Below are 57671 nucleotides of genomic sequence, written 5' to 3' on the forward strand. Positions count from 1 at the left end.
TTGCTTGATTCAGTTGTTAAAGAGCGGTTGGTTAAGATCTTTCGTCTCAACCGAGGCGCGCATTCTACAGCAGCCTCATTTGCTGTCAAGTGGTATTTTTCAGAAGTTTTCCAAGTTTCCTTTTCAACTTCAACCACTTGCGCTTCAGATCTCTCGTCAGCGGGAGGCGAATTCTACAGCGTTACACGCTGCTGTCAACACCCCTTTTTCAACTTCCTTTTGGCTTCGATGACCTGAAGCAACCTGCTGCCGAAAACTTCATAACTCATTGTTTACCAAGGAGTTTTCCGTTTCGACTGCGCCGGAAGTGGGGCGAATTATAGACACCTGTAATCTGCCGTCAACCACTATTTACGCCTTTTTGGCAGAAGAGCCCTTTTTAGCCACTAAACGCGGGATTCGACGAGCCAAAGGCGGTAGCCGCAGCACTAACAGCAATGCACCTATAGATGCATAGATCACCCACTCCTTCAGGTCGGCACGCACAATCCAGAGCATATGCAGTAATCCAAGCCCGAGAATTACATAAGCCAGGCGATGCAACTTCTTCCAGTGAACACCCAATCGCCGCTGACTGTATCGATTGGAAGTCACCGCCAATGCCAGCAAACCAAGAAAGCCCAGCGCACCGACAATAATGTAAGGCCGCTTGCGCAACTCGACACCCAGCTGCGACCAGTCAAAACCAAGTATGAATGCGCAATAACTACTGAGGTGGAGCAGCACATAGGCAAAGCACCACAATCCCAACTGTCGCCGCACGGCATTCCACCCCGCCCAACCGGTGAGCTTCTGCAAAGGCATCATGCTTAAGGTTACAAGCAGCAGAACAAGCGCCCCCAAACCCAGTCGATCAACCAGTACCTTGCCCGGATCCGGCCCGAGGACATCCTCCCAGGCCTGGTACAACCACAGCAGCGGCCACACCAGCACCACGACAAAGACACCGACACGCCAAAACGGATAGCGCATCAGTAGTTCTTCCTCAGGTCGAGCCCCGTATATAGAGAGGCGACTTCCTCTGAGTAGCCGTTGAACATTTGTGTGTCGCGCACATTGGGCTTGAACAAACCACTGGGCAGGCGGCGTTCACGCGCCTGAGTCCAGCGAGGATGATCAACCGTGGGATTCACGTTCGCATAAAAGCCATATTCATTCGCAGCAATGCTCTGCCAGGTGGTTTTCGGCTGCTCGCTGACCAGACTGATGCGCACGATGGACTTGATGCTCTTGAAGCCATATTTCCAAGGCACCACCAAACGCAACGGCGCGCCGTTTTGATTCGGCAACTCACGCCCATACATACCCACCGCAAGAATCGCCAATGGGTTCATCGCCTCATCCAGACGCAGCCCTTCTATATAGGGCCAGTCGATCAAGGCAAAACCGGAGCGCTGACCCGGCATGCTTTTGGGATCCTGCAGGGTTTCGAAGCGGATGAATCTGGCTTTCGAGGTCGGCTCGACCTCCTTGAGCAAGGCCGAGAGCGGAAAACCGATCCAGGGAATGACCATCGACCAGGCTTCCACGCAACGCAGCCGGTAGACTCGCTCCTCCAGCTGATACGGTTTCATGAAGTCCTCCAGCGCATACCGCCCAGGCTTGCCCACCTCCCCGTCCACCACCACCGACCACGGCTCCGCCTTCAGCGTGCTGGCATTGGCAGCCGGATCACCTTTGTCGGTGCCGAGCTCGTAGAAGTTGTTGTAGTGGGTCGCATCCTTGAACGGTGTGATCGCCTCATCCTTGACGCTGACCGCGCCCCACCGGGTGGTCGGAAGTTTTTCGCTGAACCAGGCAGGCGCCTTGCCGGGCTCGACATCCGGATAACGCGCAGCATCGCCAGCGCTGGCCCATTGCGGCAGGCCGCCCAGAGCGAAGCCGGCAACCGTGGCGCCGAGCACTTTGCGTCGAGATAGATAGAGGGATTCAGGCGTGACGTCCGACTCATGGCAGTCGGACGTTCTGGGGACTTTGATCAGCATGGTTACTCCGCAGCTTTGGAGGACAGATGCACCCATAGACTGCGGAGTATGAGGGAAATTACGCGCTCTTGTTACGGCGAAGACGTAACAGGTATTGAACCGGGCCGGAGGCTGCATAGGCGAGAAACACCAACAGCAGGATGCGTGGCGGATCACTGAAAACAACCGCGAACACCAGCACTACCGCGAGGATCGCCACGAACGGCACACGGCCTTTCAAATCCAGTTCCTTGAAGCTGTTGTACTTGATGTTGCTGACCATCAGCATGCCGGCCGCAGCAACCATCAGCGCAACCAGGAAGGACATCTTCGACCCCTGGATACCGTAATCGCTGAACGCCCAGACGATGCCTGCAACCACACCCGCCGCAGCAGGGCTGGCCAGGCCGATGAAGTAGCGCTTGTCCGCCGTACCGACTTGAGTGTTGAAACGCGCGAGACGCAATGCCGCGCCCGCCACATAGATGAAGGCGACCATCCAGCCAACCTTGCCCATGTCACCCAAGGCCCAACCGAAGGCCAGCAATGCCGGCGCCACACCAAAGGCAACCATGTCCGACAGCGAGTCGTACTCGGCACCAAAGGCGCTCTGGGTATTGGTCATGCGGGCCACGCGACCATCAAGACCGTCGAGCACCATGGCAACGAAGATCGCGATGGCTGCAAACGCAAAATACTTGCTCGCATTGGCCGAGTCACCGGCACTCAAAGCCGCCTGGGCGCTCATCGAGTTGATGATGGAATAGAACCCTGCGAACAGGTTCGCAGTGGTGAACAGATTCGGCAGAAGATAGATACCACGATGCCGGACTTTACGACCTTCAGCGTCATGCCCTTCCTCGACATGTTCATCGATGGGCAGCAGGCTTTCGGCGTCAGAAGCCTGGTTTGGCTCTTCGGGGCGTTCGCTCATGGACATTACCTTGCAACGGGGTGGAAAGTCTGGACAGGTGTCTGGGACGACGGTTCGGCCGCAAACGATGCAGCTTTATACCAGAACCGGCCCCCCAAACGAAAAAACGCGGCCTAAGCCGCGTTTTTCGTACAAGGGCGTGACTTAGTTTTTAGCTTTGTCGACGATCTTGTTGGCACCGATCCACGGCATCATGGAGCGCAGTTGCTCGCCGATGATTTCGATACCGTGAGCGGCGTTGTTACGACGCTTGGCGGTCATCGAAGGATAGCCGGTAGCGCCTTCGCTGATGAACATCTTGGCGTATTCGCCGTCCTGAATACGTTTCAGGGCGTTGCGCATGGCCTGACGGGATTCGGCGTTGATCACTTCCGGACCGGTCACGTACTCGCCGTATTCGGCGTTGTTGGAGATCGAGTAGTTCATGTTGGCGATACCGCCTTCGTACATGAGGTCAACGATCAGCTTCAGTTCGTGCAGGCACTCGAAGTAGGCCATTTCCGGCGCGTAGCCAGCTTCAACCAGAGTTTCGAAACCGGCCTTGACCAGCTCAACGGTACCGCCGCACAGAACGGCTTGTTCGCCGAACAGGTCGGTTTCGGTCTCGTCCTTGAAGGTGGTTTCGATGATGCCGGTACGACCGCCGCCAACGCCGGCAGCGTAGGACAGAGCGACGTTCTTGGCGTTGCCCGAGGCGTCCTGGTAGATAGCGATCAGGTCAGGGATACCGCCGCCCTTCACGAACTCGGAACGTACGGTATGGCCTGGAGCCTTCGGCGCGATCATGATCACGTCGAGGTCAGCGCGCGGCACAACCTGGTTGTAGTGGATCGCGAAGCCGTGGGAGAAGGCCAGGGTGGCGCCTTTCTTGATGTTCGGCTCGATTTCGTTCTTGTACAGGGAGGACTGGAATTCGTCCGGGGTCAGGATCATGACCAGGTCGGCAGCTGCAACGGCAGAAGCAACGTCGGTCACTTTCAGGCCGTGGGCTTCAGCCTTGGCAACGGTAGCCGAACCTTTGCGCAGGCCGACAGTCACGTCAACGCCGGAGTCTTTCAGGTTGCACGCTTGAGCGTGGCCCTGGGAACCGTAACCGATGATGGCAACTTTCTTGCCCTGGATGATCGACAGGTCGCAGTCTTTATCGTAGAAAACTTTCATGAATTTCCCCTATATCAGGCCGTTCAGGCCGTTCGCTAATTTGGTTTAGATGCTGAGTACTTTGTCGCCGCGGGCAATGCCGGTCACGCCACTACGGACGGTTTCCAGAATCGAGGCGGTGCCAATGGACTGAATGAAGCTGTCGAGCTTGTCGCTGGTACCGGTCAGTTGAACGGTATACACGCTGGCGCTGACATCGACGATCTGCCCACGGTAAATATCGGTAGTGCGCTTGATCTCGGCACGCTGGGCGCCGGTGGCCTTGACCTTGACCAGCATCAGTTCGCGCTCGATGTGAGCACTCTCCGACAGGTCGACCAGTTTTACCACTTCGATCAGCTTGTTCAGGTTCTTGGTGATCTGCTCGATGACTTCATCGTGACCAACCGTGGTCAGCGTCAGACGCGACAGGGTCGGGTCTTCGGTCGGGGCCACGGTCAGGCTTTCGATGTTGTAGTTGCGCTGCGAGAACAGGCCAACCACACGAGACAGAGCACCGGGTTCGTTTTCCAGAAGCAAGGAAATAATGTGCCGCATGATTAGGTACGCTCCGTCTTGCTCAGCCACATATCGCGCATGGAGCCGTCTTTGATCTGCATCGGGTAGACGTGCTCACTGGTATCGACCGAAATATCGATCACCACCAGGCGATCTTTCATGGCGAACGCTTCTTCCATCTTCGACTTCAAATCTTTCGATTCAGTGATGCGCACGCCAACGTGACCATAGGCTTCTGCCAGCTTGACGAAGTCAGGCAACGACTCCATGTAGGAGTGCGAGTGACGGCTGCCATAGCTCATGTCCTGCCACTGACGAACCATACCCAGAACGCCGTTGTTCAGAATGACGATTTTTACCGGCAAACCGTATTGCAGACAGGTGGACAGTTCCTGGATGTTCATCTGGATACTGCCTTCGCCCGTTACACAGGCAACGTCGGCATCCGGGTAGCTCAACTGAATGCCCATGGCCGCCGGAAAACCGAAGCCCATGGTGCCCAGGCCACCGGAGTTGATCCAGCGGTTCGGTTTGTTGAACTTGTAGTACTGCGCAGCAAACATCTGGTGCTGGCCCACGTCGGAGGTCACAAAGGCGTCGCCCTTGGTCACTTCGCACAGGGTTTCGATCACGGTTTGCGGCTTGATGACGCTGCCGTCGCCCTTGTCATAAGGGAACAGGCCGCGATCACCACGCCACTCGTCAACCTGCTTCCACCAGCTGGCAACGGACTCCTTGTTCGGGGTCTCGCCGATTTCCTTGAGGATCGCGACCATTTCGGTCAGGACACTCTCGACCGGACCCACGATAGGCACATCGGCCTTGATAGTCTTGGAGATCGAAGCCGGGTCGATGTCGATGTGAATGATCTTGGCATTCGGGCAGAACTTCGAGGCACCGTTGATGACACGGTCGTCGAAACGCGCGCCGACAGCGAGGATCACGTCAGCATGGTGCATCGCCAGGTTGGCGGTGTAGCTGCCGTGCATGCCGAGCATGCCGATGAACTGACGGTCGGTGCCAGGGAAGCCACCAAGGCCCATCAGGGTATTGGTCACTGGCAGGTTGAGCATCTTCGCCAGTTCGGTCAGTGGTGCGGAACCACCGCCGAGGATCACGCCGCCGCCCGAGTACAACACAGGGCGCTTGGCCGCCAGGAGCATTTCTGCCGCCTTGCGGATTTGACCGGAGTGACCGCGAACAGCCGGGCTGTAGGAACGCAGCTTGGCTTTTTTCGGGAAGACGTATTCGAACTTCTCGGCCGGGTTGGTCATGTCTTTCGGGATATCGACAACGACCGGGCCAGGACGACCGGATTGCGCCAGGTAGAACGCCTTCTTCATGACTTCCGGGATTTCCGACGCGTGCTTGATCATGAAGCTGTGCTTCACGATCGGCCGGGAGATACCGATCATGTCGGTTTCCTGGAACGCATCGGTGCCGACCATGGTGCTAGGCACCTGGCCGGAAATGATCACCATCGGAATGGAGTCCATGTAGGCGGTGGCGATACCGGTGATGGCGTTTGTTGCGCCAGGACCGGAAGTCACCAGTACCACACCGGCTTTACCGGTGGCACGGGCGTAGCCGTCAGCCATATGGGTAGCCGCTTGCTCGTGACGAACCAGGATGTGGGTCACTTCCGGTTCTTTGAACAGGGCATCGTAAACATGAAGAAGAGCACCACCCGGGTACCCGTAGATATATTTGACGCCTTCGTCGCGCAAAAAGCGGACGAGCATCTCACCGCCAGATAAAAGCTCCACGTTGCTCACCTCTAAAACGCCAGAATACCGCCCACGAAAAATGGGACGGGTCTTAATAGGTTTACTTCTCGGCAGAGCATGAGCGACGGTGGTCGCCGACTACGTCAGCACTGACTGAGCAAGTATTGGGATCGTCCCAAGTGTTGCGGGCCTTTCCCACCCAGCGCGAGGTAACGCGTTGCGGGTGTAACAGGTCGACGCGGATATGCGCCTCATGATCTGCTGAGAGGGTCTGCTTCTGGCAGTCCCTGTACAGCGGACTTTGGATTCTTCTGTTTCGTCCTTCGCAAGTCAAGTCGTCTACGTGCTTTATTCTACTAAGCACATGAGAACGCAAGAAAAAACCCGTAAATCAGCCGTGTGTTAGCTTCGATTGCGCAACTTTTGGCAAAAAATTGGCAGGCGAATGCACTTAACTAGCAGCAGGCGACAAAACAGAGAGAGATTGTGAACAACTGCCAGCGGACGCTGGCAGCTTCTGGCTCAGCGAGACGCTGTGATCAACTGATCAAACTGTTTGAGCAATACCTGCAACTGCCGATCCTTGCCCTGGACATTGCGTCCGGCAAAGACCATTTCAGCCATTTCCTGAATGCCCGAAGCATTGGGTAGCGGCAAATCCTGCTCAAGGATCATCTTCATGCGCGGCAGGAAGATCCACTGCAGCCATTGCTCGAAATCCAGTGTATCGACCGAAAACGGCTCGACACTGGCAAGCGCTTCAGCAGAGGGCGAGACTTCATCCCACCACCCTTGCACCCGCAACTCGCGCTCGATCAACAACAGTTGATCGGCGATTTTCAGAAAGCGCGCGTCCATCACAGCGTTACCTTGGCCTTTTGACGAGCCAGTGCCGCGCCCTGGGAATCACTCTGCTTTTCACGCGCCTGGGCAATCAGCTCCCACAAGTTGGCCTGAAGGGCTGGACGACCATTGGCAAAGGTCAGCCCACGGCGAGCGAACTGCTCGGCCTGGGCCGCATCGCCCTGAGCCATGCGCACCTGCGCCAGACGGTAAAGCACCTGCGGCTCTCGCGGTGCAACGCGTTGGGCGCGTTCGAGGCTGGAGGAAGCACCGTTGAGATCACCGCTCGCCTGCTGCTGTTGAGCAGTGGTCAGCAAAGCCAATACCGGGCCGTCCAGTTGCTCGTCTGCAGAAAGCCCGCCCGAACTGGCCGACGGAATCCCGCTTGGCGACGACGGCATGCTGTAGCTGCCCTGATTGATCGGCGCCGACTGGACCGGCGACGTGTCAATTGGCCCCGGCGTGATCGGACCCGGGGTAATCGGTGTGGTGCTGATCGGCGTCGAAGTCGTTGCCGCGCCTGGCACCATCACCACTACACCGCTGTCGCCTTGCGCAATCGCCTGGGTCTGCGACTGGCCTTGTACAGGGCGCTTGACGGTCGTCTGGCGGAAGCCGCCATTGGCCGAGATCCGCTCACTGTTGGACACGACGGTGCCGGAATCCACAACCGGAATCGAGCCACGTTGTACGCTAGAACAACCGCTGAGCAAAGCTACGGCGGCAACCGCTGGAATCAACCACTTGTTCACTTGAAACCCTCTTTGCTTAATTCATCCAGCCCTTGACCCAATCCATTACCGACTCGGCAGGGTTTTCACCACCGCAAGCGGCGCCGGGAGGCGGTTCGCTGCCGCGAATATACGGCATCTGTACGGCACCTGGGCAACCGGCGTCAGAACCTTGCCCGGTTCGCGAATCAACCCAGGCCTGAACAATATTGTCCGGCTGCGGCATATCCAGCGGCAACGGGTCGGCCTTGCGCATGAAGCTGGTCCAGACCTGCAGAGCCCCGGTGGCGCCGGTGAATGGCGTCTTGCCGTTGTCGTCGCGACCCAGCCAGACCACCGCCAGCAAGTCCTGGCTGAAACCGGCAAACCAACTGTCCCGCGAGTCGTTACTGGTACCGGTCTTACCCGCCAGGGTCAGGGTCCTTGGCAGCACGTTATAGACCGAACTGCCGGTACCTTCACGCATCACCCGCTGCATGGCGCTCTGGATCAGGTAAATGGAGGCAGGATCGAAACGCTGCTGAATCTGGAACGGATAACGCTTGAGCGGCTCGCCCTCGGCAGTCAGCACGCTTCGGATCCCGCGCATCGGCGTATTGAAGCCGCCGTTGGCGAGGGTCTGGTACATGGTCGCCACTTCGATCGGCGTCATGCCGCCAGCGCCGAGCAACATCGACGGGAAGGCCGGGAACTCACGAGACACCCCCAGGCGCTCCACCGTCTTCAATACGTTCGGCACACCGACCGCCAAACCAAGACGCGCGGTCGACAGGTTGTAGGAGTGCGCCAGGCCTTGATAGAGGAAGACCGTACCGTGAGAACGACGATCATAGTTCTGCGGTTTCCAGACCTGACCATCCGCGCCTTTGACCGAGAAGGATTCGTCCGACAGCCAACTGGTCAATGTGTACTGGCTTGGTTTCTCCAGTGCAGTCAGATAAACCGCCGGCTTGATCAGCGAGCCGATCGGCCGTACCGCATCCAGCGCCCGGTTGAACCCGGCAAAACTGGCCTGGCGACTGCCGATCATGGCCTGCACTTCACCCGTCTCCGGGTTGGTCACGACCATTGCCGCTTCGACGTCATCGGAACCCTTGCGCCCCGCCAGACGCTTGAAGGTGTCGTTGACCGAGGCTTCAGCCTTCATCTGCAGGATCGGGTCGAAACTGGTGAAGATCCGCAGACCTTCTTCGGTCAAGTCTTCGTCGCGATAGTCTTCGCGCAACTGACGCTTGACCAGATCGAGGAAGCCGGGGAACGAGCTGTCCGCCAGACTGCCGCGCTTAGTCACGCCCAGCGGCATTTTCTTCGCCGCCTCAACCTGCTCGGCAGTCGCAACGCCCTGCTCCTGCAGCACATCGAGTACCAGGTTGCGCCGCTCAAGGGCACGCTCCGGATAACGACGGGGGTTATAGGCAGAAGGTCCCTTGACCATGCCCACCAGCAGTGCGACCTGATGCAACTTGAGCTCAGCCAGCGGCTGACTGAAGAAGAACTGGCTGGCGAGACCGAAACCATGCACCGCGCGCTGACCGTCCTGCCCGATAAACACTTCGTTGAGGTAAGCCTCAAGGATTTCGCGCTTGTCGTAATGCAGTTCAAGCAGCAGCGCCATCATCGCTTCGGTGAGTTTGCGGTTCAGGCTGCGCTCGTTGGTCAGGTAGAAGTTTTTGACCAACTGCTGAGTCAGGGTACTGCCGCCCTGACGCATGCGGCCGGACGAACCGTTGACCCAGACTGCACGGGCGATCGACTTCGGCGAAACACCAAAGTGATGATAAAAATCGCGGTCCTCGACCGCCACCAGCGTTTCAAGCAAATACGGCGGCACCTGATCGATCTTGATCAGAATCCGGTCTTCGAGGTTTTTCGGGTACAGGCCGCCGATCAGCAGCGGCTCCAGGCGCACCACCGACAGTTTCGAGCCTTTTGCCCCCGCCAACTCGGCCACGTAATCGCCGGAGAAACGCACCCGCACCGGTTGCGCTTGTTCCATGCCTTCATAGAACTGGAAGCCACGGGTATTCAGATCGACGGTATTGCCGTTGACCGACGCCGCCCCCGGACCATTGGCCACGCTTTCACGGCGATAGCCCAGGGCATCGAGTTCAGTCAGAAAATCATCCCTGCTCAGCTTTTGTCCGACGAACAGCTCGAGCGGGCGCGCGTAAACCTTGGCCGGGATGGTCCAGCGCTTGCCGGAGAACTTCTCCTGGACGATTGCATCAAGGTAAACGGCGAATCCGGCCAGCACTACCAGGGCGACCAGACTGAGTTTAATGGCCCAGCCCAGCCACGGGCGCAGGCCTCTGGAGGGTGGTTTTTTTGGGGTTCGGGGAGTTCGAGTACGAGTCATGGCGGCGGATTATACGCACTTTATTCATCCTCAACAGGAGCGCTCCGAGGTTTGCGTCGAGCGGACTTGCGGCCATAATGACGGCCTTGAATTTCCCAGTCTCTGAAGGATCGCCTGTGAGCCAGTCCCTGATCGCTGCCCTGCAAAACCCTGCCCTCTACCCGCATCCTGTAGAGGGATTCCAGGTCATCGAGACCCATATTTCCTGGGTACTGCTCACCGGCCCCTATGCCTATAAAGTGAAGAAGCCGGTCAATTTCGGCTTTCTCGACTTCACCAGCCTTGAGGCTCGCGAACACTTTTGCACTGAAGAACTGCGTCTGAACCAGCGCCTCACCGACGATTTGTACCTCGAAGTGCTGCCCGTCACCGGCAGTGCCGAGGCTCCGCAACTGGGTGGTGAAGGCCCGGCCATCGAATATGTACTGAAGATGCGCCAGTTCCCGCAAACCGGCTTGCTCAGCACCCTTCAAGCCAATGGCGAACTGACCACCGCGCACATCGACGAGATGGCCGGGCAAATCGCCCGCTTCCACCTCAGCGCACCGAAAGTGCCAGCCGGGCACGAAGCCGGCACCCCGGACAGCGTCATGGCGCCGGTGCAACAGAACTTCGAACAGATCCGTCCGTTCCTCAGCGACAAAGCCGACCTGCTGCAACTCGACGCCCTGCAAGCCTGGGCCGAAAGCAGCTTCGAACGCCTCAAACCGCTATTCGCCCAGCGCAAGGCCGAAGGCTTCATTCGTGAATGCCACGGTGATATCCACTTGGGTAACGCAACCGTGATCGACGGCAAGGTCGTGATCTTCGACTGCATCGAATTCAACGAACCGTTTCGCTTTACCGACGTTTATGCCGACACCGGCTTCCTGGCGATGGACCTGGAAGATCGTGGCCTGAAGTGCCTGGCGCGTCGCTTCATCAGCCAGTACCTGGAGCTGACCGGTGACTATCGCGGCCTCGAACTGCTGAACTTCTACAAAGCCTACCGCGCACTGGTTCGCGCCAAGGTTGCCCTGTTCAGCATGCCGGCCGAAGCCACTGCGGTGCAGCGCGCCACGACCCTGCGCCAGTACCGCAACTACGCCAACCTGGCGGAAAGCTACAGCACCATTCCTTCGCGTTTCATGGCCATTACCAGCGGCGTTTCCGCCGTCGGCAAGAGCCATGTCGCCATGCGCCTGGTCGAAGCCCTGGGCGCGATTCGCCTGCGCTCCGATGTCGAGCGCAAGCGTCTGTTCGGCGAGCAAACCGTCGAGAATGATGTACAGGCCGGCATCTATAGCGCCGACGCCAGCGCGGCGACCTATACCCGCCTGCACGAAATCGCCGACGTCATCCTGCGTGCGGGCTTCCCGGTGGTGGTCGATGCCACTTACCTCAAGCGTGATCAGCGTGACAGTGCCGCAATGGTGGCCGAGGCCACGGGCACACCCTTCCTGATCCTCGACTGCAATGCGCCACAGGCCGTGATCGAAAGCTGGCTGGCCGTGCGCCAGGCAGACAAGAAAGACCCGTCCGACGCCACCCTGGCTGTTATCGCAGCCCAGCAAGCCAGCCGTGAAGCGCTGACACCCGCAGAAATCCTCTGCAGCAAGCGCGTCCAGACTAATGAAAGCGGGACGCTCGATACCGTTGTCGCGCAAATTCGTCAGCGCCTACCGGGCCTGTAAGGAAGTTTTTCAGCCGTGAAGTCTCCGCTGGCTTCACGGCCGCCAAATAGTGGCACTATACTGGCGTCATAAAACCAACAGGTGATGCGACATGAGCCAGCCGAAATTTCTCGACACACCGCTTTACGCCCTTCTGCACAAAGACGACATCAGAGGCTTCAACAGTGAACGCCCCAAGGATGGCCCCATCGACATGGCGGGTGGAGACTTCCGGGGGCTGGACCTGCGCGAGCTGAATGCCGACGGTGTGGATTTCAGCAACGCCTACTTCCGTTCCGCCGACTTGCGCGGCATTGATTTCAGTAAAGCGAACCTGGAAGGCGCGAGCCTGGCCCACGCGCAAATCTCCGGCGCCTACTTTCCGGTGGAACTCAGCGCCGACGAAATCCTGATGTCGATGAACTTCGGCACGCGATTGCGTTATCGCACCCGCTGACCAACGTCGCTGACTGACACGTCCAGCGCCCCTGATTGCGCTGGACTGTGGAGGGATACTCGCCCGTAATTCCTGATTCTTCCCCACCTCTTCCTACTGCGTTCGCGGATTTTTCACGCTCTGCCAATACTCGTTTCTTAGAAGCATTTGCGTCGAAAACGAGCAAACAATCACGCGTTTCCTACTGATGGCTACACTCCTCAGAAGATTGCCCACGCTCTCCATTCGGCCATCGCAAGGAGGCTTGATGAATGATGAACTGCAACACCTGAAGAATCTTGGCAAGACGTCAGCGCAATGGCTGCATGCCGTGGGCATCCATAGCGCGTCGGACTTGCGTCGCCTCGGGGCGGTGGATGCTTATCGGGCCGTGCGCACGCGCGGTTTTCGGGCGTCCAAGGTGTTGTTGTACGCAATTGAAGGCGCCCTGATGGACGTTCACTGGAACGACATTCCTGCCGAGCGCAAGGAAGCGCTGAACAAACAACTGGAAGCCATCTCTACACGCCACAAGATTTGATCCGACAAATACTTCTGAAGCTTTGCAACCTGAAACCCAATGATTACGGGGCCTGCAAACGCAAATCCGGAAAATCGCAAAGAAATCAAAAAACAGCGGTTGACTTGGTAATGAGAATCGATATGATTATCACAACTAGTCGCGAGACTGGTCGATATTCTGAAAAGCCCTTGGTTCGGACTCTCGGATTATCTCCTCATCAGGCTAATCACGGTTATTTGACCCGGCTCTTGCCGGGTCTTTTTTTGCCTGTGGAAAAGTACTGACAGGGTCTGGCGCAGCTTCCTTCAAAGGATTCCACGGGCGAGGCAGCCATTTGATAGCATTCACCCCTCAAGCTCGGACATATCCGGTCACGAGCCGCGGGACCGAGGATAGACATGAAGTTGCTTTGCGCAGGTGCCGAGCTGGTCAATGACAGCAGCCGCGGGTTCGACATCAATGGCCAAAAGTTTTTTGCGGTGCGCCGTAGCGGGCAGGTTTATGTCTACATCAATCGCTGCCCGCACCGGGGCGTTGCCCTTGAGTGGCATCCCGACCAGTTTCTCGACCCCAGCAACAGCCTGATCCAGTGCGCCACCCATGGCGCACTGTTCCTGATCGAAGACGGCGAATGCGTCGCCGGCCCTTGCGCGGGGCAAACCTTGACCAGCGTGGCCTGCCGCGAGGATGAACAGGGGATCTGGATCAGCCTTTAACCACCCGGTAACACGTCCAGACGCCGGTCGACCAACATTTCTTCGTGGCTCAACCGCACACCGTAAGCCAATACCTCGACCCCGCAGGCGATAGCCTCACGCAAGGCCTGAGCATAAGCCGCATCGATTTCCTGCGCCGGGCGCACGGCCTCGATGTCGGTCAGGCAAACACAGTACAACTGCACCGCGCGAATACCGTCCCTGGCCAAATGCGCCAGCTCCCGCAGATGCTTGGCGCCACGCTGGGTGACCGCATCGGGAAACGCTGCCACCGCCGTACCGTCGAAGCCCAGGGTCACGCTTTTGACTTCGACGTAGGCAGACCCTTCTGGGTAATCGAGGCGGAAATCGATACGACTGTTTTCCTGACCATAGGCCACTTCGCGCTTGAGCCCGGTAAAACCGTTCAGTTCGGTGATGACGCCCGCTCGCAGCGCCTCTTCGATCAAACCATTGGCCCGGGCGGTGTTCACGCAAAACAGCCGCCCTTGCGGGGTTTCACCGACCTCCCAGGTGCCGGGCAACTTGCGTTTCGGGTCGTTTGAGCGACTGAACCAGACCTGCCCGCCTTCGACCTGACAATTGAGCATCGAGCCAGTGTTCGGGCAGTGAATGGTCAGCAATTCGCCATCAACGGTTTCGATATCGGCGAGAAAACGCTTGTAACGACGAATCAGGCGGCCTTCTTCGAGGGGAGGATGAAATCGCATCAGCCTTGCCAGCTCCGCAACCCACGGGCAATGCGCTCGACCGCCTCCTGCAAACGCTCGATGTTTTGCGTATAGGCGAACCGCACATGATGCCCGGCCTGATAACGCCCGAAATCCAGCCCCGGGGTGAATGCCACATGCTCGGTTTCGAGAAAATGTTTACAGAACGCGAAGGCATCGCCGCCGAACTTGCTGATATCGGCGTACAAGTAGAAAGCCCCTTCCGGCTCCACCGCAATGCCGAAGCCCAATTCACGCAAGGCCGGCAGCAGGTAATCCCGACGCCGGCCAAATTCGGCGCGACGCTCTTCGAGAATGCTGATGGTTGCCGGTTCGAAACAGGCCAGTGCAGCGTACTGCGCCATGCTGGGTGCACTGATGTAGAGATTCTGGGCGAGCTTTTCCAGCTCACCGACGGCCGCGTCGGGGGCCACCAGCCATCCGAGCCGCCAACCGGTCATCCCGAAATACTTCGAAAAACTGTTCAGAACGAATGCACTGTCGTCGACTTCCAGCACGCTGGCCGCATCGGTGCCGTAGGTCAGGCCGTGATAAATCTCGTCGACCACCAGATGACCGTGGCGCTCCTTGATCGCAACAGACAACTTCGCCAGCTCGTCGCGGGTCAGGATCGTGCCGGTCGGATTGGCTGGCGATGCCACCAATGCGCCGACGCTGTCGTGGTCCCAATGACGCTCGATCAGGCCAGGCGTCAATTGATAACGCACATCCGGACCGACCGGTACCAGTTGTGCCGCGCCTTCGACCAGCCGCAGGAAATGCCGGTTACACGGGTAGCCCGGGTCCGCCAGCAGCCAGTGTTTACCGGGGTCGACCAGCAAAGCGCTGGCCAGCAGCAACGCGCCGGACCCGCCAGGCGTGATGAGGATGCGCCGCGGGTCGATGTTCAAACCATAACGCTGCTGATAAAAGCCCGAAATGGCCTCACGCAGCTCCGGAATGCCGCGCGCGGCGGTGTAACGGGTTTTCCCCGCTGTCAGCGCAGCCTGGCCAGCCTGGATGATCGGTTCGGCGGTGGTGAAGTCCGGCTCGCCGATTTCCAGGTGGATCACATCGTGGCCGGCCGCCTGCAATTCATTGGCCCGCGCCAACAGCGCCATGACATGGAAAGGTTCGATTGCGCGACTGCGGGCACTGTAGGGCTGAGCCATTGGCCTTCCTTCAACGGAGAAAAAACCGATTCTACCCAAGCGCAGGAACGAGCGAGAACCTAAAGCGGTCAGAGGCCTTGTAACCCCGATCACAAACGACTCGAGCGCGCGCGCAAGGATTGACTAAAATCAATAATTGAGCAGGGTTCCAGAGCCACCAGACAACGGTTTGTCATCATTTGCAAGCACCCTGTGCCGCGAGCTCGACATCCGGGAGTAGCGCGGCCCGAGTTGATCTGGTAAGTTCGCCCGCTTGCAGCCGCAGGGCCGAGCAGGTGCCGGTGATGGAGCAATCCTGCGCAGATGGATTACAAGAGTAGAGGCGGTCTATTTCATGTCCACCCAAGCAAAGCAGCAAAACCAGGCGATCAGCGGCTTCGAGCCCTATGTTCAGAAAGCCGGCGAAGAGTACATGGGCGAGCCCATGCGCAAGCACTTCACCAAGGTCCTGAATCAGTGGAAGAAAGAGCTGATGGAAGGTGTCGACAAGACCGTGGACCACATGAAGGACGAAGCGGCCAACTTTCCTGATCCGGCAGACCGTGCCAGCCAGGAAGAGGAATTCGCCCTCGAACTGCGTGCCCGCGATCGCGAACGCAAGTTGATCAAGAAGATCGACAAGACACTTCAGTTGATCGAAGACGAAGAGTACGGCTGGTGTGAATCCTGCGGCATCGAGATCGGCGTCAAGCGCCTCGAAGCGCGTCCTACCGCCGACCTGTGCATCGACTGCAAGACCCTGGCGGAAATCAAGGAAAAGCAAGTCGGCAAATAATTGCGACTTGAACGAAGAACGGAGCGTGCGAACGCTCCGTTTTTGTTTCTGATGTTTTTTTGGCTTTAAATGCATCCATGACCGCCAACACCCCCTACATCGGGCGCTTCGCTCCCACCCCTAGTGGCCATCTGCACTTCGGTTCGCTGGTCGCCGCACTGGCCTCCTACCTTGACGCGCGCTCAGTGGGCGGACGCTGGCTGATGCGCATGGAAGACCTTGATCCGCCCCGTGAAGAACCCGGCGCCCAGGCGGCCATTCTCAAGGCGCTGGAAAGCTATGGCTTCGAGTGGGATGGCGACCTGGTTCGCCAAAGCGAGCGGCACGATGCCTATGCCGAGGTGCTCAATCGCCTGTTCAATCACGGCCTGGCCTACGCCTGCACCTGCTCGCGCAAACAGCTGGCGCCGTACCACGGGATTTATCCGGGGCTGTGCCGCAATGCCGGCCATGGCACCGACGATGCCGCCATTCGCCTGCGTGTTCCGGAGCTGGAGTACCACTTCATCGACCGGGTGCAAGGCGAATACCGCCAGCATCTGGGCCGGGAAGTCGGCGATTTTGTGATCCGCCGCCGCGACGGCCTCTACGCCTATCAATTGGCCGTGGTCCTGGACGATGCCTGGCAGGGCATCACCGATATCGTTCGAGGTGCCGACCTGCTGGACTCCACGCCCCGTCAGCTCTACCTGCAAGAGTTGCTCGGTCTGCCGCAGCCGCGTTATCTGCATATCCCGCTGATTACTCAACCTGATGGCAATAAACTTGGTAAGTCCTACCGCTCGCCGCCGTTGACCGAGGATCAGGCAACGCCCCTGTTGCTGCGGGCGCTGCGCGCGCTGGGACAGAACCCGGGAACCGAACTGACTGATGCCACGCCGCGGGAAGTGCTGAACTGGGGCATTGCCCACTGGGATGCCTCGTTGATCCCGCGCACACTGAGCCTGCCCGAGGCACAGCTGTTGTGATCGCACTTGCAGTGGCGCGCCCATCCGTTACCATCGCCGCACGTTTTCGGGCACGCGCATAAAAAAGAGAGGCCGGGATGTACATCTATCGCTTGGTCCTGCTTTTGGTAGTGGGGATTTACCTGTTTTCCCCAGCCATCATGGATTGGTGGATCGACGCCACTGGCGCCTGGTATCGCCCGTATCTGCTCTGGCTGATTCTGATCGTCGTGACTTTCATCCTGCAGAGCCAAAAAGATGCCGATGAGCTTTAGCCTGACCCAGATGATCCTGATCAGTGCCGCGTACCTGGCGGTGCTGTTCGGTGTGGCCTGGATCAGTGAACGGGGCATGATTCCCCGGGCGATCATTCGCCACCCGCTGACCTACACCCTGTCACTGGGCGTCTACGCCAGTGCCTGGGCGTTTTACGGCACCGTGGGCCTGGCCTATCAGTACGGCTACGGCTTTTTGTCCAGCTACCTGGGGGTTTCCGGAGCATTTCTGCTGGCGCCGGTGTTGCTCTACCCGATCCTGAAGATCACCCGTACTTATCAGCTTTCGTCGTTGGCGGACCTGTTTGCCTTCCGCTTCCGCAGCACCTGGGCTGGTGCGCTGACCACGATTTTCATGCTGGTCGGCGTATTACCGCTGCTGGCCTTGCAGATTCAGGCGGTCGCCGACTCCATCGGTATCCTCACCCGCGAGCCGGTACAGCATCGCGTGGCCCTGAGCTTCTGTGCATTGATTACGCTGTTCACGATTTTCTTCGGCTCCCGCCACATCGCCACCCGCGAAAAACATGAAGGCCTGGTGTTCGCGATTGCCTTCGAATCGGTGATCAAGCTGATCGCCCTTGGCGGTGTCGGGCTGTATGCGCTTTACGGTGTGTTCGACGGCCCGCAACAGCTTGAGTTGTGGTTGCTGCAAAACCAGACCGCGCTCGCTGCCCTGCACACGCCTTTGCAGGAAGGCCCGTGGCGTACGCTACTGCTGGTGTTCTTCGCCTCGGCGATCGTGATGCCGCACATGTATCACATGACCTTTACCGAAAACCTCAACCCGCGCTCGCTGGTCAGTGCGAGCTGGGGCCTGCCGCTGTTCCTGCTGCTGATGAGCCTGGCGGTGCCGCTGATTCTCTGGGCCGGACTGAAGCTCGGCGCCACCACCAACCCGGAATACTTCACCCTGGGCATCGGCATCGCCGCCAACAGCAAGTCTTTGGCGTTGCTGGCGTATGTCGGCGGGTTGTCCGCCGCCAGTGGCCTGATCATCGTCACCACGCTGGCGCTGTCCGGGATGGCCTTGAACCACCTGGTGCTGCCGCTGTATCAACCACCGGCCGAAGGCAACATCTACCGCTGGCTGAAGTGGACCCGCCGGGCGCTGATCGTCGCGATCATCATGGCCGGCTACGGCTTCTACCTGATGCTCGGTGCCGAGCAGGACCTGGCCAACCTCGGCATTGTCGCTTTCGTCGCCACGTTGCAGTTCCTGCCGGGCGTGCTCTCGGTCCTGTATTGGCCGACCGCCAACCGTCGCGGCTTCATCGCCGGCTTGCTGGCGGGGATCCTTGTGTGGCTGGTGACCATGTTGTTGCCACTGGTCGGCAATCTGCAGGGCTTCTACATTCCGCTGCTGAACATGATCTACGTGCTGGACGACACCAGCTGGCACATGGCGGCGATTGCCTCGCTGGCGGCCAACGTGCTGATGTTCACCCTGATCTCGTTGTTCACCAACGCCAGCACCGAAGAAGCCAGCGCTGCCGAAGCCTGCGCCGTGGATAACGTGCGCCGCCCGCAGCGTCGGGAACTGCACGCCGCCTCGCCTCAGGAGTTCGCCACGCAACTGGCCAAGCCACTGGGTGCAAAGGCGGCGCAGAAAGAAGTGGAACAGGCACTGCGCGACCTCTATCTGCCTTTCGACGAACGCCGACCCTATGCCCTGCGCCGCTTGCGTGACCGCATCGAGGCCAACCTCTCCGGCCTGATGGGCCCGAGTGTGGCCCAGGACATGGTCGAAACCTTCCTGCCCTACAAGGCCGGCGGCGAAAACTACGTCACCGAAGACATTCACTTCATCGAAAGTCGCCTCGAGGATTACCACTCGCGCCTGACCGGCCTGGCCGCCGAACTCGATGCCCTGCGCCGCTATCACCGCCAGACCTTGCAGGAATTGCCGATGGGCGTTTGCTCGCTGGCCAAGGATCAGGAAATTCTCATGTGGAACAAGGCCATGGAGGAACTCACCGGCATCGCTGCGCAGCGCGTGGTCGGTTCGCGCCTGAGCACCATTGCCGACCCATGGAAAGAACTGCTGCAAGGCTTCATCAATCTGCCGGACGAACACTTGCACAAACAGCACCTGGCCCTCGACGGCCAGACCCGCTGGTTGAACCTGCACAAAGCGGCGATCGACGAACCCCTCGCGCCGGGCAACAGTGGCCTGGTGTTGCTGGTGGAAGACTTGACCGAAACCCAGATGCTCGAGGACAAACTGGTGCATTCCGAGCGTCTGGCCAGCATCGGTCGACTGGCGGCCGGCGTGGCCCATGAGATCGGCAACCCGATCACCGGTATCGCGTGCCTGGCGCAGAACCTGCGCGAAGAACGTGAAGAAGACGGCGAGCTGAAGGAAATCAGCGGCCAGATCCTCGAGCAGACCAAACGCGTGTCGCGCATCGTCCAGTCGCTGATGAGCTTTGCCCATGCCGGCAGCCATCAGCACAGCGACGAGCCCGTCTGTCTGGCCGAAGTGGCTCAGGATGCCATCGGCCTGCTGGCCCTGAACCGACGCAATTTCGAAGTGCAGTTCTACAACCTGTGCGACCCCGAACACTGGGTCGAAGGCGACCCGCAACGGCTGGCCCAGGTATTGATCAACCTGCTTTCAAACGCCCGTGACGCCTCGCCTCCCGGCAGTGCGGTACGGGTCAAGAGCGAAGCTGGCGAACACACGGTCGATCTGATCGTGGAAGACGAAGGCAGTGGTATTCCGTCGAGCATCATGGACCGATTGTTCGAACCTTTCTTCACCACCAAGGACCCTGGCGAAGGCACCGGTCTGGGCCTTGCACTGGTCTATTCCATCGTTGAAGAGCATTATGGACAAATCACCATCGACAGCCCGGCTGATGTTCAAAGCCAACGCGGCACCCGAATCAGGGTTACCTTGCCGCGTCATGTCGAAGCGACGTCCGCTGTGAACTGAGACCGTCGAGAGTATCGAATCAATGCCGCACATTTTGATCGTCGAAGACGAAACCATTATCCGCTCCGCCTTGCGCCGCCTGCTGGAACGTAACCAGTACCAGGTCAGCGAAGCCGGATCAGTGCAGGAAGCACAAGAACGCTTCACCATTCCCTCGTTCGATCTGATCATCAGTGACCTGCGTCTGCCGGGCGCGCCTGGCACGGAGCTGATCAAGCTCGCCCAAGGCACGCCGGTGCTGATCATGACCAGCTATGCCAGCCTGCGCTCGGCGGTCGACTCGATGAAAATGGGTGCGGTGGATTACATTGCCAAGCCATTCGACCACGACGAAATGCTGCAAGCCGCCGCACGAATCCTGCGTGACCGACAAACGGTACAAGCCGGTGGTGAGGCAGTTGCCGGCAAAGCCGCCAACGGTGCGGCGAAATCCGGTACCGACAACAGCAACGGTGAAATCGGCATTATCGGCTCGTGCCCGCCGATGCAGGACCTGTATGGCAAGATCCGCAAAGTCGCGCCAACCGATTCCAACGTTCTGATCCAGGGCGAGTCGGGCACCGGTAAAGAGCTGGTGGCGCGCGCCCTTCACAACCTCTCAAAACGCGCCAAGGCACCGATGATTTCGGTGAACTGCGCAGCCATTCCGGAAAGCCTGATCGAATCCGAACTGTTCGGCCACGAGAAAGGCGCATTCACCGGCGCCAGCGCCGGACGCGCCGGCCTGGTGGAAGCGGCGGATGGCGGCACCTTGTTCCTCGACGAAATCGGTGAACTGCCGCTGGAAGCCCAGGCACGACTGCTGCGCGTATTGCAGGAAGGCGAAATTCGTCGTGTTGGCTCGGTGCAGTCGCAGAAAGTCGATGTGCGCCTGATCGCCGCGACTCACCGCGACCTCAAGAGCCTGGCGAAGATCGGCCAGTTCCGCGAAGACTTGTATTACCGCCTCCACGTTATCGCGCTGAAGCTGCCAGCCCTGCGCGAACGCGGTGCGGACGTCAACGAAATCGCCAACGCCTTCCTGGCGCGGCAAAGTGCGCGAATCAACCGCACCGACCTGACGTTCGCCGCGGATGCCGAGCAAGCCATTCGTCACTACTCCTGGCCGGGCAACGTTCGCGAACTGGAAAACGCCGTCGAGCGTGCCGTTATCCTGTGCGAAAGCCCGGAAATTTCCGCCGAGTTGTTGGGCATCGACATCGAGCTGGGCGACCTGGAAGACGACGAATTCATTGGCCTGCCCCCACAACAGGGCAATGGCAATGCCAGTAACAGCAACCACGAGCCGACCGAAGACCTCTCCCTGGAAGACTACTTCCAGCATTTCGTCCTCGAGCATCAGGACCACATGACCGAAACCGAGCTGGCCCGCAAACTCGGGGTCAGCCGCAAATGCCTGTGGGAGCGCCGTCAGCGCCTGGGCATCCCGCGGCGCAAGACCGGGGTGGCCAGCGAAAGCTGAACCACACCTGTCTCATGTGCGGGTAACACGTGACTTTGTGGAAAAAACTGTTACCTCAGTTTTTTCACGTAACAGAAGCCGGGGCTTACGGTAACGAAGCCCCGGCTTTTTTTGGCCCTCGAAATGCCTGCCGAGCGGCCTAACCCCTTGTTTCATTGGGCTTCGCAAAAGTTGGCACGCACCCTGCTATATGCTTGGTACAAGAACAATAACAAGCAATGCACAAGACAATAAAAATAAGACGAATCGACTCACGCACAATAAAAACAAGACGGCGAGAGGCGTAGCTAACTGATTCTTTTGGAGAGGCGTTGTATTTGGGGCTTGCCCCACGACCAGGCCGAGAACAACAAAAAACTGTCTTAAGACAGAACCTGTACTGGTTGGATCGAAAGATCACTGCAATTCAGCGACCAAAGCAATCCGTTTGCTCTTGACTCCCGATTGGGAGGGTCATGAAGGAAAGCTTCATGGCGAGGGCACTCAACAAAAACAAGAAGCCCGAAACCAAAAATAAAAATAGAGCATGCAACTACTTCTTGGGGAGCTTCGGCTCCCCTTGTGGTTTCTGCGATTCGCAAATCCCCCGCAAATCGGCTCGTTCCGGCCTTGAAGCCTGCGGCCTACAGCTCATATCTGCTGCGTCCTACACCATCCCCTGACTAAATGCTAGAATCCCCGCCCATCATGCGGTCATTCTTTTGTTATGGCCGAATATTCCTTCAAACAGTGCATCCCATGCTGAAGAAGCTGTTCCAGTCATTCCGTTCTCCCAAGCGTCCTACGCAACACATTCGCAGCACGCCTGAAGTGCTCAACAGCGGCCAACATTCGCTGCAGAAGGCGCAATTCAGCCGTTACGCGGTGAATATCGTTGAACGCCTGCAGAGCGCCGGTTATCAGGCTTACCTGGTGGGCGGTTGCGTGCGCGACATGCTGCTGGGTATCACACCGAAAGATTTCGACGTTGCCACCAGCGCCACACCCGAGCAGGTGCGGGCCGAATTCCGTAACGCGCGAATCATCGGGCGCCGATTTAAACTGGTGCACATCCACTTCGGCCGCGAAATCATCGAAGTCGCGACCTTCCGCGCCAATCACCCGCAGAACGAAGACGAGGAAGACAGCAATCAGTCTTCGCGCAACGAAAGCGGGCGCATCTTGCGCGATAACGTTTACGGCACTCTGGAAGAAGACGCGCAACGTCGCGACTTCACCATCAATGCCTTGTATTACGATCCGGTCAGCGAACGCATCCTCGATTACGCCAACGGCGTACACGACATCCGCAATCACCTGATCCGCCTGATCGGCGATCCGACGCAACGCTACCAGGAAGACCCGGTACGGATGCTGCGGGCCGTGCGTTTCGCCGCCAAGCTGAACTTCGGCATCGAAAAACACAGCGCCCTGCCGATCCGCGGCCTGGCGCCGATGCTGCGCGAGATCCCGTCGGCTCGCCTGTTCGAAGAGGTGCTCAAGCTGTTCCTCTCCGGCCATGCCGCCGATACGTTTGAAATGCTGGTCGACCTGCAGTTGTTCGATCCATTGTTCCCGGCCAGCGCCGAAGCACTGGAATACAACCCGACGTACACCCACACCCTGATCAGCGAAGCCCTGATCAATACCGACCTGCGGATCAAGCAGAACAAACCGGTCACCCCGGCGTTCCTGTTTGCAGCCCTGCTCTGGCCTGCCCTGCCGGCCCGCGTCCTGCGCCTGCAGGAGCGTGGCATGCCGCCGATTCCGGCAATGCAGGAAGCGGCGCACGAGCTGATTGCCGAACAGTGCCAGCGCATCGCGATTCCGAAACGCTTCACCATGCCGATCCGCGAAATCTGGGACATGCAGGAACGCCTGCCCCGCCGCAGCGGCAAGCGTGCCGATCTGCTGCTGGACAACCCGCGTTTTCGCGCTGGCTACGACTTCCTGCTGCTACGTGAAAGCGCCGGCGAGCAGACCGATGGCCTGGGCGAATGGTGGACGGACTACCAGGACGCCAACGAAAGCGAGCGCCGTGACATGATTCGCGACCTCAGCGGCAAGGACGAAGGCACCGGCGCCCCGCGCAAGCGTCGCCGCAGCGGTGGTTCCAAGCGCAAACGCGCTGCCGGCGCTTCGAGCACCACGGGCGAGTAATCCATGGAACGCATCTACATCGGCATGGGCAGCAATCTGGCTGACCCCGCCGAACAATTGCGCAGCGCCATCGAGGCGCTGGCGCATTTGCCGCAAACGGCGCTGGTCGGGGTTTCTGCGTTTTACCAAAGCGACTCGCTGCTGCCCGGCCAACCGCGTTACACCAATGCGGTGGCCGCTCTCGACAGTACGCTGGCGCCGCTGGACCTTCTGGATGCCTTGCAGGCCATCGAAAACGGCCAGGGTCGCGAGCGTCTTGAGCGCTGGGGACCGCGCACGCTGGACCTCGACATCTTGTTGTTCGGTGATCGCCTGATCGACGAACCGCGCCTCAAGGTTCCCCATTACCATATGCAGGAACGGGCCTTCGTGTTGTATCCGCTGGCGGAACTGGCACCTGCGGATCTGCGCTTGGCCGATGGCCGGACCTTGGACGAACTGCTCAAGGCATGCCCGTTCGTCGGCCTGGAACGCCTGCCCCCGAACTGACGAAAATCCCCTGTAGGAGCGAGCCTGCTCGCGATAGCGGTCTGTCAGCGAATGAAATGCTGACTGACACACTGCCATCGCGAGCAGGCTCGCTCCTACAGGGGATCTTGGGCCAGGCACAAGATCTGCTGCTGAATCGCATCAGTTACCCCGGTAACACCCCACCCGTAACAATGCGGTAACACACGCAATTGACTTCCCTCGTTCTCCTCACGACTATAGGCGTCCCGCTGCCGCCAACACGGCGTTCAAGGGCGCAATCCAGGCCTTAAAAGCACGATAAAAGAACGTGCGCCTGTATTCAACGAAGAATCACGCGCGTTACTCGCAGTAGTTTCCACAGCGCCTGAATGAGGAACTTTTCATGCCAGCCATCACCCTGACCACCCTGCAAGGTCTGAAGCAAAAAGGTGAAAAGATCACCATGCTGACCTGCTACGACGCGACCTTCGCCCATGCCTGCAATCAGGCCGGCGTCGAAGTGCTGCTGGTGGGCGACTCCCTCGGCATGGTTTTGCAGGGCCACGACAGCACCTTGCCTGTCACCACTGCAGAAATGGCTTATCACGTGGCCGCCGTCAAACGCGGTAACAGCGATGCCCTGATCCTCGCCGACCTGCCTTTCATGGCCTACGCCACCACCGAGCAAGCCATGACCAACAGCGCCCTGTTGATGCAGGCCGGCGCGCACATGGTCAAGGTCGAAGGAGCGTTGTGGCTGGCCGATTCGATCCGCCTGCTGGCCGAGCGCGGCATCCCTGTCTGCGCGCACATGGGCCTGACGCCGCAATCGGTGAACATCCTTGGCGGCTACAAGGTCCAGGGTCGCAATGAAAACCAGGCCCGGCAGATGCGTGCCGACGCGATTTCCCTGGAACAGGCTGGTGCGGCAATGTTGCTGCTCGAGTGCGTCCCGAGCGAACTGGCCGAAGAAATCACCCAGGCGGTGAAGATACCGGTGATTGGTATTGGCGCCGGCAATCGCACCGATGGCCAGGTGCTGGTTCTGCACGACATGCTGGGGCTGTCCATTACCGGCCGCTTGCCAAAATTCGTAAAAAACTTCATGACTGGCCAAACCAGCATTGAAGCTGCGTTGAATGCCTACGTGACTGAAGTCAAAGCGGCGACCTTCCCTGGGATCGAACACGGATTCTCTGCATGAACACCGTAAAAACCGTACGCGAACTACGGGCCGCAGTGGCCCGCGCCCGTAGCGAAGGCAAGCGCATCGCCTTTGTGCCAACCATGGGTAACCTGCACAGCGGTCACGTTGCACTGGTGACCAAAGCCTCCCAGCGGGCGGACTTCGTGGTGGCGAGCGTTTTCGTCAACCCGCTGCAATTCGGTGCTGGCGAAGACCTCGACAAGTACCCGCGCACCCTCGCCGCCGACCAGGAAAAACTGCTCCAGGCCGGTTGCCATTTGTTGTTTGCCCCCACTGTTGAAGAGATGTACCCCGACGGAATGGCCGGCCAGACCCGCGTCAGCGTCCCGCAACTGTCCGAAGGACTGTGCGGCGCCAGCCGGCCGGGTCATTTCGAAGGTGTGGCGACGGTGGTCAGCAAGCTGTTCAACATGGTCCAGCCGGACCTGGCGATTTTCGGCGAAAAAGATTTCCAGCAACTGGCGGTGATTCGTGCGCTGGTACATGACCTGAACATGCCGATCCAGATCATCGGTGAGCCGACCGTACGGGCGGCCGATGGCCTGGCGCTGTCGTCGCGCAACGGCTTCCTCAACGAAGAGCAACGCGCTGTGGCACCGGTGGTCTACCGCACGCTGAAAGCGATCGGCGAGGCGATCAAGCAGGGTGAACGCGACTACCCGGCGCTGATCGGCACGCAGATCAAACAGCTCGAAACAGCCGGCCTGCGTCCTGATTATCTGGAAATCCGCCATGCCCTGACCTTGCGCCCAGCGACGGCGCAGGATCGTGACCTGGTGATTCTGGTGGCGGCCTTCCTGGGGACTACACGGTTGATCGACAACCTGCACCTGAACCTCGACGCTGCGGTTTAAACAGCAAGATCAAAGATCAAACAACAAAACCAAAATCAACGGCGAGATCAAAAGATCGCAGCCTGCGGCAGCTCCTACGCGCCTGTGGGCGCTGCCCGCCGTTCGATTCCGACCTGGGAAATACTCATGCACGCCATCATGCTCAAAGCCAAGCTGCATCGCGCCGAAGTCACCCACGCTGTACTCGATTACGAAGGCTCCTGCGCCATCGACGGTGAATGGCTGGACCTGTCCGGCATCCGCGAGTACGAACAGATCCAGATCTACAACGTCGACAACGGCGAGCGCTTCACCACCTACGCCATCCGTGGTGAAGAAGGCTCGCGCATGATCTCGGTCAATGGCGCCGCGGCGCACAAGGCCAAGGTCGGCGATCGCGTGATCATCTGCGCTTACGCTCATTACAGCGAAGCCGAACTGCTCAACTTCAAACCGCGCATGCTCTACATGGCACCGGGCAATGAATTGAGCCACACCAGCAACGCCATTCCGGTCCAGGTCGCCTGATCCGAGTCCTGTCTCTTCCGTTTGTCGGACCGTTCCTAACTTTGGTGTTAAAAAAGTACCGGAAACAGGTCAGACAAAGTCAAGACAGATCATTGCGCGGGGTTTACTGTATCCGCCCTGCGCCATGAAATCGTGTCGACGCAGTTGACCGGAACGCCCATCCATAGCGCTCCGGGATTTTTAGTGTTCAAAAGGCCGTTCAAGTAATAAGGAAACCCGCAGCGATGGCGTATTACCGCACTCCTCACGACGTTACCGCTCTGCCTGCCTGGCAAGCGTTGAATGACCACCGCCAAGCCATGCAGGATTTCAGCATGCGCGAAGCCTTCAATGCCGATCCGCAGCGTTTTACTCAATTCACCCTCAGTAGCTGCGGCCTGTTTCTCGACTATTCGAAAAACCTGATCAACGCCGAGACCCGCAATCTGCTGGTGGGCCTGGCCAACGAAGTCGACCTCAAGGGCGCGATCAAATCGCTGTTCGACGGCGAAATCGTCAACTCTTCCGAAGGCCGTCCGGCCCTGCACACGGCCCTGCGCCGCCCGGTTGGCGACAAGCTGTCGGTCAACGGCGTCAACGTGATGCCCGAAGTGCACAAGGTGCTGAACCAGATCACCGACCTCGTCGGCCGTATCCACGATGGTCTGTGGCGCGGTTACACCGAGAAGCCGATCACCGACGTGGTGAACATCGGCATCGGCGGCTCGTTCCTCGGCCCTGAGCTGGTGTCCGAAGCGCTGCTGTCCTACGCCCAGAAAGGCGTGCGTTGCCATTACCTGGCGAACATCGACGGCAGCGAGTTCCACGAACTGACCATGAAGCTGCGCGCCGAGACCACACTGTTCATCGTCTCGTCGAAATCCTTCAACACCCTCGAAACCCTGAAGAACGCCCAGGCTGCCCGTGCCTGGTACCTGGCCCAGGGTGGTTCGGAAGCCGAGCTGTATCGCCACTTCATCGCGGTATCGAGCAACAACGCCGCCGCGGTAGCGTTCGGCATCCGTGAAGAGAACATCTTCCCGATGTGGGACTGGGTCGGCGGGCGTTACTCGCTGTGGTCGGCCATCGGTTTGCCGATTGCCCTGGCCATCGGCATGTCCAACTTCAAGGAGTTGCTGTCCGGTGCCTACACCATGGACCAGCACTTCCAGAGCGCGCCGTTCGAACAGAACATGCCAGTGCTGCTGGCCCTGCTCGGCGTGTGGTACGGCAACTTCTGGGGCGCGCAAAGCCACGCGATCCTGCCGTACGACCATTACCTGCGTAACATCACCAAGCACCTGCAACAGCTGGACATGGAATCCAACGGCAAGAGCGTGCGCCAGGACGGCAAGCCAGTGTCCACCGACACCGGGCCGGTGATCTGGGGCGGCGTGGGTTGCAACGGTCAGCATGCCTATCACCAGTTGCTGCACCAGGGCACGCAGCTGATCCCGGCCGACTTCATCGTGCCGATCGTCAGCTTCAACCCGGTGTCCGACCACCACCAGTGGCTGTACGCCAACTGCCTGTCGCAGAGCCAGGCGCTGATGCTCGGCAAGACCCTTGGCGAGGCCGAAAACGAGCTGCGCGACAAAGGCATGAGTGAAACCGAGGTGCACAAACTCGCGCCGCACAAGGTGATCCCGGGCAACCGTCCGAGCAACACCCTGGTGGTCGAACGCATCAGCCCGCGTCGCCTCGGCGCTCTGGTGGCGATGTACGAACACAAAGTCTTCGTGCAAAGCGTGATCTGGGGCATCAATGCCTTCGACCAGTGGGGTGTGGAGCTGGGCAAAGAGCTGGGCAAAGGCGTCTACAACCGCCTGGTCGGCAGCGAAGAAACCCCGGCCGAGGACGCCTCGACCCAAGGGCTGATCAATTACTTCCGTGGTCGTCATCGCGGGTGATTTGACAGAGGCAACAAGCCCCCCCCTGTAGGAGCTGGCTTGCCAGCGAAGGCTGCGCGTCATTCAACGCTTATGTCGACTGACACACCGCTTTCGCTGGCAAGCCAACTCCTACGAGGGTCGCACAGCTCCCCTCTTGAACCAATTGACCTCTCGGCGCATCTTTATCTTTGTCGCAGAACAAGAATAAGGAACCGTCATGTTCGATATCAGCACGTTCCCCAAAGCCGATGCCGTCCGCCGGGCTGCACAATTGAGTCAAGACGACTATCAGCGCCTGTACCGCGAATCCGTTGAACACCCCAGTACGTTCTGGGCCGAACAGGCCACGCGTTTTCTCGACTGGAGCGCGCCTTGGGAAACCGTCCAGCGCTACAACCTGAAAACCGGTGAAGCCAGCTGGTTTGCCGGTGCGCAATTGAACGTCAGCTACAACTGCATCGATCGGCACCTGGAGAAGCGCGGCGATCAGGTCGCCATCATCTGGGAAGGCGACGACCCTGCCGACTCGACATCGATCACCTACAAGAAACTGCATGAAAACGTCTGCCGCCTGGCCAATGTGCTGAAAAGCCGTGGCGTGAAAAAAGGCGACCGCGTGTGCATCTACATGCCGATGATTCCCGAGGCGGCCTACGCCATGTTGGCCTGTACCCGCATCGGCGCGGTGCACTCGGTGGTGTTCGGCGGCTTCTCCCCGGAATCGTTGCGTGACCGCATTCTCGACGCCGACTGCCGCACCGTCATCACCGCCGATGAAGGCGTGCGTGGTGGCAAATTCGTACCGCTGAAACAGAACGTCGACAAGGCGCTGCAAAGCTGCCCGGACGTGAGCACCGTGCTGGTGGTCGAGCGCACCAAGGGGCAGGTGAACTGGGTCGAACGACGGGACATCAAGTATCAGCAGGCCCTGAGCGAAGCCAGCGCCGATTGCCCACCCGAGCCGATGGACGCCGAAGACCCGCTGTTCATCCTCTACACCTCCGGCAGCACCGGCAAACCCAAAGGCGTGCTGCACACCACCGGTGGCTACCTGCTGCAAGCAGCGATGACCTTCAAGTACGTACTGGACTACCGCGATGGCGAAGTCTTCTGGTGCACTGCCGATGTCGGCTGGGTCACTGGCCACAGCTACATCGTCTACGGCCCGCTGGCCAACGGCGCGACCACGCTGATCTTCGAAGGCGTGCCGAGCTACCCGAGTACTTCGCGCTTCTGGCAGGTGATCGACAAGCACAAGGTGAACATTTTCTACACCGCCCCGACGGCCCTGCGCGCACTGATGCGCGAAGGCCCCGAACCGTTGAAGCAAACATCCCGCGCGAGCATCAGGCTACTCGGCACGGTCGGCGAGCCGATCAACCCGGAAGCTTGGGAATGGTACTTCCATGAGGTCGGCGAAGAGCGCTGCCCGATCGTCGATACCTGGTGGCAGACCGAAACCGGCGGCATCATGCTCAGCCCGCTGGTCAGTGCACAGCGGATCAAACCCGGTTGCGCGACACAACCGATGTTCGGCGTGCAGCCGGTATTGCTCGACGAGCAGGGCAAGGAAATCAAAGGCGCCGGCAGCGGCGTACTGGCCATAAAGTCCAGCTGGCCGGCGCAGATCCGCAGCGTTTATCGCGACCCGCAGCGCATGGTCGACACCTATTTCAAACCCTACCCCGGCTACTACTTCACCGGCGACGGCGCACGGCGCGATGAGGATGGTGATTACTGGATCACCGGGCGCATCGACGATGTGATCAACGTGTCCGGCCACCGTATCGGCACCGCCGAAGTGGAAAGCGCCCTGGTGCTGCACGAGAGCATCGCCGAGGCCGCTGCGGTCGGTTACCCCCACGACATCAAGGGCCAGGGCATATACGTCTTCGTCACGCCCATGAACGGCGTCGAAACCAACGATGAACTGAAGAAAGAATTGCTGGCCCTCGTCAGCCAGGAAATCGGCAGTTTCGCCAAGCCGGACTTGATCCAGTGGGCACCAGCCTTGCCGAAAACCCGCTCAGGCAAGATCATGCGGCGCATTCTGCGCAAGATCGCCTGCAACGAACTCGACAACCTGGGCGACACTTCGACCCTGGCTGACCCGAGCGTGGTGCAAGGGCTGATCGACAAGCGCTTGAAGTAGGAGCGAGCTCGCTCGCGATGAACTCCGACGCGCCGTGTATATTCAGGAAACACGCGTTATCGTTAACGACCATCGCGAGCAATCGAGCGTCGACCGGCTGCTCCTACAGGGTATTCATGGAATTCATCCGCACCCGCATCGAAACCCAGATCATGAACCTGAGCGGTTTGTCCCTGGGCAAACTCGACCTGGAAAACCCCAAGGGCGACCCGGGGCTGTTCGGGCCAGACTCGGTGAGCTGGCAAGTCCATGGTGATTTCAGCAGCATGCTGATCGGCGGCGTCAGCGCCCTGATGCTGCAAGCCCTGCACCCGCTGGCATTGGCCGGGGTCTGGGACCATTCGAACTTTCGTGAAGACATGCTCGGCCGCTTGCGCCGCACCGGGCAGTTCATCTCCGGCACTACGTTCGGTTCGCGACAGGACGCCGACTGGTTGATCGAGAAGGTCCGCACCATCCATCTGCAGATTACCGGCACTGCGCCCGATGGACGCCCCTACGCCGCCAGCGATCCCGATTTGCTGACATGGGTGCATGTGGCGGAAGTCAGCAACTTCCTCGCTGCGCATTTACGCTATCGCAACCCGCATCTTTCACCGGCCGATCAGGATCGCTATTACGCAGAAATCGCCTTGGTCGCCGAACGACTCGGGGCCCGGAATGTGCCCCGTTCTCGGCAGGAAATTGCCGACTACCTCGAGCACATACGTCCACAGTTGCTATGCGACGAACGCAGTCGCGAAGTCCTGCGCCTGTTGCTGAACGCCCCCTCCCCCAGTCGCCTGGCCAAGCCGTTTGGCGGCTTGATGATGCAGGCCGGGATCGATCTGCTGCCGGACTGGGCCAGTGCCATGCTCGGCGTCAGCCAGAATCCACTGCAACGCAAGCTGATCCGCGCCAGCGTCAATCACAGTGCGCCGATGCTGCGATGGGCGGTGCGCAATGGGTCGGTGCAGCGGGCTAAACGACGGATGGGCCTGTAGGAGCTGGCTTGCCAGCGATGAACGATAACGCGGATTGTCAGATAAGCCATGTTGCGGCCTTCGCTGGCAAGCCAGCTCCTACAGGTTGTGCTCCAAACTGTTAAACTCCCGCGCCCAATTCCCTCCTGCAAGGCGCCCAGCATGTCTTCCTTGAATCAGGCGCTGCGCGCCGCCCTCGATCAACGCCAGGACCTGCTCGCCGAACTGCACCAGCAAGGCACCGATTGCTATCGCCTGTTCCACGGCAGCCAGGAAGGCGCCGGTGGCCTGACCATCGACCGCTACGGCCCGCAATTGCTGGTGCAAAGTTTCCACCAGGCGCTGGAGCGCGAAACGCTGCTGCAACTGCACGAAACGATCAATCAGCACCTGGGTTATGACACCCTGCTGGTCTACAACGACCGCTCCCGTGGCAACTCGCGCATCGATCGCGAAGACATCGTCTACCGCGCCGACGAAGCCGCCCTGCAGGACCTGGTCGGCCACGAATGGGGCCTGAACTATCGGGTGCGGGGTCGCCATGCCGGACAAGACCCGCTGCTGTTCCTCGACCTGCGCAACACCCGTGGCTGGGTCAAGGACCACAGCAAAAACAAAAGCGTGCTGAACCTGTTCGCCTACACCTGTGGTGTCGGCCTCAGTGCTGCCGCCGGCGGCGCGCGCGAGGTGTGCAACCTGGACTTCGCCGAAGGCAACCTGGCGGTCGGCCGAGAGAACGGTCAACTCAACCCGCAGTTGCCAACCATGGAATTTATCCAGTCCGACTACTTCCCGGCCATTCGCCAACTGGCCGGCCTGCCGATCAGCCAGCGCCGCGGGCAAAAACTGCCGAGCTATCAGCGCCTGGAACAGCGCCAGTACGATCTGGTACTGCTGGATCCACCGGCCTGGGCCAAGAGCGCATTCGGCACCGTCGACCTGCTGCGCGACTACCAGAGCCTGCTCAAACCCGCCCTGCTGACCACCGCCGACAACGGCGTGCTGATCTGCTGCAACAACCTGGCAAAAGTCAGCATGGACGACTGGCGCGAGCAGGTTTTGCGTTGTGCAGAGAAGGCCGGGCGGCCGGTGCGTGAGTGGAGCGTGATGACGCCAGGCGCCGACTTCCCGTCGATGGATCAGCAACCACCGCTGAAAACCCTGATCCTGCAGCTCTGATTGCTGTGGGAGAAATCTGAAACTTACTGAACAGGGCGATCACTTGGGAACCGGAAACGCGTGCCATACTCCAAGGCACTCCGATCCAGACAGATGAAGCCACACATGTACAAAGGATTGATTCGCGCCATTGGTGCCTTGTTGACTGCTCTGGCCCTCTACAGCTTGCTGGGCTTTCTGATTTTACCGGGTGTGGCGCTGCGCGTTGCCAACCAGCAACTGGCCAACTACGCCACCACACCGGCCACGATCCAGCGGATCGAATTCAATCCGTTCAGCCTTGAACTGACCCTTTGGGGCTTGAATATCGGCGAGCCCGGCAAGGAGCAGGTCGGTTTCGAACGTCTGTACGCCAACCTGCAACTCGACAGCCTGTGGACCAAGGCGGTGCACCTGTCCGATGTCGAACTGGACAAGCCCAAGACCGAAATCCTGTTCAGCAAGGACGGCAAACTCAATCTGCTGGGGCTGTTCAAACTGCCAGCGAGCGAACCCACACCCGCCAACCCGGATGCCAAGCCGTTTCCGCTGCGCATCGAGCGGATCAAGCTGGCCGGCGGCGCCGTGCACTTTGAAGATGCCCGGCCCAGCGAGCCCATCGAGTTTCTCTACGACACACTCGATTTCGAGCTGAAGAACCTCAGCACTCTGCCCGATGACAGCGCCGACATGACCTTGGTGGCCGTCGGCCCCAATGGCGGACAAATCGACTGGACCGGCAACTTCAGCCTGATCCCGATCGCTTCCGAAGGTAAGCTGAAAATCACCGATGGCAAAATGAAGGCCTTTTGGCCCTATGTGCGCGACGCCGTGCCACTGGACCTCGAAAACGGCATCATGAGCATCAGTACCGACTACAAATTCAGCCTGGCCAAGGAAACCGAGCTGCTGCTGAGCAATGTAGCGGTCAACATTGCACCCTTCGCGATCAAGGCCCCGGATGGCCGGCCGCTGGTGAAGCTTGAGCGCCTGGACGTCAGCGAAACCACCGTGGACCTGGCCAAACAGCAAGTGGTGGTCGGCAAGATCCGCAGCCACAAACTGGAAACCTGGGCCGCTCTGGAACCGGACGGCCAACTCGACTGGCAGAAACTGTTCGCCAGCCAACCGTCAAAACCCACCGCCAAAGCCAAGGCGGATGCAGAACCAGCCAGCACTCCGGCGGCGGCAGACTCACCGAAGCCCGAACCGGCCGCCCCAGGCAAACCCTGGCAGGTGTTGCTCAAGGATGTGCAGTTGCGCGATTACCAGGTGCATCTGGCCGACCGCAAGGCACAACCCGCCGTCGCCCTGGATCTGAGCCCGCTGAACCTCGACCTGCAAAACTTCGACAGCCTCAACGGCTCACCCTTTACCCTCAAGCTCGATACCGGCGTGGGCAAGCAAGGCAAGATCATGGCCGACGGCGAGGTCAACCTGGCCCCGGTCAGCGCCAGACTAAAGGTCCAGACCAGGGACATCGACCTGCGTGTTGCCCAGTCCTACATCACGCCGTTCATTCGCCTGGAGCTGCGCAGCGGCATGCTCGCCAGCGATCTGGCGGTCGACCTGAAAAGCACCGCCCCCCTGGCCTTCAACGTCACAGGCCGCGCCCAGGTCGATCAGTTGCATACCCTGGACACCCTGAAAACCCGCGACTTCCTCAAGTGGCAACAGGTCGTGGTCGAAGGCCTGAACTATCAGCATGGGAACAGCCTGTCGATCGACAAGATCAACCTGTTCCAGCCCTATGCACGCTTCATGATCAACGATGATCGCACCACCAACATCGATGACCTGCTGATTCCGCAACCGGCAGACTCCGGGGCAAAACCAGCGGCAAGCAAACCCGCCAGCAACGAAAAACCGTTGGGCATCCACATCGGCGGCATTTTCATCAATGACGGTTCGGCCAACTTTGCCGACTTCAGCCTGACCCCGAACTTCGCCACCGCCATTCAGCAACTCAACGGGCAGATCGGCACCATCGACAGCCGCCAGCCGAAACCGGCCAGTGTCGACGTCAAGGGCAAGGTCGATCGCTACGCGCCAGTGACCATCAAGGGCTCGGTCAATCCGTTCGACCCGATGGCCAGTCTCGACATCGCCACCAGCTTCAAACGCGTGGAACTGACCACGCTGACGCCCTACTCCGGCAAGTTCGCCGGCTACCGTATCCGCAAGGGCCGGCTCAATCTCGACCTGCACTATCAGATCACCAAGGGCCAGCTCAAAGCTGAAAACAAAGTGGTGGTTGAACAACTGCAACTGGGGGAAAAAGTCGACAGCCCGGATGCCGTGAGCCTGCCGCTGAAACTGGCGATTGCCTTGCTCAAGGACGTCGACGGCAAGATCTCCATCGAACTGCCGGTCAGCGGCGACCTGAACAACCCTCAGTTCAGCGTCATGCCGATTATCTGGCAGACCCTGCGCAACCTGATCGTCAAAGCCGCGGCGGCGCCGTTCAAGCTCATTGGCGGGCTGGTCAACGGAAGTGGCGCGGAAGACCTGGGTAGTGTTTCCTTCGCAGCGGGTTCCAGCGACCTGGGCAAGGACGCCGAAGGCGCTTTGGACAAACTGTCCAAGGCGCTCAAGGAACGCCCGGCCCTGCGCCTGGAAATCGAAGGCACCGCCGCCCAGAGCGCCGATGGCCCACTGATCGCCGAACAACGCCTGGAGCGTGAGTACCAGTACAACTACTACAAAATGCTCCAGCGCCGCGGCGACAAGGTCCCGGCCCAGGCTTCGTTGCTGGAAGTGCCAGACGGGGAAAAAGGCCCGCTGCTCGAAGGTATCTACCGCACCCGCCTGAAAACCCAGCCCCCCGCCGAATGGAAGGATCTGGGCAAGGAAGAGCGCACCACGAAAATGCGTGCCGAGGTGATCAAGTTCTGGAGCTCCAGTGACGTGCTGTTGCGTCAACTGGGCCAGGAACGCGCCAGCAGCATCAAGGATTACCTGGTCGACAAGGGCAAACTGGAGGATACCCGGGTGTATTTCATCGACGCCAATCTGGGCGAGGCAGAAAGTGACGGCCGCGTGGTAACACCGATGCATCTGGACGCCGAGTGATGGTTCGGTGGCTGCTGGCAGGCCTGGTTCTGGTGCTATCCGCCAGTCAGGCCTGGGCGGCCGATACCCTGCGCTGTGGCAGCCAATTGATCAGCGTCGGCGATCGCTCCAGCGAAGTTCTGCAGAAATGCGGTGAACCGGTCAGTCGCGACTTGTTGGGTTACAAACGCAGTGCAGATCGGCGCGAGGAGTTTCAGGTCGAGGAATGGACCTACGGACCGAATGGAGGGATGTATCAATACTTGCGGTTCGAAGGTAATCGGCTGAAACAGATCACCAGCAAACGCGGAAACTGACCCCACCCCCAATTCATGTGAACTCGCTCCTACAAATTGATTTTCAGCATTACACATAGAACAGGCCCCGGCAAAAATGCGCGGGGCCTGTGGCGGCCACATCCTTATGGCCCTTCGCATGAACACTCAGGTTGCAACAGACGTATAACTGGGCCCGTCTGTCGCACCTTCTCCCGATCCAGGCGAGAAGCCTTGCCTTACTCGGCTTTCAGGCCGTCAGCGGAGACCGCCTTGACGCCTTTGATTTTCTTGGTGATAGCCACAGCCATTTCTTTTTGCGAATCGGTCACGGCGGTGGTCGATGACAGCGATACCACGCCTTTGTTGGTTTCAACCTTGATGTCGCTACCTGGAATGCCTTTTTCGGTCATCAGGTCGGCTTTGACTTTAGTGGTGATCCAGGTATCGGAAGTAGCTTCTGTAGCCTTGGTCATTTCACCCGCCGCCAAGGTCATTGGAGCCTGGGTGGCTTGAGTGGTCTGGGCGAATGCCGCGTTTGCCATGGTCAGGGTCAGCGCGGTGGCAGTAGCGGCAGCGATAGCGAACTTCTTCATACGAGTAACTCCTGTTTTTCGGAAAGTCTGCCGGGTGTCTTGTCGGCAGGGTTACCAAGGATATTGCGAACGCTGTGCCAACTTTGAAATAGAGAAAAAAACCTTATTAATCAATAAGTTATAACATCAGCCAATTTTCGAAATCATGCAAAATGCACGAGAAGCACAAACACTGCATGCAAGTTGCGGGTTTACGGAAAGTTCCTAAGATGCTGAAATTTCTGAGCTTTATCTGCGGCATTTGACGACGGGTCGACAAACAGGAAAAACCCCGCAAAAGCGGGGACTTGATTCAGCACTTCATGCCGCAGACCCGGAACACCCTTTAGGCAAGTAATCCGGGGAAACGCTGCTCTTACATGACCAGCCTTTGGTTTCGTCCCGTGTCAGGGTGACGGTTTTGCCCTGGACCACGCCTGGGGCATTGTTCAACGTACATACGATTGATCCCGCCCCCTCCGGTGTTGTAGCCGTCACAGACAGGGTGCAGTGGTTGGTCGATGTCGCACCGGCGGGCGCCACGTTGGCAATTGTCGGGGTTTCCCCCTGGTTGATCACATCCTCGAACGGCACCTTCATTGCAGTCAACTCGGCCAGCGCCGCCGTGACCTTGGCCCGAGCCTGGTACTTGGAATACATCGGCAGGCCCAGCGTTGCCAGGATCCCGATGATCGCCACCACGACAAGCAACTCGATCAGGGTAAAACCTTTCTGATTGTTCATGTACAAGCTCCATGCATGAGTCGAAGGCTCATGACCTGCCCCATGGCAGCACAGCCTGTGCCAAGGCGAGAAGCCCCTGTTGGCAGGGGGCGTGGTGGCCGCAAAGCCCTTACCTACTACCTGGATCAGCACTATCTGACGTTTTTTGTCACCTTACCCTTGCGGGTTTGGCCCCGTCCCTTGACTAGGCTATAAGAGCAATTCAATCGGAATACCCAGGACTGAACATGGCGGTCAAGGCAGCGAAAATCAGCGTGTATGCATGGGAAGGCATCGACCGCAAAGGCACAAAAGTGACCGGCGAACTCAGCGCTCAAAACCCGGCGCTGATCAAGGCGAAGCTGCGCAAACAAGGCATCAGTCCCGGCAAGGTTCGCAAGAAAAACCATTCGGTGTTCAACATGGGCAAGCGCATCAAGGCCCAGGACATTGCCCTGTTCACCCGGCAAATGGCGACGATGATGAAGGCCGGGGTGCCGTTGTTGCAGTCCTTCGACATCATCGGCGAGGGCTTCGACAATCCGGCCATGCGCAAGCTGGTGGACGAACTGAAACAGGAAGTCGCGGCAGGCAGCAGCTTCGCCGCCGCCCTGCGCAAGAAGCCCCGCTATTTCGATGAGCTGTATTGCAACCTGGTGGATGCCGGCGAGCAGGCCGGTGCCCTCGACACCCTTTTGGAGCGGGTCGCGACCTACAAGGAAAAAAGCGAAAGCCTCAAGGCCAGGATCAGGAAAGCCATGACCTACCCGCTGGTAGTGGTGTTCGTCGCGGCGATTGTCACCGGGATTCTGCTGGTCAATGTCGTGCCGCAGTTCGAGTCGGTGTTCAAGGGCTTTGGCGCCGAACTGCCGGCCTTCACCGTGATGGTCATTGGCCTGTCGCAGTTCATGCAGGCCTGGTGGTGGATGGTCCTTGGCACGCTGACTACTATGGCCTTCGGCGTGCGCCACGCCCTCAAGACATCCCCGGTCTTCCGTGACCGGATGGACACCTGGCTGCTGAAACTGCCGCTGGTGGGCACCCTGATGCACAAGTCCGCCGTGGCCCGGTTCGCCCGTACACTGTCGACCACTTTCGCTGCCGGCGTGCCGCTGGTGGAGGCCCTGGAATCAGTGGCCGGTGCGACCGGCAATAGCGTGTTCAAGCGCGCGGTATTGCGCATCCGGCAGGACATCTCGACCGGCATGCAATTGAATTTCGCCATGCGTACCTGCGGCGTCTTCCCGAACATGGCGATACAAATGACTGCCATCGGCGAAGAGTCTGGCACCCTGGACGCTATGCTCGACAAAGTCGCGGGATTCTACGAAGACAACGTCGATAACATGGTCGATAACCTCACCAGCCTGATGGAGCCGTTCATCATGGTGGTGCTGGGTGTTATCGTCGGTGGACTGGTAGTTGCCATGTACCTGCCCATCTTCCAACTTGGCTCAGCGATCTGACATGCCCTTGAATGAAATCCTGATTCACTCTCCGCTGGCCTTTGTCCTTCTCGCAGGCATCACCGGCCTGCTGGTCGGCAGTTTCCTCAATGTCGTGATCTGGCGCCTGCCGAAAATGCTCGAACGCGACTGGCGTGAGCAGGCCCATGACATTCTCGGGCTGCCTGGCGAAACGCCGCTGCCGACCTACAACCTGTTGCTGCCCCATTCCCAGTGCCCACACTGCGGTCACCGAATCCGCACCTGGGAAAACATCCCGCTGCTCAGTTATGTGTTTTTGCGCGGCCACTGTTCAGCCTGTGCGGCGGCGATCAGCCCGCGCTATCCGTTGACCGAACTGGCCTGTGGCCTTTTGTCGGCGTTTGTTGCCTGGCACTTCGGCTTCGGTTGGCCGGCCGCCCTGGTGCTGTTCCTGAGCTGGGGCTTGCTGGCGATGAGCCTGATCGACGCCGAACATCAGATATTGCCGGACGTACTGGTGCTGCCGTTGATGTGGCTGGGGTTGATCGTCAACAGTTTCGGCCTGTTTGTGTCGTTGCACGAGGCGCTTTGGGGTGCGATAGCCGGCTACTGCGTGCTGTGGTCGGTGTTCTGGCTGTTCAAGCTGATCACGGGCAAGGACGGCATGGGCTACGGAGATTTCAAGCTGCTGGCGATGCTGGGCGCCTGGGGTGGCTGGCAGATTCTGCCGCTGACCATCCTGCTGTCCTCGCTGGTGGGTGCCATTTTCGGGCTGATGATGCTGCGCTTGCGCAATGCACAAACCTCGACGCCAATCCCTTTCGGTCCCTATCTGGCCATTGCCGGCTGGATTGCGTTGCTCTGGGGTGGTCAAATAACCGACCTCTATTGGCAGTTTGTCGGTTTGAAATGAATAGCCCTGTGGAAAAACCCTGGATTCTCGGCCTGACCGGCGGTATCGGCAGCGGTAAAAGTGCGGCCGCCCAACACTTCATCGATCTGGGCGTGCATGTGGTCGACGCCGATCATGCCGCTCGCTGGGTAGTTGAACCTGGCCGCCCGGCACTGGCACAAATCGCCGGGCACTTCGGCCCAAGCGTGTTGCAAACCGACGGGCAACTGGACCGCGCAGCGCTACGCAAATTGATCTTCGAAGTGCCTGAAGAACGCCGCTGGCTGGAGGCCCTCCTGCATCCGCTGATCGGCGAGGAGATCGCTCACCACCTGGCGCTGGCAAAATCGCCTTATGCGATTCTGGTTTCGCCGCTGCTGATCGAGTCCGGGCAATACGCCATGACCCAACGGGTGCTGGTGATCGATGCCCCCGAACAATTGCAGATCGAACGTACCCTGCAACGTGACCAGACCAGCGAGCAGCAAGTCCAGGCGATCCTCAAGGCCCAGTCCAGCCGCCAGGATCGCGTGAGCCATGCCGACGACGTCGTGGTCAATGACCGCGACCTTGCCTGGCTGCACAGCGAGGTCGAACGCCTGCATCACTTTTATCTTTCTTTGCGTGGAGGCCAGTCATGAGCCAACCAACAACCGTCGAATGCCCAACCTGTGGCGCCCCCGTGGAATGGACCGCCGAGAGCAAATTCCGGCCATTCTGCTCCGACCGCTGCAAACTGATCGACCTGGGCGCCTGGGCGTCCGAAGAACACAAGATTCCAGTGGCTCCCGATGCCGAGGACGAGATGTTCAGCGGCGACTTCGACCCGCGCCACTGATCCATCGACTGGGCGATTCCAGGTCTTGATGCGGATCAGGACTTGGGATCGTCGTCCTTCCAGGGAGCCGAGAGGTAGCGTGTGCGGTTGAACGTCTCCAGCCATTCCGGGCAGAACACCACCAGCGCACTGACGATCATGCCGTTGATAAACGCTTCGGGAAAAATGATCAGCCACAGATATCCGACAAAATCTTCCAGCCAGTACGGCATGGCAAAGCGCTCGTTGAACCATAACAACCAAAGCGCCAGCAGCAGGCATAGCAACGCCGACAGCGCGGCGGCAAAGAATCCGGATACGAAGATATACACGAAGGGATTTCGTGGCTGCGCCCGCTCCACCAGAATCGCGCAACACTCGGTGACCAGCACCGGCAGCGCAATCAACAGCGCGCCATTGACCCCGACCGCCGCCAGGTCCTGTCGCCCGAGCAACACCAGCCCCGTTTGCGCAACCAACCCGCCGACCAGCGCCAGCGGCCAGTCCAGCAGCAGGGTCACCGCTGTCATGCCGATGAAGTGGTAAGACACACCGGTATCAAAGTCGCGCCGCACCAGCCACAACAGAAACAGCGCAAACACCGTTCCAAACAGCAGATGCTGACGACGGCTGTCGGTGAACAGTTCAACCCACGGCGCGCGACAGATCGCCCAGATCAACACCGGCACATAGATCAGCCAGCCGACCGCCAGGGTTTGCGATGACAGCAACTCTGCACCGATCATGGCTACGCGTGTCTCCCAGGCGAAGAACAACAGACACTCAGTCTACACCGCCGCTCGCCGGCCCCTCGACTTCAAGCCCAATGCCGCGGATCGTTCATCACCGCGTCATGTTCGGCGAACAGCTTCGGTAGCTCTGACTTGAGAAAATCCACCCAGGTGCGGACCTTGGCATCGAGAAAGTGTCGCGAAGGATACAGCGCATACACATTGCGTTCGCGCAGGCGCCATGCAGGTAACACGCGCAGCAAAGTACCGTCGCTCAAGGGCCGCGTCGCGGTGTAGAACGGCAGCAGGCTGATGCCCATGCCCGCCTCCGAAGCCTTGACCATCGACTCGGCAACATTGCACTGAAAGGTCTTGGCCGGGCTGACGGCGTGCTCGCCGTGCTCGTCCTGGAACAGCCATTGATCGCTGTACAACGGGTCGAGCATGCGCAGGCATTGATGATCGCTCAGCGCCAGCGGTTGCTGCGGCACACCCCGGCGTTGCAAGTAAGCCGGGGAAGCACAAGGCACGCTGTAGATCTGCCCGATGGCTTGCGCAACCATTTGCGAGTCGGCCAGTTCGGGAGCGATCGAAATCACCACATCGTGCCCTTCCTCCAGCGGATCGGGATTGCGCTGCGACAAGGTCAGCTCGAACACCACATCGGGATAAAGCTCGCTGTAGCGGGCGATCAACGGCGTGAGCAGCACACCCAGGCCGTTCATGCTGTGCACCCGCAGGCGTCCGGCCGGATTGATATGAGCGCCGCGGGCCTCGGCCGTCGCCTCATCCATGGCTTCGACGATTTGCCGGCTGCGCAGCAGGAAGCGCTCGCCGGCGTCGGTCAGGCTCAAGCGCCGCGTGGTGCGTTGCAGCAGACGCGCCTGTACATGTTCCTCCAGATCCGCCACCAATCGGGATACCTGCGCGGTCGACAGATCCAGCGCATCGGCAGCCCCGGTGAAACTGGCGCAGTCCACCACCCGGATGAACACGCGCAAGTTGTTAAGCACATCCATAAGCCCCCCTCAGGCAATGACTGTTACGTTTTATGTAAGGCTGCATACACCGTTCGCCCCTTTATCCGTCGGTGGCAAAGACTAAAATTCAGACATCAGAACCGACACGGAGCACGCCAACATGAAAACGTTGATCAGCCTGTTGCTGACCGTCATCGCCACCTCGGCCATGGCCGCTGACAACGAGCCCCTCGCGGTCCTGTACAACCCGGCGCAGCCACTGGACATCGCCAGCGTGGTTTCTGTGTCGGACACCGCGACCGCGTGCGGAGTCGTACCGGCAACCATGGTGTATGTCGATCATCAGGGCCAGACCCACCGCGTGACCTACAACGTCATCGGTGATTGCACCAGCAACCTGTGATCAGTGGCTCACAGCAAGGTCCACGTGTAGCTGAGGATCAAGCGGTTCTCGTCGATATCACTGCGGTAGTTTGAACGCGCCATGGCATTGCGCACGCGAATGCCCAAACCTTTGAGGCTGCCGCTCTGCAGCACATAGCCAATGTCCAGGTCACGCTCGCGATCCTTGCCTTCAAAGCTCTTGCCAGTATCGACATTGTTGCCGCTGATGTAGCGCACGGTGCTGGTCAGCCCCGGTACGCCGAGCGCCGCGAAGTCGTAGTCGTAGCGCGCCTGCCAGGAACGCTCATCGGTGAAGGCGAACTCGTAGGTCGGCACTTCGTTGCCCAGTGGTGAGATATTGGCAAACACCCGTGGGAACGCACTGTCACCGAACATGCCCTGATAGCCGACGTAAAACGTATGGCCGCCACGCTTGGCCGACAGCAACGAGAAGAACGCCTGGTTGTCGATGTTGCCCAGCAGTTTTTTGCCGTCCTCGCGCGAATCGTAGTAACCGAGGTTGGCGCCGAGGATCCAGTCGCCCACCGGCTCGCTGTGCTTGAGGCCCAGGAAGCGCTGGTTATAGATGTCTTCCAGTTGCCCGTACCAGGCGCTGACCGAGCTGCGCTTGTCGTTGAAGACATAATCAGCGCCAGCAAAATTGAAACCGTCACTGCTGACCTGACGCTGCGGCACATGACCGAGCATGGCTTGCATCTTTTCGTCGCCAGACTCGTTGCGCAGGCTGGTTGAACTCAAGTGACCACCCTGTAGCGTCAGGCCATTGATCTCGTTGGAAGTGATGCTTGCGCCCTGATAACTCGGCGGCAACAGGCGAATATCGCTGAATGCCAACACCGGCAGATTGGGTTGCAGCTCACCGACTTTCAGCTCGGTTTTGGAGTAGCGCATCTTCAACGCGCCTTCCAGGCGACTGTAGTTATCCGCCGCGCGGCCGTCGCCCTGCACCGGCAGCAAACCGGTATTGGTCCGGTCCGGAGCGCTGTCGAGCTTGAGGCCGAGCAAGCCGATGACGTCCATCCCAAACCCGACGGTGCCCTGGGTGTATCCGGACTTCACGTTGAGGATGAAACCCTGGGCCCACTCTTCAGCCTTCGATTGCTGGTTGGCGCCAACGATGTCGGAATAGTCGCGGCTGAAGTAGTAATTGCGCGCCTGCAACGTCGCGGTGGTGTCTTCGACAAAGCCTTTTTCAGCGGCCATCACACCTGTGGAAAAACTCGAGACGACAGCCAGGGACAACGCCGAACCGGTTGTTGGGAGAATCTGTTTCATCGTTTTTCTCTTATTGTTATTGATCGACTGATTGAAGGACTTCAGTTGCAGTGGATTTGCGATGGGGAACGGAACGACGGGCGCTCAACAGCACATGGGTGACCATGCCGAAAATCAGCCCCCAGAACGCCGCGGACAAACCGAACAACGACATGCCCGAAGCCGTGACCAGAAAGGTCACCAGCGCGGCTTCACGATCGCTCGGCACCGCCATCGCGCCCGTTAACGCGCCGGCAATGGCGGCGAACAAGGCCAGCCCGGCCAGCGCCGCGATCAGCTCTTTGGGGAACGCGGAAAACAGCGAGACCAGCGTGGCGCCGAAGATCCCCAACAGCAGGTAACACAGGCCGCCGACCACCCCGGCCACGTAGCGTTTGCGAGGATCTTCGTGGGATTCTCGACCGGTGCAGATCGCCGCGGTGATTGCCGCCAGATTCAGTCCATGGCACCCAATCGGCGCCAGCAATGCCGTGCCCAGCGCGCTACTGGCGATGATCGGGCTCGCCGGCGTCGGATAACCGCTGGCGCGCAGCACCGCCATGCCGGGCACGAACTGACCGGTCAGCGCCACCATCACCAGCGGCAAGGCGATGTTCAGGATCGCGCCCAGGCTGAACTCGGGCGTAATCCACACCGGCGTAGCCAGGCCGATCACCAGCGCTTCACGATGCAAATCACCGCTGAACGCGGCGATCGAACACCCCACCAGCAGCACCATCATCACCGCATAACGCGGCATCACCCGCTTGCAGATCAGGTAGCAGGCAAACATCGCCAGGACCAGCAACGGCTTGTGCTGCATCGACACAAACAACCCGGTGCCGAAACTGAACAGGATCCCCGCCAGCATCGCCGCCGCGACGGCTGCGGGCAGCTTGCTGATGATCCGGTCGAAAGCGCCCGAGATGCCAACCGCGAAAATGATCAGGCTGCTGACCAGATAAGCCCCCACCGCCTCTGCCATGGAAATTTCCGGCAACAGCGTCACCAGCAACGCCGAACCTGGCGCCGACCAGGCGATGATCACCGGAACGCGGTAGCGCAGGCTCAAACCGATACCGAGCACGGCGCTGCCAATGGAGATCGCCCAGATCCAGGACGACAACACTTCCCGCGAAAGATGAGCCGCTTCTGCCGCCTGAAAGATGATCACCAACGGGCCGGCATAGGAAATCACCGTGGCAATGAATCCAGCCACGGCGGCTGACAACGAGAAGTCCTGGAAAAACGCTTTCATGATTCAGGCACCGGTCGCTGACAATGCTGGGTTGACGCCAGCAGCGCTGCGTCGGCTGCTGATGGCGAACACGGTCATGGCCAGGGCTGCCACCGCACCGGGCAAGGCAAACGCCATGAAGTTCAGTTGCAGGGGCAAGCTGATCCCGAGCAAGGCGCCGCCCAGCAGCGGACCGACGATGGCCCCGTTGCGCCCAATGCCCGACGCCCAGCCCAGACCGGTTGAACGAATCGTCATGGAATAAAACTGCGCGGCGCAGGCGTACAAAAGAATCTGCGAGCCAATGGTGGTGGCACCCGCAATGGCGATCAGCAGGTACAACACCGGCATCGGGCTGTTGAAACCCAACAGCGTGATCGACACCGCCGCCATGGCGAAAAACACCGCCAGCACTTTCGGCAGATTGAGTTTGTCGCCCAGCACCCCGCCACCGACCGCGCCGAAGATCGCCCCGAAGTTCAACACCAGCAGGAACGACAGGCTCGAGCCCAGGCTGTAACCGGCGTTGGCCATCAGTTTCGGCAACCAGGAACTCAGCGCGTACACCATCAACAGACAGCAGAAAAACGCCAGCCACAGCATCAGCGTGCGCAGCGCACGGCCTTCACGGAACAACTGCAACACCGGGGTGCCCGTGCCTTTCACTTCGGCCATGTGCAATTGATCGGACGTTTGCGCGACGTAGGCCGGATCAATCCGCTGAAGAATATTGCGCGCCTCTTCATTACGCCCCTGACGCAACATGAAGCCCACCGATTCGGGCAGGAAATACATGATCAGCGGCAACAACAGCAACGGCAGGACCGCCACGTAAAACACCGACTGCCAGCCGAAACTCGGGATCAGCACAATGCCCAGCCCGGCGGACAGCATGCCGCCCACCGAGTAACCGCTGAACATGATCGCGACCAGCGTGCTGCGGATTTTTTTCGGCGCGTACTCGTTCATCAGCGCCACGACGTTAGGCATCACGCCGCCAATACCGAGCCCGGCAATGAAGCGACAGAGGCCGAACTCGGTGGGATTTCGGGCAAAACCGTTGAGCACGGTGAAGCCACTGAAGAGCATCACACAGATCGTGATGGCCTTCTTGCGGCCGATCCTGTCCGACAGCGGTCCGAAGAACAGCGCGCCGAACATCATGCCGAACAGTGCATAACTACCCAGTGCACCCGCTTGCAGAGGACTGAGCCCCCACTCTTTCATCAGCATCGGCAAGACCACGCCGTAGATCACCAGATCGTAACCGTCGAAGATGATGATCAGGGCACACCAGAACAGCACCATCCAGTGAAAGCGGTTGAAGCGAGCGTTGTCGATAACCTCATGTACGTCGATCTTGCGCATGGCATATATCTCTTGTTGTTGTTTTTTTAGAGCGGCGGTAACACGGCTTACGTCCGTACAGCCGAGGGTAGAGCCGCCCGATACGTGGCAATAGCCAGTGAGCGCAGATCACTATCCGTTTTGTGCAGGGCCCTGGAACGGGCATGGGAACGGAAGGCATTGAGCCTCTCCGACAAATTGTCTTCTTTGCGATCACATTTGAACGCTAAGCTTGGGCCTATGGATGACTCAGATTATTTACGCCTGCTGACCATCGCGGCCGAGCAAGCCAACGCATTTCTGTCCAATGCCCGCAAATGGGAGCGTGAGCGTTGGGTCTGCCAGCGCCTGCTGCAAGGCTTGAACATTCCCTATCGTGCCGATGAATTCGCCCCCGCCGGGGAGCCGCCGGATGTGTTGTTTCGCGATGCCAATTTCGAGGTGTTCTTCGTGCTCGACGAGGGCCGGCGCCTCAACGATGAATGGCGCGACGAACTGCAACGCCGACGCAGCGCGTTTTCCCTGAGCCAACTGGTGCGCCGCGAGGCCAAGCCACGACGTATCCCCGCCAATGAGTTCTTGCTGCGATTGGCGCCGACTTTGCGCAAAAAAGCGCACAACTACAAAGAGCGCGGCATGGATCTGGGTGAGCTGGACATCATTGCCTTCGCCAGCCTCAAACGCGAAGTGCTGGACCTCAACAGCCATTTTCCGCCGCCGACCGAATACCTGCGACAGGGCTGGCGTTCGCTGTCATTGGTTGGGCCGACATTCGCCCGCGTGCTGTTCGCTCACCCGGATGCGCCGGACTTCTTGCGCAGCAACCTGGGGCGCAGCATTGTTTTTGATGTCGGGATCAGTCTGTGAGCCTCGAGCCTTTCTCCGGTCAGCAGCTAAGCTGCGTTCACAGCTGAATATTTTCCCTGTAGCTTCTACACATTCAGCAGCGTCTACCCCTGACGAGGCCCGATATGACCAGCCGCCTGAACCCCGACGACCAAAAGCATGTCGAAGAGTACCTGCAGTTGTCCCAGCACCAAGTCGAGCGCCGGCCTTTCCGGCCGTGGATGCTCCTTGTACTGGTGTTGGCAGTGACCATTGGTCTGGGCCTGTTGAGCCGACTTATCAGTTACCTGACGCTATGAGCTGCCTTGCGCTCGCTTGGGTAACGAAGACAAAGATTTCTTTTAGCCTTGCGAGATATCCCCATGACTCATCGTATTGTCATCGTTGGCGGCGGTGCCGGCGGTCTGGAGTTGGCTACCCGTCTGGGTAAGACTCTGGGCAAGCGCGGCACGGCCAGTGTGATGCTGGTCGACACGAACCTGACCCACATCTGGAAACCGTTGTTGCACGAAGTGGCGGCCGGTTCCCTGAACTCTTCCGAAGACGAACTCAACTATGTCGCCCAGGCCAAATGGAACCACTTCGAGTTCCAGCTGGGGCGCATGAGCGGGCTCGATCGCGCGAAGAAGAAAATCCAGCTGGCCGCCACCTATGACGAAGCCGGTGTGGAGCTGGTGCCGGCCCGCGAAGTGCCTTACGACTCGCTGGTGATCTCAGTCGGCAGTACCACCAACGATTTCGGCACCCAGGGCGCGGCGCAACACTGCCTGTTCCTCGACACCCGCAAACAGGCCGAGCGCTTCCACCAGCAACTGCTCAATCACTATTTGCGCGCTCACGCCGATCAGACCGACACGATCGAGCAAATCAGCGTGGCCATCGTCGGTGCCGGTGCCACCGGAGTCGAGCTGGCCGCCGAACTGCACAACGCCGCCCATGAATTGGCAGCCTATGGCCTGGACCGTATCAAACCGGAGAACATGCACATCACCCTGATCGAAGCCGGGCCACGGGTGCTGCCGGCGCTGCCAGAGCGGATTGGCGGACCTGTGCATAAAACCCTGGAGAAACTCGGGGTCAACGTCATGACCAATGCTGCGGTCAGCGAAGTGACGGCCGACAGCCTGATCACCGCCGACGGCAAAGTGATCAACGCTAGCCTGAAGGTCTGGGCGGCGGGGATTCGCGCACCGGGTTTCCTCAAGGACATCGATGGCCTGGAAACCAACCGCATCAATCAGCTGCAAGTGCTGCCGACCCTGCAGACCACCCGCGACGAGAACATCTTCGCCTTCGGTGACTGCGCCGCCTGCCCGCAACCGGGTAGCGACCGCAATGTGCCGCCACGTGCCCAGGCCGCGCACCAACAGGCTTCGTTGCTGGCCAAATCGCTGAAACTGCGCATCGAAGGCAAGGCACTGCCGGAGTACAAGTACACCGACTACGGCTCGCTGATCTCGCTGTCGCGTTTTTCGGCTGTGGGTAACTTGATGGGCAACCTCACCGGCAGCGTGATGCTCGAAGGCTGGCTGGCGCGGATGTTCTACGTGTCGCTGTACCGCATGCACCAGATGGCGCTGTACGGGCCGTTCCGCACGGCAATGCTGATGCTGGGCAGCAAGATCGGGCGCGGGACTGAGCCTCGCTTGAAGCTGCATTAAGATCCTCGGCGCCTGACAGGGCCTCTTCGCTGGCAAGCCAGCTCCTACAGGACCGCATCAATCTTGTAGGAGCTGGCTTGCCAGCGAAGCTTCTCGTGGCCCCCACAAAAAACCGAAACAAAAAAAATCCCCGTATCTTTCGATACGAGGATTTTTAATATGGTCGGGGTAAGGGGATTCGAACTCCTGACATCCTGCTCCCAAAGCAGGCGCGCTACCGGACTGCGCTATACCCCGGTAAAAAAAAGGCACCTTTGAAAGGCGCCTTCTTCGATCAGCGCTTTTGGCCTCTGATCTTAAGATTCGATTCCAGCGCTAACTGGTTTCAAAAATGGTGGGTCGTGTGGGATTCGAACCTACGACCAATTGGTTAAAAGCCAACTGCTCTACCAACTGAGCTAACGACCCAAAAATGGTCGGGGTAAGGGGATTCGAACTCCTGACATCCTGCTCCCAAAGCAGGCGCGCTACCGGACTGCGCTATACCCCGGTTTGAAATTGGCTCCGTGACCAGGACTCGAACCTGGGACCCAATGATTAACAGTCATTTGCTCTACCGACTGAGCTATCACGGAACTACACATTTCAATTTACAACTTTGAAGCTTTACTGCGTTCTCTTCGACCCGTTCGCATCGCTGCGTTCGTGTGTCTGAGGCGCGCTATTCTACAATCTTCAGCACCTCTGTCAACCCCCTAAATTGCTTTCAAGTTAATGATTTGCAACTTATTTTGGATTCCTGCTTGGGGAGCGGAAACCCTGGCGGGTGACTTACTGCGGGGCGCACTTTACAAGCCTTTTCCTTTGAGTTCAACAGCCTAACGAAAAAAAGGCCTCGTTATGCAAGGCCTTTTCCATTTTGCTGCCGTTATGGATCAGACGAAGACGATTTCGTCGTTTTCCACCACACCGTGAGCGGTATCGCCCGGCATGAATCGACCGGACAGGATCAGCTGCGCCAGCGGGTTCTCGATCCAGCGCTGGATCGCGCGCTTGAGCGGCCGTGCGCCGTACACCGGGTCGTAACCGACCGCGATCAGCTTGTCCATCGCCTCAGGGCTGAGCTCAAGCTTCAGCTCCCGCTCGGTCAGGCGGCTGCGCAGGCGACCCAACTGGATCTCGGTAATGCCGGCGATCTGATCCCGCGCCAATGGCTCGAAGATCACCACTTCATCGACCCGGTTGATGAACTCCGGCCGGAAGTGCGTGGAAATCGCATCCATCACCGCCGCGCGCTGCGCCTCACGGTCACCGACCAGTTCCTGGATCTGCACCGACCCCAAGTTGGACGTCATGACAATCACGGTGTTCTTGAAATCCACCGTGCGGCCATGGCTGTCGGTCAGACGACCGTCTTCGAGCACTTGCAGCAGGATGTTGAACACATCCGGGTGCGCCTTCTCGACTTCGTCCATGAGGATCACCGAATACGGCTTGCGACGCACCGCCTCGGTCAGGTAACCGCCCTCTTCATAACCGACGTAACCCGGTGGCGCGCCGATCAAGCGAGCCACGGAGTGCTTCTCCATGAACTCGGACATGTCGATCCGCACCATCGCCTCTTCCGTATCGAAGAGGAATTCAGCCAGCGCCTTGCACAGCTCGGTTTTACCGACACCGGTCGGGCCGAGGAACATGAACGAGCCGCTTGGCCGGTTCGGGTCGGACAACCCGGCGCGGGAACGCCGCACCGCGTTGGAAACCGCCACAACCGCTTCGTCCTGGCCGATCACACGCTGGTGCAACAGGCTTTCCATCTTCATCAGTTTTTCGCGCTCGCCTTCGAGCATCTTCGACACCGGGATACCGGTCCACTTCGAAACGACTTCGGCGATCTCTTCTTCAGTCACCTTGCTGCGCAGCAGCTGGTTTTCGGGTTTGCCATGCTGGTCGACCATTTGCAGGCTGCGTTCCAGGTCCGGGATCACCCCGTACTGCAATTCCGCCATGCGGTTCAGGTCGCCTTTGCGGCGGGCCGCTTCCAGCTCCTGACGGGACTGCTCGATTTTCTGCTGGATCTGCGCAGAACCCTGAACCTCGGCTTTTTCCGAGTTCCAGATTTCTTCGAGATCCGAGTACTCACGCTCATGACGAGCGATTTCTTCCTGCAATTTTTCCAGACGCTTCTTCGCCGCGTCGTCGCTTTCTTTCTTCAGTGCCTGGGATTCCACCTTCAGCTGAATCAGGCGACGCTCCAGACGGTCCAGCACTTCCGGCTTGGAGTCGATCTCCATGCGGATGCGGCTGGCGGCTTCATCGATCAGGTCGATGGCCTTGTCCGGCAACTGCCGGTCAGTGATGTAGCGATGGCTGAGCTTGGCCGCGGCAATGATCGCGCCGTCGGTAATCGCCACCTTGTGGTGAACCTCATAACGCTCCTTGAGGCCACGCAGGATGGCGATGGTGTCTTCTTCGCTCGGCTCGTCCACCAGCACTTTCTGGAAACGTCGCTCGAGAGCGGCGTCCTTCTCTATGTATTGGCGGTACTCGTTGAGCGTGGTGGCGCCCACGCAGTGCAGCTCACCACGGGCCAGGGCCGGCTTGAGCATGTTGCCCGCATCCATCGAGCCTTCGCCTTTACCGGCACCGACCATGGTATGCAGCTCGTCGATGAACAGAATGATCTGCCCTTCCTGCTTCGACAGTTCATTGAGCAATGCTTTGAGGCGCTCTTCGAACTCGCCGCGATACTTGGCACCAGCGATCAGCGCCCCCATGTCCAGGGACAGCAGGCGCTTACCCTTGAGGCCGTCCGGCACTTCGCCGTTGATGATGCGCTGGGCCAGGCCTTCGGCGATGGCGGTCTTACCCACGCCAGGCTCACCGATCAGCACCGGGTTGTTCTTGGTCCGACGTTGCAGCACCTGGATGGTCCGGCGAATTTCATCGTCACGGCCGATCACCGGATCGAGTTTGCCGTCTTCGGCGCGCTTGGTCAGGTCGACGGTGTATTTATCCAGGGCCTGGCGCGCCTCTTCGTGGTTCGGGTCGTTGACCGCCTCGCCACCACGCAGGTTGTTGATTGCGTTCTCCAGGGCTTTCTTGCTCACACCCTGACCGAGCAACAGTTTTCCGAGCTTGCTGTTCTCGTCCATGGCGGCGAGCAGCACCAGTTCGCTGGAGATGAACTGGTCGCCCTTCTGCTGGGCCAGACGATCGGCCTGATTGAGCAGGCGCGCCAGATCCTGCGACATGTTCACGTCGCCGGTCGGGTTCTGGATTTTCGGTAGCTGGTCGAGCTCTTTGGTCAACTCTTTACGCAGGCTGTTGACGTCGAAGCCCACCTGCATCAGCAGGGGTTTGATCGAGCCGCCCTGCTGTTCGAGCAAGGCTTGCATCAAGTGCGCCGGTTCAATGGCCGGATGATCGTGGCCGACAGCCAGGGATTGGGCATCGGACAACGCTAACTGCAATTTGCTGGTTAAACGGTCTATACGCATGGGTCACCTTCCTTTTGAGCAGGCCGGACCTATAAAACATCCTGAATGAAGAAACCTGCCAGATAGCACAATAGATGTGGTCGATTCTGGGAGTTTCAAGCGTCGTGACGTTGATGCAGGTCAGGCAAGTCTAGCGTTCGAGCCAGATCAAGGAAGCAAATCGACCGGTACGAGGATTTCGCCGGTAAGAGAAGAAGCGCGGATCGGTTACTGTGCAGAATCCGCCACCATAGACTGCGGTGACACCGCGAACCGCCAGACGCAAGCGGGCCAGCATATAGATGTCGGCCATGAACTTGCCGGCGTTTACGCTTGGCACAAAAGCCTCAGCCGCTTGCGGCAACTGTGTCACGAAGGTTTCGCGTACCTCCGGGCCAACCTCAAAGGCTTTCGGACCAATGGCCGGACCCAGCCACACCAACACATCGGCAGGAGGTACAGCCAGACTGTCGAGCGTGGCTTCCAGCACACCCGCCGCCAACCCGCGCCAACCGGCATGAGCCGCTGCGACTCGAGTGCCGGCGCGGTCGCAAAACAATGCTGGCAGGCAGTCAGCAGTCATCGCCGCACAGGCGATACCGGGTGTCGACGTCCAACTGGCATCGGCAGTGTCCACCCGGCCCGGATCGGCATGGGCCACGACGATGCCGTGGACCTGCTGCAGCCAGGCCGGTTGCATGGAGAAATGATCGGTAAGGCGACGGCGATTCTCGGCAACAGCTTCAGGGCTGTCGTCGACGTGATCGCCGAGGTTGAGGCTGTCGAACGGCGCCACACTGACGCCGCCCGCACGGGTGGTTACACAGGCTTTGACCCCGGCCGGCGCGGGCCAGTCAGGAATCAGCCAGTCACTCATCCGATGAACGCCTCGCGGTCTTGCTTGAGCAGGGTCAGCAGCCAGACGAAGTCTTCCGGCAACGGCGATTCCCAGCTCATGCGCTTACCGGTGGTCGGATGATCCAGTTCCAGGAAACGCGCATGCAGCGCCTGACGCGGGAAGTTTTTCAGGGATTCGACCATGGTTGGGTTGGCTGCCGGCGGAATACGGAAACGACCACCGTAGGCGGGATCTCCGACCAACGGGTAGTTGATGTGCGCCATGTGCACGCGAATCTGGTGCGTACGGCCGGTTTCCAGCTTCACCCGCACGTGGGTGTGGGAGCGGAAACGCTCTAGCACGCGGTAATGGCTGACGGCTTGCTTGCCACCTTCCATCACGGCCATGCGCTGGCGCTGCTGGCCGTGACGACCGATCGGCGCGTTGATCTTGCCGCCAGCGGTCACTACACCGATCACGATGCACTCGTAGATCCGGCTGACGCTACGGCTCTGCAACTGTGTCACCAACTGCGTCTGCGCTTGAATGGTCTTGGCCACCACCATCAGACCGGTGGTGTCCTTGTCCAGGCGATGCACGATACCGGCGCGGGGCACATTGATGATGTCCGGCACGTGGTGCAGCAAGGCGTTGAGCAGGGTGCCATCGGCATGACCGGCAGCCGGGTGTACCACCAGGCCCGCAGGCTTGTTGATCACCAGGATGTCGTCGTCTTCGTAGACGATGTCCAGGGCAATGTCTTGAGCGACCCATTCGCCCTGAGCTTCCTGCTCGGCAGTCAACTCAAGGATGGCGCCGCCATGGACGATGTCTCGCGGGCGGATAACCGCCCCATCCACAGTCAGGCGGCCGTCTTTGATCCAGGCGGAAAGGCGCGAGCGCGAGTGCTCAGCGAATAATTGTGCGGCGACTTGATCGAGGCGTTGGCCGCCCAATTCGGACGGCACCTCTGCGCGAAGTTCAATTTTATCGGACATGCTCAGACTAGGCGTCGGCACAGCCTTTGGTTTCGGCTGCGCGCTTGTGGTTAAATACGGCGTCTTTTGCCCCGAGGCTATTCAACGGGGCGTTCATCATAACAGGACGGCCACGCCCAAGACAGCGGCCGTCATAGGGACGCAAGCCGCCATGCAAGTGAAACACCTGCTGCTGATCGCCATCCTCGCATTGACCGCTGCTTGCTCATCGAAGGAAGTCGTAGACGAAAACCTCAGTGAAGTCGAGCTGTACCAACAGGCTCAAAACGACCTGGACAACAGTAGCTACACCAGTGCCATTGCCAAGCTGAAGGCTCTGGAATCGCGTTATCCGTTCGGTCGTTATGCCGATCAGGCGCAACTCGAACTCATCTACGCCAACTACAAGAACACCGAGCCAGAAGCGGCCAAGTCCGCTGCGGAGCGCTTCATTCGTCTGCACCCACAGCATCCGAACGTCGATTACGCCTACTACCTCAAGGGCCTGACTTCTTTCGACCAGGACGTCGGCCTGCTGGCGCGCTTCCTGCCGCTGGACATGACCAAGCGTGACCCGGGCGCCGCCCGCGACTCCTACAACGAGTTCGCCCAGCTGACCAGCCGCTTCCCGAACAGCCGCTACGCGCCAGACGCCAAGCAGCGCATGATTTATCTGCGCAACCTGCTGGCGGCCTACGAAATTCACGTGGCCGACTACTACCTGACCCGTCAGGCCTATGTCGCCGCCGCGAACCGCGGTCGTTACGTGGTGGAAAACTTCCAGGAAACCCCTTCGGTCGGCGACGGCCTGGCGGTGATGACCGAAGCCTACCAGCGCCTGCATCTGGACGAACTGGCTGCCACCAGCCTGGAAACCCTGAAGCTCAACTACCCGAACCACCCGACGCTGGTGGACGGTCAGTTCGTGCCGACCGTGGCCGAAGCCGACAACCGTTCCTGGCTGAGCAAGGCGACCCTGGGCCTGATCGAGTCTCGTCCACCGCTGCCACCGGGCGAAACCCGCGCCAACCAGGACGTGCAGAGGCAGTTCCAGGACGCCAAGGACGCGATCCCGAGCGAGCTCAAACCTAAAGACGACAATGGCGAAGCGGTCGAAGAAGAAAATCACGAAGCGCAAGGCAACGACAGCGACCGTTCGTGGTTCAGCCACATGACATTCGGCGTGTTCGACTGACACCTTGGTGTGTGTAAAAAAGGGAGACTTTTTCAAGTCTCCCTTTTTTATTTCAGCGCTTTATTACACTGTGCGCCTGACAGGTCCTTGGCTAAACTGCCGGATCATCAGTCGAAAAGCAGCTCACCATGCTTCGTTTATTGTTCTGGATCGCCCTGATTGCCGCTGCAGTATGGTTCTGGCGCAAATTCAAGGGGCAGGCCTCCACCCCCAAGCCCCCTGCCGAACGGGAAGCGGCGCCAATGGTCCGTTGCGCCCATTGCGGCGTTCACCTGCCCCGTGACCGTGCGCTGAGCCTCGACCAGCAATGGTATTGCAGCCAGGCTCATCTCGAGCAAGACAAGGGCTCCAGAGGCCGCTGACACCTCACCCGAAATGGCGACCGATTGAGAACTATCGCGCGCCCCCAAGGAACTGAAAGGCATCGATCGACGTCTGACGCAGATTATTCAAGATCACTCTCTGCGAATGAACCGGGTAATCGAAAACGTCCTGCACCTGCAGCGCCGCGAGCAAATGTCGCCGCTACGGCTCGACCTGAAATCACTGGAAATACTCGATAATGAAGCCCCAGCCCGCCATATCAAAGGCCTGGGGCTTTATCTGTCCGGCCAGCCGGGCGAAAGCATTCTGTCCCGCCTAGACTTCAAAGCACGCCAGGAAGACGGCTGCTTTTGCATGACCTATGCTCACGGACGAACCCCACGTTGAACACGAGACCACGACAAAAAGTCTTGATCGTCGATGACGAACCAGACATTCGCGAACTCCTGGAAATCACCCTGGGAAGGATGAAACTGGAGACGTTCAACGCCCGCAACGTCGGCGAAGCGCAATCCCTGCTCAAACGCGAAACCTTCGATCTATGCCTGACCGACATGCAATTGCCGGACGGTACCGGCCTGGAGCTGGTGCAGCACATCCAGCAAAGCCACCCTCAGGTCCAGGTGGCAATGATCACTGCCTATGCCAGTCTCGAAACCGCGATCAATGTGCTCAAGGCCGGGGCATTCGACTTCCTGACCAAACCGGTGGACCTTACGCGCCTGCGTGAACTGGTCACCAGCGCCCTGCTGGTTCCTGCCCGCGGGGCTGGCATCAATCGATGTTTGTTGGGCGACTCATTACCCATGCGCAACCTGCGTAAACACATCACCAAACTGGCCAGCAGCCATGCGACGGTATACATCAGCGGAGAATCCGGCAGCGGCAAGGAGTTGGTCGCACGCCTGATCCACGATCAAAGCCCCCGCGCCAATCAGCCATTCATTGCGATCAACTGCGCGGCGATTCCTTCGGAACTGTTGGAGAGTGAGTTTTTCGGCCATCGCAAAGGTAGTTTCAGCGGCGCCATCGAAGACAAACCCGGCCTGTTCCAGACAGCTCACGGCGGCACGCTGCTCCTCGACGAAGTGGCTGACCTGCCGCTGACAATGCAAGTCAAACTGCTGCGCGCGATTCAGGAGAAAGCCGTACGCAGCGTCGGCGGGCAGCAGGAAGTGGCGGTGGATGTGCGCATTCTCTGCGCCACGCACAAGGACCTTGGCGCCGAAGTTGCCGCCGGACGATTTCGTCATGATCTTTACTACCGCTTGAACGTGATCGAACTCCCGGTGCCGCCCTTGCGCGAGCGTCGCGATGACATCGAAATGCTGGCCAGCCACATACTCAAGCGCCTGGCCGCCGATACCGGTCAACCTGCTGCGAGACTCCACCCCCAGGCCCTCGATGCGCTGAAAAGCTATCGCTTCCCGGGCAATGTGCGGGAACTGGAAAACATGCTCGAACGGGCGCACACCTTGTGTGAGAACAAACAGATCGAAGCCGGCGACCTGCGCCTGGCTGAAGGCAACTGTGGGGCTGAAGGTGGCGTGCCGGACCTGACCCGGATCGACAATCTG

52 protein-coding genes, 4 tRNA genes and 1 pseudogene (1 of these 57 running past the window's edge) are annotated in these 57671 nt (G+C 59.3%); 32 read left to right on the forward strand and 25 right to left on the reverse strand.

Annotation, left to right across the window (positions count from 1 at the left end; genetic code table 11):
• Positions 1-351 precede the first annotated feature (351 nt).
• The 9 genes from msrQ to mrcB all read right to left on the reverse strand — a co-directional run bounded on the left by msrQ (position 352) and on the right by mrcB (position 10214).
• Positions 352-972, reverse strand: coding sequence for a protein-methionine-sulfoxide reductase heme-binding subunit MsrQ (gene msrQ / locus AC1DWG_RS23775; protein ID WP_477764618.1), 621 nt, complete (start codon positions 970-972; stop codon positions 352-354).
• Entirely contained in the window at positions 972-1985 is a 1014-nt protein-coding gene (gene msrP / locus AC1DWG_RS23780) for a protein-methionine-sulfoxide reductase catalytic subunit MsrP (RefSeq protein ID WP_477788435.1), read from the reverse strand. The genes msrQ and msrP overlap by 1 nt, the downstream gene beginning before the upstream one ends.
• A 58-nt stretch (positions 1986-2043) precedes the next feature.
• Entirely contained in the window at positions 2044-2898 is an 855-nt protein-coding gene (gene pssA / locus AC1DWG_RS23785; RefSeq protein WP_007971084.1) for a CDP-diacylglycerol--serine O-phosphatidyltransferase, read from the reverse strand.
• A gap of 144 nt (positions 2899-3042) precedes the next feature.
• A complete protein-coding gene (gene ilvC, locus AC1DWG_RS23790; RefSeq protein WP_003228216.1) occupies positions 3043-4059 on the reverse strand; it encodes a ketol-acid reductoisomerase in 1017 nt (338 codons plus the stop codon).
• A gap of 45 nt (positions 4060-4104) precedes the next feature.
• The gene (gene ilvN / locus AC1DWG_RS23795) at positions 4105-4596 is read right to left on the reverse strand and encodes an acetolactate synthase small subunit (protein ID WP_003176102.1); all 492 of its coding nucleotides are present in this window, start codon (positions 4594-4596) and stop codon (positions 4105-4107) included.
• A 2-nt stretch (positions 4597-4598) separates the two neighbouring features.
• A complete protein-coding gene (locus tag AC1DWG_RS23800; protein ID WP_477759975.1) occupies positions 4599-6323 on the reverse strand; it encodes an acetolactate synthase 3 large subunit in 1725 nt (574 codons plus the stop codon).
• Positions 6324-6806: 483 nt separating this feature from the next.
• Positions 6807-7142: a YqcC family protein gene (locus tag AC1DWG_RS23805; protein WP_223454881.1), complete on the reverse strand. Its 336-nt coding sequence runs from the start codon at positions 7140-7142 to the stop codon at positions 6807-6809.
• Positions 7142-7879, reverse strand: a complete 738-nt coding sequence (locus AC1DWG_RS23810) for a tetratricopeptide repeat protein (RefSeq protein WP_477764620.1) — start codon at positions 7877-7879, stop codon at positions 7142-7144. Before AC1DWG_RS23810 ends, AC1DWG_RS23805 begins: the two co-directional genes overlap by 1 nt.
• 16 nt (positions 7880-7895) lie before the next feature.
• A complete protein-coding gene (gene mrcB / locus AC1DWG_RS23815) occupies positions 7896-10214 on the reverse strand; it encodes a penicillin-binding protein 1B (protein WP_477759974.1) in 2319 nt (772 codons plus the stop codon).
• A 116-nt stretch (positions 10215-10330) separates the two neighbouring features.
• Here mrcB and AC1DWG_RS23820 point away from each other — a divergent pair, with 116 nt between their 5' ends.
• The 4 genes from AC1DWG_RS23820 to AC1DWG_RS23835 all read left to right on the forward strand — a co-directional run bounded on the left by AC1DWG_RS23820 (position 10331) and on the right by AC1DWG_RS23835 (position 13541).
• Positions 10331-11887, forward strand: a complete 1557-nt coding sequence (locus AC1DWG_RS23820) for a bifunctional aminoglycoside phosphotransferase/ATP-binding protein (RefSeq protein ID WP_477764621.1) — start codon at positions 10331-10333, stop codon at positions 11885-11887.
• Positions 11888-11978: 91 nt separating this feature from the next.
• Complete coding sequence (locus tag AC1DWG_RS23825; protein ID WP_477756315.1) at positions 11979-12323, forward strand: pentapeptide repeat-containing protein; 345 nt, start codon at positions 11979-11981, stop codon at positions 12321-12323.
• A gap of 247 nt (positions 12324-12570) precedes the next feature.
• Positions 12571-12843 (forward strand): TfoX/Sxy family protein, encoded by a 273-nt coding sequence (locus AC1DWG_RS23830; protein WP_108216473.1) that lies wholly within the window; start codon positions 12571-12573, stop codon positions 12841-12843.
• A gap of 380 nt (positions 12844-13223) precedes the next feature.
• A complete protein-coding gene (locus tag AC1DWG_RS23835) occupies positions 13224-13541 on the forward strand; it encodes a Rieske (2Fe-2S) protein (RefSeq protein ID WP_477757025.1) in 318 nt (105 codons plus the stop codon).
• Here the strand turns inward: AC1DWG_RS23835 and sfsA are convergent.
• Positions 13538-14251, reverse strand: a complete 714-nt coding sequence (gene sfsA / locus AC1DWG_RS23840; protein ID WP_477759973.1) for a DNA/RNA nuclease SfsA — start codon at positions 14249-14251, stop codon at positions 13538-13540. The genes AC1DWG_RS23835 and sfsA overlap by 4 nt on opposite strands.
• On the reverse strand, positions 14251-15423 hold the full coding sequence (locus tag AC1DWG_RS23845; protein ID WP_477756867.1) for a pyridoxal phosphate-dependent aminotransferase: 1173 nt from the start codon (positions 15421-15423) through the stop codon (positions 14251-14253). Before AC1DWG_RS23845 ends, sfsA begins: the two co-directional genes overlap by 1 nt.
• Positions 15424-15757: 334 nt before the next feature.
• Here AC1DWG_RS23845 and dksA point away from each other — a divergent pair, with 334 nt between their 5' ends.
• From dksA to AC1DWG_RS23925, 16 genes are all read left to right on the forward strand, one after another.
• Complete coding sequence (gene dksA, locus AC1DWG_RS23850; RefSeq protein ID WP_007971100.1) at positions 15758-16198, forward strand: RNA polymerase-binding protein DksA; 441 nt, start codon at positions 15758-15760, stop codon at positions 16196-16198.
• A gap of 77 nt (positions 16199-16275) precedes the next feature.
• Complete coding sequence (gene gluQRS, locus AC1DWG_RS23855; protein WP_477764622.1) at positions 16276-17166, forward strand: tRNA glutamyl-Q(34) synthetase GluQRS; 891 nt, start codon at positions 16276-16278, stop codon at positions 17164-17166.
• Between the two features lie 77 nt (positions 17167-17243).
• The gene (locus AC1DWG_RS23860) at positions 17244-17420 is read left to right on the forward strand and encodes a hypothetical protein (RefSeq protein WP_003176118.1); all 177 of its coding nucleotides are present in this window, start codon (positions 17244-17246) and stop codon (positions 17418-17420) included.
• The gene (locus AC1DWG_RS23865; protein WP_477764623.1) at positions 17404-20358 is read left to right on the forward strand and encodes a sensor histidine kinase; all 2955 of its coding nucleotides are present in this window, start codon (positions 17404-17406) and stop codon (positions 20356-20358) included. The genes AC1DWG_RS23860 and AC1DWG_RS23865 overlap by 17 nt, the downstream gene beginning before the upstream one ends.
• A gap of 22 nt (positions 20359-20380) precedes the next feature.
• Positions 20381-21820, forward strand: a complete 1440-nt coding sequence (locus tag AC1DWG_RS23870) for a sigma-54-dependent transcriptional regulator (protein WP_477759972.1) — start codon at positions 20381-20383, stop codon at positions 21818-21820.
• 738 nt (positions 21821-22558) lie between these two features.
• Complete coding sequence (locus AC1DWG_RS23875; protein WP_008050165.1) at positions 22559-23959, forward strand: polynucleotide adenylyltransferase PcnB; 1401 nt, start codon at positions 22559-22561, stop codon at positions 23957-23959.
• Positions 23960-23962: 3 nt separating this feature from the next.
• The gene (gene folK / locus AC1DWG_RS23880; RefSeq protein ID WP_477788436.1) at positions 23963-24448 is read left to right on the forward strand and encodes a 2-amino-4-hydroxy-6-hydroxymethyldihydropteridine diphosphokinase; all 486 of its coding nucleotides are present in this window, start codon (positions 23963-23965) and stop codon (positions 24446-24448) included.
• A gap of 364 nt (positions 24449-24812) precedes the next feature.
• Positions 24813-25613, forward strand: a complete 801-nt coding sequence (gene panB / locus AC1DWG_RS23885) for a 3-methyl-2-oxobutanoate hydroxymethyltransferase (RefSeq protein WP_223528383.1) — start codon at positions 24813-24815, stop codon at positions 25611-25613.
• Complete coding sequence (gene panC / locus AC1DWG_RS23890; protein ID WP_477764625.1) at positions 25610-26470, forward strand: pantoate--beta-alanine ligase; 861 nt, start codon at positions 25610-25612, stop codon at positions 26468-26470. The genes panB and panC overlap by 4 nt, the downstream gene beginning before the upstream one ends.
• A gap of 126 nt (positions 26471-26596) precedes the next feature.
• Positions 26597-26977 (forward strand): aspartate 1-decarboxylase, encoded by a 381-nt coding sequence (panD, locus tag AC1DWG_RS23895; RefSeq protein ID WP_003228271.1) that lies wholly within the window; start codon positions 26597-26599, stop codon positions 26975-26977.
• A gap of 224 nt (positions 26978-27201) precedes the next feature.
• Positions 27202-28866, forward strand: coding sequence for a glucose-6-phosphate isomerase (gene pgi, locus AC1DWG_RS23900; protein ID WP_477764626.1), 1665 nt, complete (start codon positions 27202-27204; stop codon positions 28864-28866).
• Positions 28867-29065: 199 nt separating this feature from the next.
• On the forward strand, positions 29066-31000 hold the full coding sequence (acs, locus tag AC1DWG_RS23905; protein ID WP_477764627.1) for an acetate--CoA ligase: 1935 nt from the start codon (positions 29066-29068) through the stop codon (positions 30998-31000).
• Between the two features lie 116 nt (positions 31001-31116).
• Positions 31117-31983 carry an oxygenase MpaB family protein gene (locus tag AC1DWG_RS23910; RefSeq protein WP_477764628.1) on the forward strand — a complete coding sequence of 289 codons (867 nt, stop codon included), beginning with the start codon at positions 31117-31119 and terminating at the stop codon, positions 31981-31983.
• Between the two features lie 141 nt (positions 31984-32124).
• Positions 32125-33141, forward strand: a complete 1017-nt coding sequence (locus AC1DWG_RS23915) for a class I SAM-dependent rRNA methyltransferase (protein ID WP_477764629.1) — start codon at positions 32125-32127, stop codon at positions 33139-33141.
• A gap of 93 nt (positions 33142-33234) precedes the next feature.
• Complete coding sequence (locus tag AC1DWG_RS23920; RefSeq protein WP_477788437.1) at positions 33235-36192, forward strand: DUF748 domain-containing protein; 2958 nt, start codon at positions 33235-33237, stop codon at positions 36190-36192.
• Positions 36192-36488 (forward strand): DUF2845 domain-containing protein, encoded by a 297-nt coding sequence (locus tag AC1DWG_RS23925; protein WP_414875848.1) that lies wholly within the window; start codon positions 36192-36194, stop codon positions 36486-36488. Before AC1DWG_RS23920 ends, AC1DWG_RS23925 begins: the two co-directional genes overlap by 1 nt.
• A 197-nt stretch (positions 36489-36685) precedes the next feature.
• Here AC1DWG_RS23925 and AC1DWG_RS23930 read toward each other — a convergent pair whose 3' ends face one another.
• Positions 36686-37042 (reverse strand): BON domain-containing protein, encoded by a 357-nt coding sequence (locus AC1DWG_RS23930; RefSeq protein ID WP_477756239.1) that lies wholly within the window; start codon positions 37040-37042, stop codon positions 36686-36688.
• A gap of 300 nt (positions 37043-37342) precedes the next feature.
• A complete protein-coding gene (locus AC1DWG_RS23935) occupies positions 37343-37765 on the reverse strand; it encodes a pilin (RefSeq protein ID WP_477764632.1) in 423 nt (140 codons plus the stop codon).
• A gap of 227 nt (positions 37766-37992) precedes the next feature.
• On the opposite strand from AC1DWG_RS23935, the gene AC1DWG_RS23940 reads away from it, so the two are divergent.
• From AC1DWG_RS23940 to yacG, 4 genes are read left to right on the forward strand one after another with little or no spacing between them, the layout of a single operon-like run.
• The gene (locus AC1DWG_RS23940; RefSeq protein ID WP_477764633.1) at positions 37993-39210 is read left to right on the forward strand and encodes a type II secretion system F family protein; all 1218 of its coding nucleotides are present in this window, start codon (positions 37993-37995) and stop codon (positions 39208-39210) included.
• Position 39211: 1 nt separating this feature from the next.
• Complete coding sequence (locus AC1DWG_RS23945; protein ID WP_477788438.1) at positions 39212-40084, forward strand: prepilin peptidase; 873 nt, start codon at positions 39212-39214, stop codon at positions 40082-40084.
• Positions 40081-40704, forward strand: a complete 624-nt coding sequence (coaE, locus tag AC1DWG_RS23950; RefSeq protein ID WP_477759968.1) for a dephospho-CoA kinase — start codon at positions 40081-40083, stop codon at positions 40702-40704. The genes AC1DWG_RS23945 and coaE overlap by 4 nt, the downstream gene beginning before the upstream one ends.
• A complete protein-coding gene (yacG, locus tag AC1DWG_RS23955; protein WP_007970539.1) occupies positions 40701-40901 on the forward strand; it encodes a DNA gyrase inhibitor YacG in 201 nt (66 codons plus the stop codon). Before coaE ends, yacG begins: the two co-directional genes overlap by 4 nt.
• Positions 40902-40936: 35 nt before the next feature.
• Here yacG and AC1DWG_RS23960 read toward each other — a convergent pair whose 3' ends face one another.
• Together AC1DWG_RS23960 and AC1DWG_RS23965 are read right to left on the reverse strand one after the other, a co-directional pair.
• Complete coding sequence (locus AC1DWG_RS23960; RefSeq protein WP_477753717.1) at positions 40937-41626, reverse strand: energy-coupling factor ABC transporter permease; 690 nt, start codon at positions 41624-41626, stop codon at positions 40937-40939.
• 71 nt (positions 41627-41697) lie between these two features.
• On the reverse strand, positions 41698-42630 hold the full coding sequence (locus tag AC1DWG_RS23965; RefSeq protein WP_477764635.1) for a LysR family transcriptional regulator: 933 nt from the start codon (positions 42628-42630) through the stop codon (positions 41698-41700).
• Positions 42631-42751: 121 nt separating this feature from the next.
• Here AC1DWG_RS23965 and AC1DWG_RS23970 point away from each other — a divergent pair, with 121 nt between their 5' ends.
• Entirely contained in the window at positions 42752-42994 is a 243-nt protein-coding gene (locus AC1DWG_RS23970) for a DUF2790 domain-containing protein (protein ID WP_477764636.1), read from the forward strand.
• Between the two features lie 8 nt (positions 42995-43002).
• Here AC1DWG_RS23970 and AC1DWG_RS23975 read toward each other — a convergent pair whose 3' ends face one another.
• From AC1DWG_RS23975 to AC1DWG_RS23985, 3 genes are read right to left on the reverse strand one after another with little or no spacing between them, the layout of a single operon-like run.
• The gene (locus tag AC1DWG_RS23975; RefSeq protein ID WP_477764637.1) at positions 43003-44271 is read right to left on the reverse strand and encodes an OprD family porin; all 1269 of its coding nucleotides are present in this window, start codon (positions 44269-44271) and stop codon (positions 43003-43005) included.
• Positions 44272-44287: 16 nt separating this feature from the next.
• On the reverse strand, positions 44288-45508 hold the full coding sequence (locus tag AC1DWG_RS23980) for a benzoate/H(+) symporter BenE family transporter (protein ID WP_477788439.1): 1221 nt from the start codon (positions 45506-45508) through the stop codon (positions 44288-44290).
• Positions 45509-45511: 3 nt separating this feature from the next.
• Positions 45512-46855, reverse strand: coding sequence for an aromatic acid/H+ symport family MFS transporter (locus AC1DWG_RS23985; RefSeq protein WP_095057148.1), 1344 nt, complete (start codon positions 46853-46855; stop codon positions 45512-45514).
• A gap of 219 nt (positions 46856-47074) precedes the next feature.
• Between AC1DWG_RS23985 and AC1DWG_RS23990 the strand changes: the two genes are divergently transcribed.
• The 3 genes from AC1DWG_RS23990 to AC1DWG_RS24000 all read left to right on the forward strand — a co-directional run bounded on the left by AC1DWG_RS23990 (position 47075) and on the right by AC1DWG_RS24000 (position 49341).
• The gene (locus AC1DWG_RS23990; protein WP_003228301.1) at positions 47075-47701 is read left to right on the forward strand and encodes a DUF1780 domain-containing protein; all 627 of its coding nucleotides are present in this window, start codon (positions 47075-47077) and stop codon (positions 47699-47701) included.
• 104 nt (positions 47702-47805) lie between these two features.
• Complete coding sequence (locus AC1DWG_RS23995) at positions 47806-47979, forward strand: DUF3094 domain-containing protein (RefSeq protein ID WP_007970531.1); 174 nt, start codon at positions 47806-47808, stop codon at positions 47977-47979.
• A gap of 63 nt (positions 47980-48042) precedes the next feature.
• Positions 48043-49341 carry an NAD(P)/FAD-dependent oxidoreductase gene (locus AC1DWG_RS24000; RefSeq protein WP_477764639.1) on the forward strand — a complete coding sequence of 433 codons (1299 nt, stop codon included), beginning with the start codon at positions 48043-48045 and terminating at the stop codon, positions 49339-49341.
• Positions 49342-49501: 160 nt separating this feature from the next.
• On the opposite strand, the gene AC1DWG_RS24005 is transcribed toward AC1DWG_RS24000, so the two are convergent.
• The 7 genes from AC1DWG_RS24005 to rluD all read right to left on the reverse strand — a co-directional run bounded on the left by AC1DWG_RS24005 (position 49502) and on the right by rluD (position 54596).
• Positions 49502-49578: transfer RNA gene (locus tag AC1DWG_RS24005), tRNA-Pro, on the reverse strand.
• A 95-nt stretch (positions 49579-49673) separates the two neighbouring features.
• A tRNA-Lys gene (locus AC1DWG_RS24010) sits at positions 49674-49749 on the reverse strand.
• A 5-nt stretch (positions 49750-49754) separates the two neighbouring features.
• Positions 49755-49831: transfer RNA gene (locus AC1DWG_RS24015), tRNA-Pro, on the reverse strand.
• A gap of 9 nt (positions 49832-49840) precedes the next feature.
• Positions 49841-49916, reverse strand: a tRNA-Asn gene (locus tag AC1DWG_RS24020).
• Between the two features lie 300 nt (positions 49917-50216).
• Positions 50217-52781, reverse strand: a complete 2565-nt coding sequence (gene clpB / locus AC1DWG_RS24025) for an ATP-dependent chaperone ClpB (protein WP_223463680.1) — start codon at positions 52779-52781, stop codon at positions 50217-50219.
• 130 nt (positions 52782-52911) lie between these two features.
• Positions 52912-53637, reverse strand: coding sequence for a peptidoglycan editing factor PgeF (gene pgeF / locus AC1DWG_RS24030; RefSeq protein WP_477753701.1), 726 nt, complete (start codon positions 53635-53637; stop codon positions 52912-52914).
• On the reverse strand, positions 53634-54596 hold the full coding sequence (gene rluD / locus AC1DWG_RS24035; RefSeq protein WP_007990414.1) for a 23S rRNA pseudouridine(1911/1915/1917) synthase RluD: 963 nt from the start codon (positions 54594-54596) through the stop codon (positions 53634-53636). The genes pgeF and rluD overlap by 4 nt, the downstream gene beginning before the upstream one ends.
• 151 nt (positions 54597-54747) lie before the next feature.
• On the opposite strand from rluD, the gene AC1DWG_RS24040 reads away from it, so the two are divergent.
• The 4 genes and pseudogenes from AC1DWG_RS24040 to AC1DWG_RS24055 all read left to right on the forward strand — a co-directional run.
• Positions 54748-55770 (forward strand): outer membrane protein assembly factor BamD, encoded by a 1023-nt coding sequence (locus AC1DWG_RS24040; RefSeq protein WP_477753702.1) that lies wholly within the window; start codon positions 54748-54750, stop codon positions 55768-55770.
• Between the two features lie 128 nt (positions 55771-55898).
• Positions 55899-56132 carry a PP0621 family protein gene (locus AC1DWG_RS24045; RefSeq protein ID WP_223454819.1) on the forward strand — a complete coding sequence of 78 codons (234 nt, stop codon included), beginning with the start codon at positions 55899-55901 and terminating at the stop codon, positions 56130-56132.
• A gap of 28 nt (positions 56133-56160) precedes the next feature.
• Positions 56161-56481 (forward strand): annotated as a pseudogene (locus AC1DWG_RS24050) (hypothetical protein); the annotation flags it as partial.
• Positions 56478-57671 carry the 5' portion of a sigma-54-dependent transcriptional regulator gene (locus AC1DWG_RS24055; protein ID WP_477764640.1) on the forward strand. Its footprint extends 144 nt past the window's final position, so the window shows 1194 of its 1338 coding nt (coding positions 1-1194); its start codon is at positions 56478-56480; the stop codon falls past the right edge of the window. The pseudogene AC1DWG_RS24050 and the gene AC1DWG_RS24055, both read left to right, overlap by 4 nt.

The sequence above is a fragment of the Pseudomonas sp. P4_B3 genome, assembly GCF_056402295.1.

Coding starts and splice junctions, on each gene's coding strand:
- msrQ (WP_477764618.1), bottom strand. CDS start 972: ATGCGCTATCCGTTTTGGCGTGTCGGTGTCTTTGTCGTGGTGCTGGTG.
- msrP (WP_477788435.1), bottom strand. CDS start 1,985: ATGCTGATCAAAGTCCCCAGAACGTCCGACTGCCATGAGTCGGACGTC.
- pssA (WP_007971084.1), bottom strand. CDS start 2,898: ATGAGCGAACGCCCCGAAGAGCCAAACCAGGCTTCTGACGCCGAAAGC.
- ilvC (WP_003228216.1), bottom strand. CDS start 4,059: ATGAAAGTTTTCTACGATAAAGACTGCGACCTGTCGATCATCCAGGGC.
- ilvN (WP_003176102.1), bottom strand. CDS start 4,596: ATGCGGCACATTATTTCCTTGCTTCTGGAAAACGAACCCGGTGCTCTG.
- AC1DWG_RS23805 (WP_223454881.1), bottom strand. CDS start 7,142: ATGGACGCGCGCTTTCTGAAAATCGCCGATCAACTGTTGTTGATCGAG.
- mrcB (WP_477759974.1), bottom strand. CDS start 10,214: ATGACTCGTACTCGAACTCCCCGAACCCCAAAAAAACCACCCTCCAGA.
- AC1DWG_RS23825 (WP_477756315.1), top strand. CDS start 11,979: ATGAGCCAGCCGAAATTTCTCGACACACCGCTTTACGCCCTTCTGCAC.
- AC1DWG_RS23830 (WP_108216473.1), top strand. CDS start 12,571: ATGAATGATGAACTGCAACACCTGAAGAATCTTGGCAAGACGTCAGCG.
- AC1DWG_RS23835 (WP_477757025.1), top strand. CDS start 13,224: ATGAAGTTGCTTTGCGCAGGTGCCGAGCTGGTCAATGACAGCAGCCGC.
- sfsA (WP_477759973.1), bottom strand. CDS start 14,251: ATGCGATTTCATCCTCCCCTCGAAGAAGGCCGCCTGATTCGTCGTTAC.
- AC1DWG_RS23845 (WP_477756867.1), bottom strand. CDS start 15,423: ATGGCTCAGCCCTACAGTGCCCGCAGTCGCGCAATCGAACCTTTCCAT.
- dksA (WP_007971100.1), top strand. CDS start 15,758: ATGTCCACCCAAGCAAAGCAGCAAAACCAGGCGATCAGCGGCTTCGAG.
- gluQRS (WP_477764622.1), top strand. CDS start 16,276: ATGACCGCCAACACCCCCTACATCGGGCGCTTCGCTCCCACCCCTAGT.
- AC1DWG_RS23860 (WP_003176118.1), top strand. CDS start 17,244: ATGTACATCTATCGCTTGGTCCTGCTTTTGGTAGTGGGGATTTACCTG.
- AC1DWG_RS23865 (WP_477764623.1), top strand. CDS start 17,404: ATGCCGATGAGCTTTAGCCTGACCCAGATGATCCTGATCAGTGCCGCG.
- AC1DWG_RS23870 (WP_477759972.1), top strand. CDS start 20,381: ATGCCGCACATTTTGATCGTCGAAGACGAAACCATTATCCGCTCCGCC.
- AC1DWG_RS23875 (WP_008050165.1), top strand. CDS start 22,559: ATGCTGAAGAAGCTGTTCCAGTCATTCCGTTCTCCCAAGCGTCCTACG.
- folK (WP_477788436.1), top strand. CDS start 23,963: ATGGAACGCATCTACATCGGCATGGGCAGCAATCTGGCTGACCCCGCC.
- panB (WP_223528383.1), top strand. CDS start 24,813: ATGCCAGCCATCACCCTGACCACCCTGCAAGGTCTGAAGCAAAAAGGT.
- panC (WP_477764625.1), top strand. CDS start 25,610: ATGAACACCGTAAAAACCGTACGCGAACTACGGGCCGCAGTGGCCCGC.
- panD (WP_003228271.1), top strand. CDS start 26,597: ATGCACGCCATCATGCTCAAAGCCAAGCTGCATCGCGCCGAAGTCACC.
- pgi (WP_477764626.1), top strand. CDS start 27,202: ATGGCGTATTACCGCACTCCTCACGACGTTACCGCTCTGCCTGCCTGG.
- acs (WP_477764627.1), top strand. CDS start 29,066: ATGTTCGATATCAGCACGTTCCCCAAAGCCGATGCCGTCCGCCGGGCT.
- AC1DWG_RS23910 (WP_477764628.1), top strand. CDS start 31,117: ATGGAATTCATCCGCACCCGCATCGAAACCCAGATCATGAACCTGAGC.
- AC1DWG_RS23915 (WP_477764629.1), top strand. CDS start 32,125: ATGTCTTCCTTGAATCAGGCGCTGCGCGCCGCCCTCGATCAACGCCAG.
- AC1DWG_RS23920 (WP_477788437.1), top strand. CDS start 33,235: ATGAAGCCACACATGTACAAAGGATTGATTCGCGCCATTGGTGCCTTG.
- AC1DWG_RS23925 (WP_414875848.1), top strand. CDS start 36,192: ATGGTTCGGTGGCTGCTGGCAGGCCTGGTTCTGGTGCTATCCGCCAGT.
- AC1DWG_RS23930 (WP_477756239.1), bottom strand. CDS start 37,042: ATGAAGAAGTTCGCTATCGCTGCCGCTACTGCCACCGCGCTGACCCTG.
- AC1DWG_RS23935 (WP_477764632.1), bottom strand. CDS start 37,765: ATGAACAATCAGAAAGGTTTTACCCTGATCGAGTTGCTTGTCGTGGTG.
- AC1DWG_RS23940 (WP_477764633.1), top strand. CDS start 37,993: ATGGCGGTCAAGGCAGCGAAAATCAGCGTGTATGCATGGGAAGGCATC.
- AC1DWG_RS23945 (WP_477788438.1), top strand. CDS start 39,212: ATGCCCTTGAATGAAATCCTGATTCACTCTCCGCTGGCCTTTGTCCTT.
- coaE (WP_477759968.1), top strand. CDS start 40,081: ATGAATAGCCCTGTGGAAAAACCCTGGATTCTCGGCCTGACCGGCGGT.
- yacG (WP_007970539.1), top strand. CDS start 40,701: ATGAGCCAACCAACAACCGTCGAATGCCCAACCTGTGGCGCCCCCGTG.
- AC1DWG_RS23960 (WP_477753717.1), bottom strand. CDS start 41,626: ATGATCGGTGCAGAGTTGCTGTCATCGCAAACCCTGGCGGTCGGCTGG.
- AC1DWG_RS23965 (WP_477764635.1), bottom strand. CDS start 42,630: ATGGATGTGCTTAACAACTTGCGCGTGTTCATCCGGGTGGTGGACTGC.
- AC1DWG_RS23970 (WP_477764636.1), top strand. CDS start 42,752: ATGAAAACGTTGATCAGCCTGTTGCTGACCGTCATCGCCACCTCGGCC.
- AC1DWG_RS23975 (WP_477764637.1), bottom strand. CDS start 44,271: ATGAAACAGATTCTCCCAACAACCGGTTCGGCGTTGTCCCTGGCTGTC.
- AC1DWG_RS23980 (WP_477788439.1), bottom strand. CDS start 45,508: ATGAAAGCGTTTTTCCAGGACTTCTCGTTGTCAGCCGCCGTGGCTGGA.
- AC1DWG_RS23985 (WP_095057148.1), bottom strand. CDS start 46,855: ATGCGCAAGATCGACGTACATGAGGTTATCGACAACGCTCGCTTCAAC.
- AC1DWG_RS23990 (WP_003228301.1), top strand. CDS start 47,075: ATGGATGACTCAGATTATTTACGCCTGCTGACCATCGCGGCCGAGCAA.
- AC1DWG_RS23995 (WP_007970531.1), top strand. CDS start 47,806: ATGACCAGCCGCCTGAACCCCGACGACCAAAAGCATGTCGAAGAGTAC.
- AC1DWG_RS24000 (WP_477764639.1), top strand. CDS start 48,043: ATGACTCATCGTATTGTCATCGTTGGCGGCGGTGCCGGCGGTCTGGAG.
- clpB (WP_223463680.1), bottom strand. CDS start 52,781: ATGCGTATAGACCGTTTAACCAGCAAATTGCAGTTAGCGTTGTCCGAT.
- pgeF (WP_477753701.1), bottom strand. CDS start 53,637: ATGAGTGACTGGCTGATTCCTGACTGGCCCGCGCCGGCCGGGGTCAAA.
- rluD (WP_007990414.1), bottom strand. CDS start 54,596: ATGTCCGATAAAATTGAACTTCGCGCAGAGGTGCCGTCCGAATTGGGC.
- AC1DWG_RS24040 (WP_477753702.1), top strand. CDS start 54,748: ATGCAAGTGAAACACCTGCTGCTGATCGCCATCCTCGCATTGACCGCT.
- AC1DWG_RS24045 (WP_223454819.1), top strand. CDS start 55,899: ATGCTTCGTTTATTGTTCTGGATCGCCCTGATTGCCGCTGCAGTATGG.